The sequence below is a fragment of the Streptomyces parvus genome, assembly GCF_032121415.1.
Classification (GTDB): Bacteria; Actinomycetota; Actinomycetes; order Streptomycetales; family Streptomycetaceae; genus Streptomyces; species Streptomyces globisporus_A.
Map to the genome: position 1 here is coordinate 4,434,253 of NZ_CP135079.1, position 55,816 is coordinate 4,490,068.

Consider the following 55,816-nt stretch of genomic DNA (forward strand, 5'->3'; position numbering starts at 1 on the left):
AGGGCGGCGAAGGGGTTGCCCCGTGAGGTGTTCCTCGGCAGCCGGGTGGACTCGCCGGCATCCCGCTGGTCGTAGCGGGCGACGGCGAACCCGGCGTCGGCGAAGGCCGCGCACAGCTGTCCGGGCCACCAGTGCCGGGAGACCGCGAGCCCCATCACCAGGAGCAGCGGTTCGCCGTCCGCGCCCTCCTGGAGCCGGTCGTGGGCGAGCTCGACGGCGCCGTTGCGGGCGAAGCGGCGTTCGGTCCAGGTCATGGCGGGCTCCTTCGACGGCGAGCGGTCTAATACTGCGAACAGTGTTCGCAGTATTAGACTACAGCCGAAGCCTGGCGACCTACAGGAAGGTGCGGACCGTGGCCGACCGAGAGACCCGGCCGCCGACCGTCTGGTCACGCCCGGGCCGGGGCGCCCGGGGGCCCGCGCCGGAACGCAGCCGCCCCCAGATCACCGCCGCCGCACTCGCCCTCGCCGACGAGGAGGGCCTGGCGGCTGTGTCGATGCGCGCGCTCGCGCAGCGGCTGGGTACGGGGCCGGCCTCGCTCTACCGTTATGTGGCGAGCCGGGACGAGCTGCTGGACCTGATGGCGGACGCGGTCGCGGGAGAGCTGGACCTCTCCGCCCCCAGCGGCGACTGGCTGGACGACCTCGTCGGCCTGGCTCTCCAGTCCAAGGCCGCGCACGTCCGGCATCCGTGGCTGGCTGATCTGAACGACCGGCGCGGTGAGGTGCTGGGGCCGCACGCCATCGACTACCTCGATCACGCGCTCGGGATCCTGGCCCCCGCGCCCGGCACCGCCGGGCAGAAACTGGAGGCCATCGGCCTCCTCGGTGGTCTGGCCACCCTCTTCGCCCGCCGCGAGGCCCTTGCGGAAGGACCGGGCGACCCGCCCGCCCGGGCGGCCCGTCTGGCGGCGGTGGCCGCCGAGGGCCGCCATCCCCATCTCCTCGCCGCCCTCACCGAGGCCGGCGGCCCGCCGCCGGCCGACCGGGACGCCCTGTTCGTACGACTCGTGCGGCGAGTGCTTCCGGCGATGCTCGCCCCATAGCCGACGGGCGACCGCACAGCCGTGCGGTCGCCCTCGTCCGGTGCCCCCGGACGCCCGGGGGGGATCAGCCCTCGGCCGGGGCCACGCCGATCGGGCAGGAGACGCCCGTGCCGCCGATGCCGCAGTAGCCGCCCGGGTTCTTGTCCAGGTACTGCTGGTGGTACGCCTCCGCCGGCCAGAACGGGCGGCCCTCGGCCGGGAGGATCTCCGTGGTGATCTCCCGGTGGCCCGAGGCCGTCAGGACCTTCTGGTACGCCTCACGGGAGGCGTCGGCCGCCGCGGCCTGGGCGGGGGAGTGGGTGTAGACCGCGGAGCGGTACTGGGTGCCCACGTCGTTGCCCTGGCGGAAGCCCTGGGTCGGGTTGTGCGACTCCCAGAACAGCTTCAGCAGCTCCTCGTACGACACGACGGCCGGGTCGAAGACGACGCGTACCGCCTCCGTGTGCCCGGTCAGACCCGAGCAGGCCTCCTCGTAGGTGGGGTTCTCCGTGTAGCCGCCCTGGTAGCCGACCAGCGTCGTCCACACGCCCTCCGCCTGCCAGAACGTCCGCTCCGCGCCCCAGAAACAGCCCAGCGCGAAGTCCGCCACCTCCAGACCCTCGGGGTACGGGCCCACCAGCGGATTGCCGAGGACCGTGTGGCGGGAGGGGACGGTGAATTCGGGGACGGGGCGGCCGCGCAGGGCCTCCTCCGGGGTGGGGAGCACGGGGGTGCGGTGGTTCAGGAACATGCGGGGCTCCTCCGAGGTCGGTGTTCGCTACCTACAACACAGGGGGCGGCCTCCGGGATTCCGGCCGGGGCGGGCTGATCGGCCAGTCCGCCATCGCCGTGCAGCCGAGAAGGGCCGGCCCGCCGCGACGGGCCGGCCCCCGAACCCGCCGCGGGCCGCCCGCCACGCCGTGATCAGTGCGGCAGCGTCGCCGGGCTGCCGCCGTTCGCCTCGTACCCCGCGACGGCCAGCGCCCGGTAGACCGTGTACCGAGCGGCCGGGTCCGGCTCCGCCGTCCACGGCAGCGCGCCCACGTGGCCGTCGATCCGGACCAGCTGGTGCATCGCCTCCGACCAGCGCTCCATGTGCACCAGGAACAGCACCAGGAGGTGGCGGACATGGGCCAGCATCGGGTCGTCCTGCCGGGCCGCGTGCACCGCGAACATCGCACCCTCGACCGCCTTCGTCACCACCTGGCTGCGGTAGAAGCCCTGCACCAGGTTGACCTCCGGCAGGTGCTCGTACACCGCGAACAGCGGCAGCGCCGCCAGCAGCGAACCCTGCGGGGCGCGGGCGGCGGCGGCCGTGGCGAAGGCCTCGGCGTCCTTGCGCGAACCGTGCCACCTCTCGGAGTGGAAGTGCAGCGCCGCGATGTGCGCGCCCATGTGCGCCGGAGCCCGGTCGATGATCTTCGCCCACAGCTGGTCGAACTGCTCGGGGGTGTAGCCCAGGCCCCGGGCCACCGCCAGCTCCACGATGTACGGCACGGGGTCGCCCGGCGCGAGCAGGGCCGCCTCGCCGCAGACCGTACGGGCCTCCTCCAGGATGATCCGGAAGTCGTCGCTGCCCGCAGCCGAGGACCGCCACGCCTGCTGCACCAGGAACTCCGCGTGCACCGCCGCACCGCCCGCGTCCTTCGGGGACTCCGCGCGCCAGGCCCGCAGCCACGAACCGCCCCGGCCCGGCTGCTGCGCCAGCTCCAGCGAGGCCGCGCCCGCGAAGGCCTGCACCCGCTGCCAGCGCACCTCGCCCTCCTTCGGCGTCCCGGCCAGCAGCTGGGAGGCCGCCCGCCACTCCTGGGTGCCCTGGACCACGTCGAGCACGTCCAGGAGGTCCTGGTCGGGGCCCGGCATCCGGACGTCCAGCTCCTCCTGGCGGGCGAAGCCGTACGTGTCCGGGTCGGCGGCGTCCGGCGAACCGGGGGCGACCTGGCGGATACCGCCCCGGCGGCGCATCACCCAGGGGCCGACGACCGCCGCGAGCATGCACATCGCGAGCAGGAACAACAGAATCTCCATGGCTCCATTGTCACCGGAGCGCCGAGTGGCCGGTAAGGGCCTTTGCCAGGAACTACGCTCGGGCCTCATGAGCGACCAGCACAGCTTCGAAACCCTCGCCATCCACGCGGGGAACACCGCCGACCCCCTCACCGGCGCGGTGGTTCCGCCGATCTACCAGGTCTCCACGTACAAGCAGGACGGCGTGGGCGGACTGCGCGGCGGATACGAGTACAGCCGCAGCGCCAACCCCACCCGCACCGCCCTGGAGGAGAACCTCGCGGCCCTCGAAGGCGGCCGCCGCGGACTCGCCTTCGCCTCCGGCCTCGCCGCCGAGGACTGCCTCCTGCGGACGCTGCTGACCCCCGGCGACCACGTGGTCATCCCGAACGACGCCTACGGCGGCACGTTCCGGCTGTTCGCGAAGGTCGCCTCGCGGTGGGGCGTGGAGTTCTCCGTGGCCGACACCTCGGACGTGGCCGCCGTACGGGCCGCGATCACCCCGCGCACCCAGGCGGTCTGGGTGGAGACCCCGTCCAACCCGCTGCTCGGCATCACCGACATCGCCGCCGTCGCCCAGGTCGCACACGAAGCCGGGGCCCGCCTCGTCGTCGACAACACCTTCGCCTCGCCCTACCTCCAGCAGCCCCTCGCGCTCGGCGCGGACGTCGTCGTGCACTCCACCACCAAGTACATGGGGGGCCACTCCGACGTCGTCGGCGGCGCCCTCGTGGTCAGCGACCCGGAGCTCGCCGAGGAACTGGCGTACCACCAGAACGCCATGGGCGCGGTCGCCGGTCCCTTCGACGCCTGGCTCGTGCTGCGCGGCATCAAGACCCTCGCCGTCCGCATGGACCGGCACACCGAGAACGCCACCAAGGTCGCCGACCTGCTGACCCGGCACCCCAAGGTCTCCCAGGTCCTCTACCCGGGCCTGCCCGAGCACCCGGGCCACGAGGTCGCCGCCAAGCAGATGAAGGCCTTCGGCGGCATGGTGTCCTTCCGTGTCGCGGCCGGCGAGGAGGCGGCGGTCGAGGTCTGCAACCGCGCGAAGCTCTTCACGCTCGGCGAGTCCCTCGGCGGCGTGGAGTCGCTGATCGAGCACCCGGGCCGGATGACGCACGCCTCCGTCGCCGGGTCCCTGCTGGAGGTCCCGGCCGACCTGGTCCGGATCTCCGTCGGCATCGAGAACGGCGACGACCTGCTCGCCGACCTCACGCAGGCGCTGGGCTGATCCGGCGGCAGCGACGACAGTGACCCGAGGGGCGCCCGCCGGTGACGGCGGGCGCCCCTCGCGTTCCGGTGTTCAGGCGCCCGCCTTCTCGTCCGCGTCCTCCAGCATCCCCCTGATCTGCTCGCGCAGTACGGGACCGTCCTCGTGTCCGTGGACCGACGCCGCGTGCTCGCTCGCGGCCCGGACGACCTCGTCCTCCTCACCGGTGAGAGTGAGGGTGCAGTTCATCTCGCTCGGATAGTTGCGGCAGTCCGCTGTCTTCCTGGTCATGACGGCCTCCTCGGCTCGTACGACAGCCGCTTCCTCCAGCGTAGGCCGCTCCCACCGGGGGCCCCACGGCTCACCAGCCCTCCAACGGCGGAGTGACCTGGGCCGGCTCGGTCACCCACGGCTGCTCGACGCCGACCCAGACCAGGAACGCCACGAACACCAGGGCCAGCAGCCAGCCCGCCGTCCGGTGCGCCGCCCGGCGCAGCCGCAGACGGCGTCGGCCGTGCCGGACCGCCTGCGCGGCCAGGCCGGGCGGCAGGACGGGATGCGGGCCGTCCAGCATCCGCCGGACCTGCTCCTCGCGCGGATCCGGATCCTGGAGGCCGGCGCTCACGGCGTCACCCGGTCCCCGGGCGCGGAGGCCTGCCCGCGCCCCTTCGCCCCGGTCGACCCCCGCCGCCCCCCGCCCGCCCGCAGCGTCGCCACCGCCCGGGCGCACACCGCGCGGACCCGGTCGGCCGGCAGTCCGAGCAGGGCCGCCGTCTGCTCCTCGCCGACCTCCTCGTACATCCGCAGGACCAGCACCAGCCGCTCGATCGGGGTCAGCCGGTCCAGCAGACCGCCGCGCGGCCGCTGATGGCGCCGGGCCTCCCGGGCGAAGCGGAGAGCCAGCTCCCGGCGGGCCCGGTCGTAGGGGTCGCCGCCGTGCAGCCGGTCCCAGTCGGCGTACGTACGGGCGAGCGCCGCGCGCAGCAGCGCCTCGGCCCGGGCATACGTGCCCGGCGGCCGCGACGGTTCGCCGGTGAGCAGGGTCGCCGTGTGCAGCAGGCGTCCGCCCGCGCCCGCCACGAAGGCCTCGAACTCCAGGGCGCGGAGCCGGTCCCGGTGGGTCGCCCGCTCTGCCATGCACCACATACGAGCCCCCGCGCACCGCCCCGGTCAAGAGTCCGGACGCGGGGGAGGGACGTGGGCGGCCGTCAGTCGGGCTGCGGCGGCTGGTGCGCGGCCTGCCGGTCGGCCAGCGACCCGTTGAAACGGGTGAGCAGGGCGCAGAACGTGTCCCGCTCCTCCTCCGTCCACCCGTCCGTCACCTGCGACATCAGCTCGCGCCGCGAGGCGCGGACCTCCTCCAGGCGGGCCTGACCGCGCGGCGACAGCTGGAGCACCACGGCCCGGCCGTCCTCCGGGTGCGACGTGCGCTTGACCAGACCGGTGTCGACGAGCGGGGCGACCTGCCGCGTCACCGTCGACGAGTCGATCCCCATCCCGGCCGCCAGCGCCTTGACACCCATCGGCCCTTCCCGGTCAAGGCGGTTCAGCAGCAGGTACGCCGCCCGGTCCATCGAGTTGCGGACCTGGCCGACACCGCCGAGGCGGGTCTGCTCGGCACGGCGGGCGAAGACCGCCACCTGGTGCTGGAGCGCGTCCAGCAGGCGGTCGGGGCCCGGGTGTTGGGGGGCGGTGCCCCCGGAAGGAGACGCAGCAGTCGTCATGTCCTGAGGGGGCATGGCCGGGGGCTCTCTTCGTGCGGTGTCGGATGGGTGGGGGACAGAGTACGCGGCCCCGGGGCAACGCGTACCAGTGCCGCACAAACCCGCGGACACCACCGCAGGCCGCCATGGGCAAGTCTGCCGCGCCCGGTCCGAGCTGCAAGACTTGCGGGCATGAACTTCCGCGCGACCGCCCATCACCCGGCCCTGATCCTCGACGACGTCCGGGGCGCGCAGAAAATGCTGGACGGGGTGGCCCGGATGACCGCTCTGGAGGGGAGCCGCCATCTGACCGAGCTGGTCGGCGCCCCCGTCCACCTCAAGTGCGAGAACCTCCAGCGCACCGGCTCCTTCAAGCTGCGCGGCGCCTACGTCCGGATCTCAGGGCTCACCCCGGTGGAGCGGGCGGCCGGGGTGGTCGCCGCGAGTGCCGGGAACCACGCCCAGGGCGTCGCGCTCGCCTCGTCCCTCCTCGGCGTACGCTCCACGGTCTTCATGCCCGTCGGGGCGCCCCTGCCCAAGGTCGCCGCGACCCGGGAGTACGGGGCCGAGGTGCGGCTGCACGGCCAGGTCGTCGACGAGACCCTCGCCGCCGCCCAGCGGTACGCGGAGGAGACCGGCGCGGTCTTCATCCACCCCTTCGACCACCCCGACATCATCGCGGGCCAGGGCACCGTCGGACTGGAGATCCTGGAGCAGTGCCCGGAGGTCCGCACGATCGTCCTCGGCATCGGCGGCGGCGGGTTCGCCGCGGGCGTCGCCGTCGCGGTGAAGGCCCTGCGCCCCGACGTCCGGATCGTCGGCGTCCAGGCCGAGGGCGCCGCCTGCTACCCGCCCTCCCTCGCCGCCGGGTACCCCGTCTCGCTGGACGCCCCGGCCACGATGGCCGACGGCATCAAGGTGGGCCGCCCCGGCGACGTACCGTTCGCCCTCGTCGAGGAGCTGGTCGACGAGGTCCGCACGGTCACCGAGGACGAGCTGTCCAGCGCGCTGCTGCTCTGCCTGGAGCGGGCCAAGCTGGTCGTCGAGCCCGCCGGTGCCAGCCCGGTGGCCGCGCTGCTCAGCGACCCGAAGGCGTTCCGCGGGCCGGTCGTGGCCGTGCTGTCCGGCGGCAACGTCGACCCGCTCCTGATGCAGCGCATCCTGCGGCACGGGATGTCCGCGGCGGGCCGCTACCTCAGCCTGCGGCTGCGGCTCACCGACCGCCCGGGAGCCCTCGCAGCCCTGCTCGCCACGCTGACCGTGGCCGACGCCAACGTCCTCGACATCAGCCATGTGCGCACCGACCCCCGCCTCGGGCTGGCCGAGGCGGAGGTCGACCTGTATCTGGAGACGAAGGGCCCGCAGCACTGCGCGGACGTCGAGGAGACGCTGCGAGCCGAGGGCTACCGGGTCATGGGCTGACCGTCCGCTTCGCTCCGTTTGGCCGGATCTCGGTGTTCAGCGCGCGATGCGGCCCCGCGAATCCTAGGATCGCCGAGTAGACGCGTACGGGCACAGTCGTCCACGAGTGACGGGGGAGCCTCTCCATGCCAGGTGCGATCCACGCCGAGGGTCTGGTGAAGACCTTCGGCGACGTAACGGCCCTGGGCGGTGTCGATCTCGACGTCCCCGAGGGCACCGTCCTCGGACTGCTCGGGCCCAACGGCGCGGGCAAGACCACCGCCGTACGGGTGCTGACCACACTGCTGCGCCCGGACAGCGGCACGGCGACCGTGGCCGGGATCGACGTACTGAAGAAGCCCAACGAGGTACGCCGCTCGATCGGGCTCTCCGGGCAGTTCGCCGCCGTCGACGAGTATCTGACCGGCCGGGAGAACCTCCGGATGGTCGGGCAGCTCTACCAGCTGAGCGCCCGGGACGCGAAGGCCCGCGCGGGCGTCCTGCTCGACCGGTTCAACCTCGGCGACGCCGCCGACCGCACCGCCAGGACCTACTCCGGCGGTATGCGCCGCCGCCTCGACCTCGCGGCGGCGCTCGTCGTGTCGCCGCCCGTGATGTTCATGGACGAGCCGACGACCGGCCTCGACCCGCGCAACCGGCAGCAGCTCTGGGACGTGATCGAGGACCTGGTGGCGGGCGGTACGACCCTGCTGCTGACCACGCAGTACCTGGAGGAGGCCGACCGCCTCGCGAACGACATCTGCGTCATCGACCACGGCAAGGTCATCGCTCGCGGCACCTCCGACGAGCTCAAGGCCCGCACCGGCGGCGAGCGCGTCGAGGTCGTCGTGCACCACCCCGACGAGATCGAGCGCGCCCGTTCCGTGCTGAGCTCTCTCGGGAAGGGCGAGGTCACCGTCGTCCAGCTCTCCCGCAAGCTGACCGTCCCGGTCAGCGGCGGGGCCAAGCTGCTGGCCGAGATCATCCGAGCCCTGGACGCCCAGGGCGTGGAGATCGACGACATCGGCCTGCGCAGGCCCACCCTCGACGACGTCTTCCTCTCCCTCACCGGCCACGCGGCCGAGGTGAACCAGAACGAGGACAAGGAGGACGCCCGGTGAGCGCGATCGCCAAGGACGGCCCCACGTTGGCGCCCCGCCCCTCCGGAGGCGTCACGCAGTCCGTGAAGGACTCCCTGGTCGTCGCCAGACGGAACCTGATCCGGATGACCCGGATCCCCGAGATGGTGATCTTCGGACTGATCCAGCCGATCATGTTCGTGGTGCTGTTCACCTACGTCTTCGGCGGCTCGATCAGCATCGGCGGCTCCACCGACCCGCAGCTGTACAAGGAGTTCCTGATGGCGGGCATCTTCGCCCAGACCGTCACCTTCGCCACCGCGGGCGCCGGCGCAGGCATCGCCGACGACATGCACAAGGGGCTCATCGACCGCTTCCGGTCGCTGCCCATGGCCCGGGGCGCGGTCCTCACCGGACGGACGCTCGCCGACCTCGTCCAGACCACCCTCACCCTCGTCGTCCTCGCGGGGGTCGCCCTGATCGTCGGCTGGCGCACCCACGAGAACATCGGCAAGGTGATCTGCGGTTTCCTGCTGCTGCTCCTGCTCGGCTACGCGTTCTCCTGGATCGGCGCGCTGATCGGCCTGTCCGTGCGCACCCCGGAGGCGGCCACCTCCGGCGGGCTGATCTGGCTGTTCCCGCTGACGTTCATCTCGAACGCCTTCGTGCCGGTCACCGGCATGCCGACGTTCCTTCAGCACGTCGCCGAGTGGAATCCGTTCAGCGCCACGGTGGCGGGGGCCCGCGAACTGTTCGGCAACACGATGCCGGGCGTGCCGAAGTCCGTGACCGGGGCCTGGCCGATGGAGCATCCGATCATCGCCTCGATCATCTGGTCGGTGCTGATCATCGTGGCCTTCCGCTCCCTCGCGGTCCGCAAGTACCGCTCGGCCGCCTCCTGACGCCCGGGCCCCGACGGGCACGGAACGGAAACGGAGCGACGCGGGAGCCCCGGCCTCCTCAGGCCGGGGCTCCCGCGTCGTCGTGTGCCGTGGCCGGCCGGATCAGCCGGTGTAGGGCTTCGCCGCCAGGATCTTCACCGAGGCGGTCCTGCCGTTCGGCAGCTCGTAGTCCGCGTCGTCGCCGGTCCGCTTGCCGTTCACACCGAGGCCGAGCGGGGACTGCGGGGAGTACGTCTCGATCTCCGTGCTGGCGTATTCACGGGAGGCGAGCAGGAAGGTCAGCGTGTCGTTCTCGTCGCCGTCGAAGGCGATCGTGACGACCATGCCGGGCTCGACCACGCCGTCGTCGGCCGGCGCCTCGCCGACCTTCGCGTGCTCCAGGAGCTGGGTGAGCTGGCGCACCCGCAGCTCCATCTTGCCCTGCTCCTCCTTGGCCGCGTGGTACCCGCCGTTCTCCCGGAGGTCACCCTCCTCACGGGCCGCCGCGATCTTGACGGCGATCTCCGTGCGCGCGGGACCAGACAGGTACTCCAGCTCGGCCTTGAGCTGGTTGTACGCCTCCTGCGTGAGCCAGGTGACGTTTTCGCTGGTCTGGGTCACAGGTGCTCCTCGTCGGTACTGGGAAGTGCTGGGAATACAAAGCAACGCCCTACCCAGAAGCATGTGCCTCTGCGGGTGGGCGAAACCACGAGCCTAACAATTCCGCAGGAAAAGGGGGAGAAGGTAAACCGTCACACGCCAGGACCGACCATCGCGCCCGGTATCGTCGCAGGTCAGAGCCGGTTTGCCCGGATCAGCCGCGCGGCCCGTCGTCGGCCGTGCAGCCCATCGGCTCGACCGCGGTCGCCCGGGACCGGGTCACCACGGTCACGACCTCGTCGATCCGGTCCTCGGGCCGGTCGAACCGGACCTCCTTGCGGCCCACCTCGGAGCCGTCCTCGCTGAGCGCCCGCACCACGCAGTAGCCATGGCCCTCGCGGTCCTTGCGGACCTCCAGGTGGACGTCGGCCCGGGTGTCGGAGACGACCTTGAACTTGATCATCTCACCGCTGATGCCCTGGTTGCCCACGTAGTCGTAGCCGATCCACCCGATCACGCCGAGCAGGGCGACGCCCAGGACCGATCCGACGATCTTCAGCTTGCGGTCCGCGCGCTGGTCCTCGGTCCGGCCGTACCGCCCCTCGGGCGCAGCCTCGCGAACCGTCGTCATGATCGTTCCCTCCGGACCGGGCATCGAGGAATTTTCCGGCCCCTCGTTCAGTCACTATAGAAGCCGCACGCCCGTCACCCGATCGCGCCCCGCACCGACCGGATGGACCGGAGCGACCCATGATCGACCAGAGCGACCAATGACTGAGGACCGAGCTTTGACTGAGCAGCTGCGACTGATGGCCGTTCACGCCCACCCCGACGACGAGTCGAGCAAGGGCGCGGCCACCATGGCCAAGTACGTGTCCGAGGGGGTGGACGTGCTGGTCGTGACCTGCACGGGGGGCGAGCGCGGCTCCATCCTCAACCCGAAGCTCCAGGGCGACGCGTACATCGAGAAGAACATCCACGAGGTCCGCAAGAAGGAGATGGACGAGGCCCGGGAGATCCTGGGCGTCCAGCAGGAGTGGCTCGGCTTCGTCGACTCGGGGCTGCCCGAGGGCGACCCGCTGCCGCCGCTGCCCGAGGGCTGCTTCGCCCTGGAGGACCCGGAGCCGGCCGCGGGGCGCCTGGTGGCGAAGATCCGCGCGTTCCGGCCGCAGGTCATCACCACGTACGACGAGAACGGCGGCTACCCGCACCCCGACCACATCATGACGCATACGATCTCGATGATCGCGTTCGACGGTGCGGCGGACGCGGAGCGCTTCCCCGAGGACGAGTTCGGCCCGGTCTGGACGCCGCAGAAGCTCTACTACAACCAGGGCTTCAACCGGCCGCGCACCGTCGCCCTGCACGAGGCGCTCCTCGCCCGGGGCCTGGAGTCCCCGTACGGGGAGTGGCTGCAGCGGTGGGAGGAGTTCGAGCGCGTCGAGCGCACCCTGACCACGCACATCCCCTGCGACGAGTTCTTCGAGATCCGCGACAAGGCGCTGATCGCGCACGCCACGCAGATCGACCCCGAGGGCGGCTGGTTCCGGGTCCCGATGGACATCCAGCGCGAGGTCTGGCCCACCGAGGAGTACGAGCTGGCGAAGTCTCTGGTCGATACCTCCCTCCCCGAGAGCGACCTCTTCGCGGGCATCCGCGACAATGCCTGATATGTACGCGACCCAGGCACTGACGCACCTCGTCCCGCTCGCCGCCGAAGAGCTCGACAAGAACAAGGTCACCCCCGGCGTCCTCGGCTTCCTCGTCTTCGCCGCGCTCGCCGTCGGCGTGTGGGCCCTGATGAAGTCGATGAACCGCCACATGGGCCGGGTGAACTTCCAGGAGGCCCCCGACCCGGACGCGGTGGCGGCCGAGCCCGCCGGGGACAAGGGCAAGGCGGCCTCGCCCGGCAAGTAGCGCGCCGACTTCGCGCGTACGGGAACGGCGTCCGGCCGGGTTGCCGGACGCCTCGTTCCCGTTCTTCCGCCCCCTACGGTCGCGCTCCGTGTCGCGGACGGTCAGGATCGCCGCCCCCCCCCACGGCCATGGGCCCCGTCCGCACGGTCGTGGCTCCCCGTCCCGTACGGTCACGGGCGCGCGCTCCGTCGCCGCTCACGGCCTCGCCGGCTCCACCGCCACGCCCATGATCTGGCCGGCGCCGCGGGTCGGGGTCAGCCCCAGCCGCCACGCCTGCCAGCCGTCCTCCAGGTCGACACCCCGCTCCAGCGCCACCGCGAACGCCGCCGCCGACTGCTCCAGCTTGGCGTCCCGGGCCGGGTGCCGGGCCTCGATCAGCTCGGCCAGCTCCTGCTGTGCGACCACCGTGCCCACCTCGCTGCCCCCGGGCGAGGCGTACGGCAGCAGCGTGCAGCGCAGGAACCGGGCCCAGTCGCCGCCCCGAGCGTCCCCGTACGAGGCGAACAGCTCCGCCGCCTCCCCGCACAGCTCCAGCGCCTGCGGGGCCCGGCCGTTGCCCGCGTCGATCAACGCCAGCTCCACGCACGCCCATGCCTCCCCGTACGGCACCTTGATCCGCCGGAAGTCGGCCCGGGCGTCCATCAGCAGCTGCCGGGCGAACCCCGAATTGCGGAGGTTGCCCGTCTGCGCGGCCCGCTGGTCCCGGGTCACCCGGCCCGAGTGGTGCCGGGCGCACGCCAGCCCGTACACGTCCCGCATCCGGGAGAACATCGTGCGGGCCCGCTCCAGCTCGCGAACCGCCTGATCGGTGTCCCCGTCCTCCTCCAGCGCCTGACCCAGGTAGTACAGGGTCCACGCCTCACCGCGCGCGTCCTCGTTGTCCCGGTGCCGGGCCAGGGCGTCCCGCAGCTGCTCCAGCGCGGCGGCCGGGTCCTCGTCCAGCAGCCGGGCCCGGGCCAGCTGCGTGATCGCCCACGCCTCACCGCGCCCGTCGCGGGTGCGCCCGTACAGCTCCAGGGCGGTGCCCAGGGCCTCCTCGGCCGCCGCCACCTCGCCGGTGCGCAGCCGCACCTGGCCCAGCTGGAACTGCGTCCACGCCTCGCCGTGCAGCGACTCGCCCTCCCGGTGCAGGCGCAGCGCGTCGGCCAGCAGCGCCAGCGCCCTCGGCAGATCGCCCCGGTCGCGCTCCACGGCCGCCAGCGCGTGCAGGGTCCAGGCCCGGTCCTCGGCCTGCGCCTGTGACGACTGGAGGGCCAGCGCCTCGCCGAGCCGGGCCGCCGCCTCGGTCAGATTGCCCTGGTGGTGCAGGGTGATGCCGAGCGAGCAGAGGGCCAGCGCCTCGCCCGCGTCGTTCTGTGCCTCGTGGTAGAGGCCGACGACGGAGGACAGCGTGGTGCGGGCCTTGTCCAGCTCGCCGAGCTGCCGGGCCGCGATGCCCGTACGCCACTGCACCGAGCGCTCCAGCAGCCCCTGGTCCACGGCCTGGGTCAGCTCGCTGATCTCACCCAGCCGGTACAGGTCGCCGCGCAGCAGGCAGTAGTCGCACAGGGCGCCCAGCAGATGCAGCACCGTGGCCTGGTCGACGCCCTCCGCGTGCCGCAGCGCGGAGGTGATGAAGCTCGACTCGTCGTCCAGCCAGCGCAGCGCCGAGTCCAGCGAACCGAAGCCGTGCGGGCCGAACTGCCCGGCGCGGGTCGACATCTTCCCGTCGACCATCCGGATCACCGCGTCGGCCAGCTCCGCGTAGTTCGTCAGCAGCCGCTCCTGGGCGGCCGTCCGCTCGGCCGGCTCCTCCTCGTCCAGCAGCCGGGCCAGCGCGAAGGCCCGCACCAGGTCGTGCAGCCGGTAGCGCGACCCCCGTACGCGGGTGAGCAGCCCGGCCCGCGCCAGCACGGTGAGCAGCCGGTCCGCCTCCTGCTCGTCCGCCGCCAGGAGCGATGCGGCCGCCGCCGCGCCGAGGCTCGCCCGGCCCGCCAGCGCGAGCCGCCGCAGGAGCCGGCGGGCCTGATCGCCCTGGTCGGTGTAGCGCAGCCACAGGGCCCGCTCCACCGGGTCCACCGGCCCGTACGCGGCCAGATCCTCCGCGAGTGTGTGCCGGCTGCGGCCCCCGAGCGCGGACCCTGCCACCCGCAGCGCCAGCGGCAGCCCACCGCACAGTTCCATGATCGCGTCCGTCGACGGGTAGTCGTAGGGCCCGGCCTCCTCTTCCTCGGCGACCTCCCGCAGCAGCTCCTCCGCGCCCGCCGCGTCCAGCGCGCCGACCGGCAGATGGTGCACCCAGGCCGCCAGGTCCTCGGGCAGCTCCAGCGGCTCCCGGGCGGTGACGATCACCAGACTGTCCGAACGCTCCGGCACCAGGGTGCGCACCTGACCGGCGTCCGTCGCGTCGTCGAGCACGATGGTGACGGGCGTCCCCGTGAGGTGCTGGTGGTACAGCTCGGCGAGCCGCCGCACCTGCTGCGCCGCCGACGAGCCCTCCCGGAACAGCAGTTGCTCGCGCGGCGCGCCCAGCCGGTTCAGCAGATGGAGCAGGGCGTCCCGGGTCGGCAGCGGGTTCTCCCCGGCGACCTGGCCGCGCAGATCGACCACGCACGCGCCCCGGAACTGGTCCTTGAGCGTGTGGGCCGCCCGCACCGCGAGCGCGGTCCGCCCCGACCCGGGGGCGCCGTGCAGCACGACGACGGTCGGCCGGGTCTGCGTGGAGGCACGGGCCGCGTGCACCCACCGGGCGATCTGCGCCAGCTCGGTCCGCCGCCCGCTGAACGGCCCGTCAGCCTGCGGGAGATGGCCGAACGACTGCTCCAGCACCACCCGGGTGCGGGCCGCCGCGCTGCGGTCGCCGCCGCGCAACTGCCTGACCGCCGGGGCGGTCTGCTTCTTCGGGGTGCGCTTGGCGGGCGTCAGCATCCGCTGCTGGTCCAGATACGGGCGGATGCCCCGTACCTCCAGGGCGGTCAGCCACTGGAGCCGCAACTGCTCGGCCCCGCCCGGCTGTCCGGCCGCAGCGGCGCGGCGATGGGCGGCGGGCCAGTGCGAGGCGGTCGCCTTCGCCACGGTCGTCGCCGTGCCGGCCACCGCGACGGCCGCGCCCGCACCGAACGCCAGACCGGTGTTCGCGCCGAGCGCCAGATCCGCCCCGAAGGCGGCGGCCGCCGCAACTCCCGTCACCAGCAGAGGCGTTCCGAGCGCCGCTCTGCTGAAGCGCTCCGCCAGCGGCCGGTCACCCACCGCCGCCGAGTCCAGCGCCTGCGTGTACGCGGCGTACTCCTCGCCCGCGCTGGCGGCCATGGTGTCGAGCGCGGCCCGCGCCCGCGACATCAGCGCCCCGGCATCGATCCGCCCGCCGCTGCGCCGCGCCTCTTCCTCCACGGCCCGCACCAACAGCCTCTCGGCTTCCGCCCGATGGCTGTCCCGCATATGTGTCCCCCTCCGAGAGCTGCGTTCCGGACCTCGGGTTCCGGAGCGCCGGATCAAGCGTCGGGGTCAAGTGTCCTGCGCGGCGCGCTCCGGCGCGAGGGGCGCAGGGCAAGGGCGGGTCAAGGAGCGGGCCCAAGGGGGTGCGTGGAGCGGTCGCCGGGGAGCCGCCGCGAGGAGCCCGACCTCGGCCGACGTCCCGGCGAGCGAACCCGTGACCCCAAAGAGCTGGTGCTCGGCCAGTGCCGGGGTGAGGTGCTTCGCCTCTCAGATGGTTCCGAGGTCGACGGCGACGGAGAAGGGCGCAGCGGCTTTCACCGCGCCGGTGAACATCTCGCCGTCCCGGTAGGCCTTGGTGGCGGGATCGAGGACGTACGTATAGACGATCGGGACCCCGGTGGCGGCCTGCTCGACCCGCCAGTAGAAGGGGATGCCGGCCTTGGCGTACTGGTCCACCTTCACGATCCGGTCGGTGGTCTCCGAGCCGGGCGACACCACCTCGACGACCAGGAGTACGTGCTCGGGGCGGGTAGGCGTGAGGCCGATAGTTTCCGACCGGTAGACGATGACATCCGGACGGCGGTTGGTGAGGGGAACGTCCTGCAGGCGGACGTCGAAGTCTGTGTCGGCGTTCCAGTCCGCGCCCGCGGCGGCGTCCAGGGCGTTGGCCAGGATGCGGGCCAGCCGGTTTTGGCGCTTGGAGGCGCTCGGGCTCACGACGACCATCCCGTCCACGATCTCGATGCCGGCGCACTGCTCCTCGGACCAGGAGTCGTACTGCTCCGCGCTGATCTGCGTATGCATCCACGCGGGCGCCACCATCTCGGCGGTCATGGTGTACCTCCTTCGAGAGGCCTCGGCAGGTCCGGCGTTGCTGCGCCAAGCCTACTGTTCCGAGGTGCCGGGCTGCCCGACTCGGAGGAGAAGGAGCCGCCCACCGCGTGATGGCGCATAAGTGCAAGTCGGCCAAGTGAGGCGGGCTCGTCAGTGCTTCACCGGTCGTGACAGACGCTGTGAGAGGCTGGGGTGTATGAACCGGTTGGCTGGTGTGACCTCGCCTTATTTGCTTCAGCACGCTGACAACCCGGTCGACTGGTGGCCCTGGGCGCCGGAGGCCTTCGAGGAGGCGCGGCGGCGTGACGTACCCGTTCTGCTGTCGGTCGGCTACTCCGCGTGCCACTGGTGCCACGTCATGGCGCACGAGTCCTTCGAGGACGACGAGACCGCCGCTTACCTCAACGCGCACTTCGTGCCCGTGAAGGTCGACCGGGAGGAGCGGCCCGATGTCGACGCCGTGTACATGGAGGCCGTTCAGGCGGCCACCGGGCACGGCGGGTGGCCGATGACCGTCTTCCTCACGCCGGACGCCGAACCGTTCTACTTCGGGACCTACTTCCCGCCCGAGCCCCGGCACGGCTCGCCCTCCTTCCAGCAGGTTCTGGAAGGGGTCACGACCGCCTGGACCGACCGGCGCGAGGAGGTCGCCGAGGTGGCCGGGCGGATCGTGGCCGATCTGGCGGGGCGGTCGCTGGTCCACGGTGGGGACGGGGTGCCGGGGGAGTCCGAGGTGGCGCAGGCCCTGCTCGGGCTGACCCGGGAGTACGACGAGCAGCACGGCGGGTTCGGGGGCGCGCCCAAGTTTCCGCCGGCCATGGCCGTGGAGTTCCTGCTGCGCCATCACGCGCGGACCGGGGCCGAGGGAGCGCTCCAGATGGCCGCCGACACCTGTACGGCGATGGCCCGCGGCGGGATCTACGACCAGCTCGGCGGCGGGTTCGCGCGGTACTCCGTGGACCGGGAGTGGATCGTCCCGCACTTCGAGAAGATGCTCTACGACAACGCCCTGCTCTGCCGGGTGTACGCCCATCTCTGGCGGGCCACCGGGTCGGACGAGGCCCGGCGGATCGCCCTGGAGACCGCCGACTTCATGGTGCGGGAGCTGCGGACCGCCGAGGGCGGGTTCGCCTCCGCGCTGGACGCCGACAGCGAGGACGCGGAGGGCAGGCATGTCGAGGGCGCCTATTACGTGTGGACGCCCGAGCAGTTGCGTGACGTGCTCGGGGAGGACGACGCCGCCTTCGCCGCCGCCTGCTTCGGGGTGACCGAGGAAGGCACCTTCGAGGAGGGCGCCTCCGTGCTGCGGCTGCCGGGGGACGCCGGACCCGTGGACGCCGCGCGCGTCGCCGGCGTACGGGCCCGGCTGCTGGCCGCCCGTGACGAGCGGCCGCACCCGGGACGGGACGACAAGGTCGTCGCCGCCTGGAACGGGCTCGCCATCGCCGCCCTCGCCGAGACCGGCGCCTACTTCGACCGGCCCGACCTCGTGGAGCGGGCCACGGAAGCCGCCGATCTGCTGGTCCGGGTGCATCTGGGCGAAGTGGCCCGGCTGACCCGTACGTCCAAGGACGGGCGCGCCGGGGACAACGCCGGGGTGCTGGAGGACTACGGCGATGTCGCCGAGGGGTTCCTCGCGCTGGCGGCGGTGACGGGGGAGGGCGCCTGGCTGGAGTTCGCCGGGTTCCTGCTGGACATCGTGCTGGAGCAGTTCACGGGGGAGGGCGGTCAGTTGTTCGACACCGCCCATGACGCCGAGCAGCTCATCCGGCGGCCCCAGGATCCGACCGACAGCGCCACCCCGTCGGGGTGGACGGCCGCCGCGGGGGCGCTGCTCTCGTATGCCGCGTACACCGGGTCCGAGCCCCACCGCACCGCCGCCGAGGGCGCGCTCGGCGTGGTGAAGGCCCTCGGGCCCCGCGTCCCCCGGTTCGTCGGCTGGGGCCTCGCCGTGGCCGAGGCGCTGCTCGACGGGCCCCGCGAGGTGGCCGTGGCCGGGCCCGTCGGCGGTGAGCTGCACCGTACGGCGCTGCTGGGGCGGGCGCCGGGTGCGGTGGTCGCGGCCGGGGAGGGGCCGGGGGCGGGGGCCGAGTTCCCGCTGCTGGTGGACCGGCCGCCGGTGGGCGGCGAGCCGACCGCGTACGTCTGCCGTCACTTCGTCTGCGACGCGCCGACGACGGACGCGGGGGAGCTGGCGGACAAGCTGGGCGGGTGAGGGCCCACCGGCGGTAGACAGCGGTGAGGGGCCGGTCGCCTGGTGCGGCCGGCCCCTCGTGCGTCATGCCTCAGCGACTACCCGTGCTGGTACGCCACCAGCGAGATGCCCACGTAGTGCGCGATGAACGCCGCCAGCGTCAGCGAGTGGAAGACCTCGTGGAAGCCGAACCAGCGCGGCGACGGGTTCGGCTTCTTGAGGCCGTAGATCACGCCGCCCGCGCTGTAGAGCACCCCGCCGACGATCACCAGGACCAGGACCGCGACACCGCCCGTCCGCATGAAGTCCGGCAGGAAGAAGACCGCCGTCCAGCCCATCGCGATGTAGCACGGGGTGTAGAGCCAGCGTGGCGCGCCGACCCAGAACACCCGGAAGGCGATACCCGCCGCAGCGGCCGCCCAGATCGCCCACAGCAGGGGCCGGGCCGTCGACTCGGGGAGCAGGAGCAGCGTCAGCGGGGTGTAGGTGCCCGCGATGATCAGGAAGATGTTCGCGTGGTCCAGGCGGCGCAGCACCGCCTCGCCGCGCGGCCCCCAGGTGCCGCGGTGGTAGACCGCGCTGACGCCGAACAGCAGGCAGGCGCTGAGGACGTAGACGGTGCAGGCGATCCGGCCCGTCGTGCTGTCGGTCAGGGCGATCAGGGTGATGCCGGCGACCACGACCGCCGGGAACATTCCGGCGTGCAGCCAGCCACGCATCCGCGGTTTCACGGGGGTGGGGTCGAGTACGACAGGGCCCGGGGTCGCGGCGTCGGTGGCGGCGTCAGTCATATCCGCATGCTACCTACGCCACCGTAGGTGGTGGATATGGGGCGCAAATGAGTGGCGATGCTCACGTGTGAGGCCCCCTGGACATATGGGCGGATCGGTCGGATGATCAAATGAGTGCGGTCGGCACCGGATGAGCGCCAGGGGATTTCGAAGGGTACGAAGCATCCGGGTCGCAGCCCCCACGGGGCCTACAGACAACTGACACCCTCACCGTAGGAGCGATCGTGGCGCGCGACATCGCGGCTCCCCTCACTGTCCCCACCCACCACCAGGAGCTGATCTCCTGGGTCGACGAGATCGCAGCCATCACCCAGCCGGACCGGGTGGTCTGGTGCGACGGCTCCGAGGCCGAGTACGAGCGCCTGTGCGGGGAGCTCGTCGCCAAGGGCACGTTCACCAAGCTGGACGAGGTCAAGCGGCCCAACTCGTACTACGCCGCCTCCGACCCCACCGACGTCGCCCGCGTCGAGGACCGTACGTTCATCTGCTCCAAGGAGGAGAAGGACGCGGGGCCGACCAACCACTGGAAGGACCCCGCCGAGATGCGGGAGATCTTCACCGGTGAGAACGGTGTCTTCCGCGGGTCCATGCGCGGCCGCACCATGTACGTCGTCCCCTTCTGCATGGGGCCCGTCGGCTCGCCGCTCTCCGCGATCGGCGTCGAGATCACCGACTCCGCGTACGTCGCCGTCGCCATGCGCACCATGACCCGCATGGGCCGGGCCGTCCTGGACGAGCTGGGCACCGACGGCTTCTTCGTGAAGGCCGTCCACACCCTCGGCGCCCCCCTGGCCGAGGGCGAGCAGGACGTCCCCTGGCCCTGCAACTCCACCAAGTACATCTCGCACTTCCCCGAGGACCGCGAGATCTGGTCGTACGGCTCCGGATACGGCGGCAACGCCCTGCTCGGCAAGAAGTGCTACGCCCTGCGCATCGCCTCCGTCATGGCCCGCGACGAGGGCTGGCTCGCCGAGCACATGCTCATCCTCAAGCTCACCCCGCCGCAGGGCGAGAGCAGGTACGTCGCCGCCGCGTTCCCCTCCGCCTGCGGCAAGACCAACCTCGCCATGCTGGAGCCCACGATCCCCGGCTGGACCGTGGAGACCATCGGCGACGACATCGCCTGGATGCGGTTCGGCGAGGACGGCCGCCTCTACGCCATCAACCCCGAGGCCGGCTTCTTCGGCGTCGCACCCGGCACCGGTGAGCACACCAACGCCAACGCCATGAAGACCATGTGGGGCAACTCCGTCTTCACCAACGTCGCGCTCACCGACGACGGCGACGTGTGGTGGGAGGGCATGACCGAGGAGGCGCCCGCCCACCTCACCGACTGGAAGGGCAACGACTGGACCCCCGAGTCCACCACGCCCGCCGCCCACCCCAACGCCCGCTTCACCGTCCCCGCCGGACAGTGCCCGATCATCGCGCCCGAGTGGGAGGACCCCCAGGGCGTGCCGATCTCCGCGATCCTCTTCGGCGGCCGCCGCGCCTCCGCCGTCCCGCTGGTCACCGAGTCCTTCGACTGGCAGCACGGCGTCTTCCTCGGCGCCAACGTCGCCTCCGAGAAGACCGCCGCCGCCGAGGGCAAGGTCGGCGAGCTGCGCCGCGACCCGTTCGCCATGCTGCCGTTCTGCGGCTACAACATGGGCGACTACATGAACCACTGGGTCAAGGTCGGCGCCGACAAGGACCAGACCAAGCTGCCGAAGATCTACTACGTGAACTGGTTCCGCAAGAACGAGGCGGGCACGTTCGTGTGGCCCGGCTTCGGCGAGAACAGCCGCGTCCTGAAGTGGATCGTGGAGCGCCTGGAGGGCACGGCCGAGGGCGTCGAGAGCCCCATCGGCATCCTGCCGGCCAAGGGTGCGCTGGACACCGAGGGCCTGGACCTCTCCGAGGCCGACCTCGACTTCCTCCTCACCGTCGACAAGAAGGTCTGGCGCGAGGAGGCCGCCCTGGTCCCCGAGCACCTCAACACCTTCGGCGACCACACGCCCAAGGAGCTGTGGGACGAGTACCACGCGCTCGTCGAGCGCCTGGGCTGATCCCGGCTCCCCACGACCCCGCGGCCGGGTCCATCGGACATCCGCCCTGACCTGTGGGGCCGAACGACCCGCCGCGGTACGGGGCATGTCGGCGACGACATGCCCCGGAGGGCCTGTCCCCGACCAAGGACACCCTCCCGGCCCCCGGAACCCCCTCACGGTTCCGGGGGCCGCCCCGTCTCCGCCCTCGCCGCCGAACCGCCCCGGTCCTCCTCCGCGCGTGCCGCGCCGCAGCCCCGGTCCTCCAGGTACCGCGTGTGGGAGCGCTGGCGCAGCTCCTCCGCCTCGCGCAACGTGTCCACCAGGGCCTGCGCCTCCCCGTGCAGCAGCGCGGCCTGCCGCTCCAGCTCCTCCTCCGGGGCCCGCCCGCCCGGGGCGAGCCGCGTCCACCACCGCGTCCGCAGATACGCGTCGACGGAGTCCGGAACGTCCCGGCGCACCGCCCGCGCCACGACGTGCACGCCCTCCGGGTCGTCCGCCAGCGCCTCCGAGACCCAGCCGGGCGCCAGCAGCCCTTCCAGCAGGCCGGTCAGCGCCCGCAGCCGCTCCCCCGCCGCGGCCGGCAGCTCCACCCGCTCCAGATACGCCCGCAGGGGCACCAGGTCGGCCCGCAGCTCGTCCAGCCGGGACGACGGCTCCTCGAACGCGGGGGCGGGCGGCCGGCACGGCGGGGCGAGCAGCGCGCCCGCCCCGTACAGGCCGCCGACCACCACCGGCCAGTACGCGCCCGCGAACCCGGCGAAGGTGAGCAGCAGCCCGCCGAGAGCCGCCGTGCTGCCGGTCAGATTCCGGCCCGACTCCAGATAGCCGAGGACCCGGCCCGCCACCGAACTCCCTTTCGCCCGGGTCCCGTCACTGGTAGCCACGGATCTCCTCGAACGCCCCGTCCAGCGAGCCCGGGCCCTTCTCCTCCGTCCCGTCGAAGAGCCGCCCGCCGGTCAGCGCGGCGATAGCCTCCAGCTCCGAGCGGTCGGAGTCCCCGAACACGATTCCGAACACCGGGGTGGCCCGCCGGGCCTCGGGCAGTGCCCGGTAGAACTCCCCGAACTCCGCCGCCGACCGGCCCGCCGTGTTCTCGCCGTCCGTCATCAGCACGACGGAGGTGAACGCGGACCCGGTGTCAGGGCCCAGATGGTCGTAGGCGGCGGCGAGCGAGGAGTAGATCGCGGTGTCCCCCTCGGCGCTCAGCGCGGCTGTGTCCGCCCGGATCGCCGCCGGGCCCGCCTTCGGGTCCGCCGGGTCGACGGTATGCGTACGGACCTGTTTGACGGTGGAGCCGAACGGCAGCAGCGTGACCTGTTCGCGCTCCCGGAAATCGCCGGTCAGCCCGTTCAGCGCGGACTTCAGCTGCGCCAGCCGCCCTCCCTTCATCGACCCGGAGGTGTCCAGCACGTACACGGTCCGCGAGGGGCGGCGCAGCCGGTGTTCGTACGAGGACAGCAGCCCGTCCGCGACCGATCGCGTACCGGGGAAGGGCAGTTCCCGGCGCTGCTCGGGCGAGAGCGGATCGGCGGGACGCGCCGCGGCGACGACCGGGCGGCGCAGCGTCAGCGCGGTGATCTCCCGCTGCACGGCGGTGGACCGGAAGTGCTCGGTCAGGGTCCGTACGGCGTCCCGGGCCTCCGGCGTGGCACCGCTGAGCGCGCTCAGCGGGTAGTCGGCGGTCACCACCCCGTCGCGCGGGCGGACCACGGTCAGCCCGGCGTCGCTGTCCCGGTTCAGCGACAGCAGCACCGACTCGTAGTTGATCAGCGCGTCCACGGTGGAGCGCCGGGCGTACGCGGAGGCCAGCCAGCCGGAGGAACCCGAGGTCAGCCGCTGCCCGGCGAAGAACTCCTTCAGCTTCGGCCCGGCCCGGCGGACGTCGGCGTCGGTGAGCGCCGCCTGGGCGCCGGAGAGCCCGGAGGCGATGGATATCAGCGCGGAGAAACCGGAGTTGGAGCGGTTCGGATCGGTCATCCCGTACGTCAGGTCTCCGGCCGCGACCGCCCGGTGGACCTGCGCCCAGCTGACCGAAGCGGCGTCCCAGCCGAGCCGCCGCACCGTCGCGGGCCGCACCCCGAGGGCGACCGGGGAGGCCATCAGCGGGGTCTCGGAGGCGATCCGCCGGGCGGCCTCCGGGTCGAGGCGCAGATAGTCGTTGGACGACAGCCACACCGCGTCGAACGCCCCGTCCGCCTGGCCGGACGCCAGGCGCTGGACCGCGTCCAGCGTGCCCGTCCAAGTGGGCCGCACGGTGATCCCGGTCGCCTCACGGGCGTTCTCCAGCAGAGGCTTCATATCGGTGAGTTCGCTGGAGGCCAGGACGCGGAGCGTCCCCGTGCGGGCCCGCCCGTCGTCAAAGCCGCCCGCCCCGGAACCGGGCCCGCCGCCCGGGTCGGACGTACAGGCGGCGAGCGGCAGCAGCAGGGCCGCGGTCAGCAGCGGGAGGAGCGCACGACGGGCGAACGGCGGTCGGCGGTCTCTCATGAGCGGCCCCCGCCCAGGGCCGGGCCGGCCGCGCGAACGCGTTCCAACCGGTACCTGGCGTCCCGGAGTTCGGTGGTCAGCGACGCCACGGGTGGTCGGCGGGTCGTACGGCCGTCGGGGGTCCTGGGGGCCGAGGTTCTGAGGCCCGGCGTTCTGGGTCATGGTGGAGGTCTCCTGACTGCGGGGAGCGGGGCTGGGTGCGGGCCCGGGCGTGGTCAGCCGCGGGCCTGCCGCGCCATCGAGCGCAACACCTCCGCGGTGGGCACGGGCGCCTGGCGTACGCCGGTCAGCCGCTGGTCGAGGTAGGCGGTGTGGCCGGCCGTGGCGGCGGTGAACTCGGCCGCCGCGCCCTGCGGCCGGAAGCCGTGCCGTACCGCCAGCTTCCGCAAGCCGGGGTCGGTGGACAGCAGCTCGCCGAGCTCGCGGCCTTCGTCGGTCAGCGGTACGAGGGTGTGGTCGCTGGAGACCGTGGTGTCCGGGTAGAGGACGACGAGGTCGCCGATCTCCTGCCGCTGACTGCCCATCAGGAGCGAGGCCACCTGCGACTCGTAGACCAGCACGAGAGGATTGCCGACCCCGCTGATGAAGTCGCGGAACGGCGCGTCGCTGCTGGTCTGCTGGGCGCCCTGCACCTGGACGAGCTTGCGCATCAGGGGCGCGGTGCGCTCCACGGCCCGCGCGTCCGTGGCCACCCGGCCCCCGTCGGCGACGTACGAGGCGGCGGCGAGGTAGAGGGCGCCGGAGTTGGACGTGACGGGGTCGGTGCTCGTGATGAACACCGTGCCGCTCAACTCGGCATGTCCCAAGGCCCCCTTGAGCTGCTGCCAGGTGCGGTCGTCCTCGGCCGCCGCCAGATAGGGGCCCATGAGCAGCGTCCCTTGCGTGGCCCACTTGGGCGCGCTGTCAGCGCCGTCCGACGCGTCCGGCCTGCTTGCTCCGTCCGGCCCGTCCGCGCTGTTCGCCCGCAGCCGAGCCAGACCGTTGGCCGCGAGGACCTCGGCGGCGTTGCGGTGGGCCACCACGACGAGCGGGGAGTGGAACGGCCGCAGCGGGCCGCCACGGGCACCGGCGCTGCGACTCAGCTCATCGGCCGGAGCCTTGGAGCCGGGGAAGGCGAAGTCGTAGCCCTTCAGGGGCAGTCGGTCCATCGCCCACGATCCGGAGGTCTCCGTCCGGACGGTGAACCCCTTGGCGGCGAGGGCCTTCACGGTGTCGGGGTCGGCGAAGAACTCGGCCTTCTCCGACCCGATCACCCCGCGCACGGTCTTCGCGGCCGGGCCGCCGTCCCCGGTCCCACTGTCGCGGCCCAGGGCTACGGCCGCTGCCACACCGGCGATCAGGAGGACCGCCAGGACGTTTCCCACGATGCGTCTCACCCGGGCAGCCTGCTCGCGGAAACCCACATTCCGGGCCGAGTCGGGTGGACGGCAGATGAAGGGGCCATCCCAGAACGCAACGGACCGGCCCGGGCGGGGAGCCTTCCGGGGTCCGTGGCACCCGGTCCGCACGCCTTTGAGGCGCGCGGACCGGGGCCGTCAGTGGGCGCCGACCAGCTGCCCGGAGGAGGTGGGGTCGGCGAGGGCGGCGAGGGCCGCGGTGTGGGCGTCCATCCGCTCGGCGGAGAGGATGGCGGCGGTCGTGTCGGCACGGGACGCGGCCACCAGCAGGGCGCGGCCCGCGAGGGCGTGGGCGCGGCGGTGGAGGGCCGCGGGGGCGGCGTCGGTCAGACCGGCGTGCCGGGCGGGCGGGGCGCCGCGCAGCCGGGCCACCTGCTCGGCGATACGGTCGCCCGCCGTGCCCAGGCCCAGCTCGTCGGTGACCGCGAGGAGGGCGGCCAGATGCCCGGCGAGCTGGATGTCCAGCTCTTCCTCGCGGCTGCGGTGCGGAAAGTCCGCGTCGTCGGCCGGGGTGTGGACCGAGGGGCTGCGGATCGGCTCGTACATGGATGGCCTCCCGAGGGTGCGTGGAACCATCCTACATTGGAATGAGTCTAAAGTTGTCCATGATCCGGAAGTGTGACCGGCCCACGGCTGTCCGTAACCGCCCACGGCCCGCCGGCCCGGCTACGGCTGTCCGTAGCCGTCCAGGAAGGTGCCGATCCGGGTCACGGCGTCGGTCAGGTCCTCGACCGTCGGCAGCGTGACGATCCGGAAGTGGTCGGGCTCGGGCCAGTTGAACCCGGTGCCCTGCACGACCATGATCTTCTCGGCCCGCAGCAGGTCCAGCACCATCTGCCGGTCGTCCTTGATCTTGTAGACCTCGGGGTCGAGCCGGGGGAAGAGATACAGCGCCCCCTTCGGCTTCACGCAGGTCACCCCGGGGATCGAGGTCAGCAGGTCGTACGCCGTGTTCCGCTGCTCCAGGATCCGGCCGCCCGGCAGCACCAGGTCCTCGATCGACTGCCGCCCGCCGAGCGCGGTGGCCACCGCGTGCTGCGAGGGCATGTTGGCGCAGAGCCGCATGTTGGCGAGGATCGTCAGCCCCTCGATGTACGAGGTGGCGTGCGCCTTCGGGCCGCAGACGGCCATCCAGCCGGAGCGGTAGCCGGCCACCCGGTAGTTCTTGGAGAGCCCGTTGAAGGTCAGCACCATGAGGTCCGGGGCCAGCGCCGCCGTCGGGGTGTGGGTCGCGCCGTCGTAGAGGATCCGGTCGTAGATCTCGTCGGAGCAGACGATCAGGTTGTGCCGCCGGGCGATCTCGGTGAGACCGCGCAGCATCTCGTCGTCGTACACCGCACCGGTCGGGTTGTTCGGGTTGATGATCACCAGGGCCTTGGTGCGGTCGGTGATCTTCCGCTCGATGTCCGCGAGGTCGGGCATCCAGTCGGCCTGCTCGTCGCACCGGTAGTGCACGGCCGTCCCGCCCGCCAGCGAGACCGAAGCGGTCCACAGCGGATAGTCGGGAGCCGGCACGAGCACCTCGTCGCCGTCGTCCAGCAGCGCCTGCATCGACATCTGGATCAGCTCGGAGACGCCGTTGCCCAGGTAGATGTCCTCGACGTCGAGCTCGATGCCCTTGGTCTGGTAGTGCTGCATCACCGCGCGGCGCGCGGACAGCAGGCCCTTCGCGTCGCCGTAGCCGTGCGCGCCCGCGACGTTGCGCAGGATGTCCTCGAGGATCTCCGGCGGGCACTCGAACCCGAAGGCGGCCGGGTTGCCCGTGTTCAGCTTGAGGATGCGCTGACCGGCCGCTTCCAGCCGCATCGCCTCCTCCAGCACGGGGCCCCGGATCTCGTAACAGACATTGGCGAGCTTCGTGGACTGGATGACCTGCATGTCCGCGAGCTTACGGCGGCGTTTCGCGGGGTGCGCGGGGATTGCTCCGGGCGTGCTCCCTGAGGGGTGCGCCCCCGGCCCGCCCCGTCTTCCATCGCCATGCCCGCCGCCGCCCCGGACCGTGGGATCTCCCGGTCGGGGCGGCGTCGCGGCTGGGAAAGGAGGCGTGGGCGGCCGGGACGGGTGAGATGCGCCACGCGGGGGGCCGCCCGGCCGCGCAGGGGCGGCCGGGCTGCTACTGCGGCAGCCGCGTGCCCTCCGGGAGCCGGATGCCGAAGTCGTCCGCCAGGACCCGCAGCGCCTCGTCGCCGTCCTTCAGCACCCGCTCCTTCACCGTGCCGTCGCTGGCCGTCTCCACCAGGTCCAGCCCCGCCAGCAGGAGGTGCGAGCCGGTCCGGGTGCGCTGCGCGTACACCGCCTGCCGGAACGGTGAGCGCGGGTGCGTCGCGACGTACCAGTTCATCACTTCGTAGTCCGGAGCCTCGAACGGTTCCAGGGTGAACGTGTGCTGCGGCTCCCACGCGCCGCCCTTCTCCGCCTGGAGCTCCCAGGTCGGCAGCGGGCCGATGCCCGCGACGTGGACGAGCCGGTGGTGGCGCGGGGCGTCGAACAACTCGGCTCCCTCCACCAGCTCGATCGGCTCCAGCAGGGCGCCGGTCGCCCCGAAGCCGACGTCCGCCAGGTACGGGTGCGGCTCACCCTCCACGTCCACTCGCAGCAGCATGTGCGAGCGCGGCCGGATGTCGCCCGGCGCCGCGCCCAGCATCACGCGGGCCGTCAGCGGCGTGACGGAGAAGCCGATCTGCCGCAGGACGGCGGCGAAGAGGGTGCCGTGCTCGAAGCAGTACCCGCCGCGCTCGCCGCGCACGAGTTTCGCCTCCAGGTCGTCGAGCGCCAGAGACGGGGCGGAGCCGAGAACGGCGTCCAGGTTTTCGAACGGGATGCCGGACAAGTGGGCCCGGTGCAGGGACCGCAGCACCTCCAGGGTGGCGCGGGGCTCCCCGGTCCAGCCGATGCGGGCGAAGTACGCGTCGAGGTCGAGTGTCATACGCCGACCGTACGCAGCCGGGGTGCGGGGGCGCCTCCGGCTGCGGACCGAAGTCCGCGACCCAAGGGCCTCGGTCGCCGGTCCGAGGCCCTTCCGAGGCGGGCGGGCCCACGGGGGCCCGGCGGCTCAGATCTTGCTCAACTCCGGTGCGAGCCGGGTCCGCCCGGGTAGCGGAGGATCATGAGCCTGTTCCGCAAGCCCCGGCCCCTCGCCGTTCTCGTCGTCCGCGACGCCCCCGATGTCGTCGCCGGTCTTCGGGGCGCGCTGGAGACCGCCCCGGACGCCGAGCGCCCCGGACTGGAGCGCGCCCTCGCGCTGGCCGAGGAGTCCGCCGGGCGCCCGGACGCCGAGCTGCGCGGCCGATGGGTGCGCCGGCGGCTCGACGCCGCCGGGCACGAGGGCCCGGCGGACTCGGTGGAGGCCATCAAGATCCTGCGTCGGGCCGAGCCCGGACTGACGCTCCTCCAGGCGGTGACGTACGCCAAGGAGACCGCGGCGGCGGAAGCCTGATCCGGACGGGCGCGAGGCGGAAGGGCGTGGCCAGGCGTGGCGTGCCCCGGTCCGCCCGGCACGCGGCGCGGACCGTCACATGCCGTTCACCGCGCCCGCCGACGCGATGAGCAGCGCCGTGCCGACGCCCCGCTCCTCGGCCGTACGGAGCAGTGCCGCGTCCCCCGCCTCCGCCACGGCCGCGCTGGTCGGGTTCTCGGGCACGGGCCCGCCCGCGTACGCCGCGGTCGCCGGGGCCATCGCCGTGAGCCAGTCGGCCAGCAGGGTGGCGAACTCCTGTCGGTCGATTCCCGCGTCCGCCACCAGCGCGGCCGCGTGCCGGGCCCCGGCGAACATGGCGGTCATCGCGCTGAGCAGCGCCACGTCGTGGAGCGCGGCGAAGCCGGGGTCGGCGCCGACGTACCGGGTGGCGACGGGCACGGCCAGTACCTCGCGGTGGGCGTCGAAGACCTCGCGGGAGCCGCTGTAGAAGACGTAGCCGCCGGCCTCCGGCAGACCGATCATCGGCGGTACGGCCATGATCCCGCCGTCCAGGAAACGGGCGCCGCGCTCGTTCGCCCAGGCCGCGCGGGTCCGCGACTCGGCCGGGGTGGAGGTGGTGAGGTCGACCAGGTCCTTGCCCGTGAGGTCGGCCTCCGCCAGCGCCTCGCGGACCGACGCGTCGTCGAGCAGGCAGGTCACGACGAGCGGGCTCGCGGCCACCGCCTCGGCCGCCGTCGCGGCCACCCGCGCGCCGGCGGCGGTGAGTTCGGCGGTCCTGCCGGGGCTGCGGTTCCAGACGGTCAGGGGGTGCCCGGCGGCGAGCCAGGTACGGGCGAGGGCGGAGCCCATCGAACCGAGGCCGAGCAGGGTGAGAGGGGCGGGCGAGGCGGAAGCAACAGTGTTGTCGGACATGCCGATTAGGCTGGTCGAAGGCTCCGAAGGCAACAAGTACGCACTGTGGAGTGGGTGGTTACCTCGTGGACAGGGACCAGGCGGGGAGGGGTGGTCGGGCGATGGCACGGGTCGTGCGGAGGCCGGGGGCGTTCGTCTGCGGGATCGACGCGGCGATGGATGTGATCGGCGGCAAGTGGAAGGTGCTCATCCTGTGGGCGCTGAACGAGAAGACCTGCCGCTTCGGCGAGTTGCGGCGCGCCGTGCCCGGGGTGACCGAGAAGGTGCTCAGCTCCCATCTCAAGGAGCTGGAGGACGACGGCATCGTGCACCGCGAGGTGTATGCCGAGGTGCCGCCGCGCGTGGAGTATTCGCTCACCCCGCTGGGCCTCTCGCTGAACGCGGCGCTGGAACCGCTGGGGGAGTGGGGGCGCGACCACATCTACCGGGGCGCTGAGGGGGCCCACACGGAGGGGTCCGGCGCGGAGCCCGCTGCCGACCCCGTGCGGGGCTGAGTCGGAGGCAGCCGTGACCGGGGGCCGGAATCGGCCCCTTGTGATGACCTGGCATCTGCGCAAGCATGCGCATGTCAAAAGCCGGAAGATCTCCGGCCCTTGGCATCACTGGAGGTACCCCCCCCACATGAACAAGCCTCTCGTCGGTGCGTTTCTTGCTGCCCTGCTCCTGGGAGCCGGTGCCGCGCCCGTCGTCGCAGCCGCACCCGCACAGCAGGCCCAGGAAGCCGCGTCCAAGGCCGAACCCGCGGCGAAGGCCGTGACCTTCGCCGGGACCGTCGCGCTCAGCAACTGTTCGGGCTCCGTGGTCCGCACCCCCGACTCCGCCCTCGTGCTCTCCAACGGGCACTGCCTGGAGTCCGGCTTCCCGGGCCCCGGCGAGGTCGTCGTCGACCAGCCGTCCTCCCGGACGTTCACCCTGCTCGACGCCTCGGGCGACGGAGTCGGCACGCTGAAGGCGAGCAGGATCGCGTACGGCACCATGACCGACACCGATCTCTCGCTCTACGAAACCACCTCCACCTACCAGCAGATCGAGGACGGCTACGGCATCGAGGCGCTGGAGCTGGAGACCGCCCACCCGACGGCGGGCACCGCCGTCACGGTCGCCTCCGGCTACTGGAAGCGCACCTACAGCTGCGACATCGACGGCTTCGTCCACCAGCTCAAGGAGGGCCGGTGGACCTGGAAGGACTCGGTCCGCTACACCCCGGAGTGCCGGACCATCGGCGGGACGTCCGGCTCGCCGGTGATCGACGACGCCACCGGCAAGGTGGTGGCCGTCAACAACACCGGCAACGAGAGCGGCCAGGAGTGCACGGACAACAACCCGTGCGAGGTCGACGAGAACGGCAAGGTCACCGTCCGCGAGGGCATCAACTACGCCCAGCAGACGTACAGCATGGTCCCGTGCATCGGGGCCGGCAGCAGGATCGACCTCGACCGTGAGGGCTGCGCGCTGCCCAAGCCGTAGCCGCCTCCGCCCCGTGGGCGCGCCGGCCGGTCCCGGTTTCGGCCCCGGTCAGGGCCGGCCGGCGCGCGCCGCCTCGATCCCGTCCAGCAGCACCCCGAGCCCCACCCGGAACGTCTCGCGGGCCTCCCGTTCCGGATACGGCATCGCCTCGGCGCCCTCCGGGACGGCCCCCGGATACGGTTCCACCGGCCCCTCCGCCTCCAGGCCGCTCACCGCCGGGAAGCGCGCCGCGAAGTCCGGGACCAGCTCCAGCAGGGCCGCCGAGCGCGCCGCCCACCACTCCTCGTCGGAGCTCCCGGTCGCCGCCGCGGCGAGCCTCGCGTCGGCCACCGCCTGTGCCGAGCCCCTGACGAACGGGAACAGGGTTCCCACCAGTCGCCGCAGGAGCGCTGCCTTGAGCCCGGTCGCCCGCAGCAGGGTGACCAGCGTGTCCAGGCCCGCGTACTCGTGCGGACCCAGCACCGGCCGCGCCTGCGAGACCTGGAGCACCCAGGGGTGGCGTACGTAGAACTCCAGGACTTCCCCGGCCCAGGCGGTGAGCGCCCCGCGCCAGTCGCCCGTGTCCGGGTCGCGGACGGGGAGTTCCGCGTGCACGGCGTCGTACATCAGGTCCAGCAGCTCGCTCTTGCCGGGGACGTAGGTGTAGAGCGCCATCGCCGTGCGCCCGAGCCGGTCGCCGACCGCGCGCATCGACAGGGCCCCCATCCCCTCCTCGTCCGCGAGCGCCACGGCCGTCGCCACGATCGCGTCCACGCTCAGCCGGGGCTTGGGCCCCGGGCCGCCGCGCGTCGGCGGCGGGGCGTCCGCGCGCCACAGCAGAGAGAGGGAACGGCGCGGATCGCCCTGCCCGGCGAAGACCACCACGTGCGACTCCTTACGGTGTAAAGTATCGTTCGACGGGTAATTCATTACGCCGTAAGGTATCAGCGGTCGCCGGTGGCGGCGGCCGTCGTCGGCGCTCAGCAGCGGAAAGGGGTCGGGTCGCGATGGGTCAGGCGCTGCCGGTCACATACGTACGGGTCGTGGACGTCGAGCACGTCACCCCCGGGACGGTGAGGATCGGCTTCACCGCCGACGAACTGCCCGGGCTCATGGAGGACCGCCCGGACCAGCAGATGAAGCTCTGTCTGCCGCGCACCGGCGGGACCGTGCCCCGACTGCCGGAGCGGGACGCCGAGGATCCGTACGGCATGCGCTGGAACGAGGCGTACCTCGCGATCCCGGAGGCGGAGCGGCCCTGGATGCGCAGCTTCACCGTCCGCTCGTACGACCGCGAACGCAACGTGATGGCCGTGGACTTCGTGCTGCACGGCGAGGACGGGCCCGCCTCCCGCTGGGGTGCGAGGGCCCGGGTCGGCGACGTCCTCGGCATGGTCGGCCCGTCCTCCCTCTACGCCCGCCCGCTGCCCGCCGCCCGGCGGATGCTCCTCGCCGGGGACGAGACCGCGCTCCCGGCCATCGCCACGGTGCTGGAGGCGCTGCCGGCCGGGACCGGGGCCGTGGTGTACGCCGAGGTCGCGGACGCGGGGGAGGAGCGGGAGTTGCCGCCCGCGGCCGGGGGAGCCGAGGTCCGCTGGGTGCACCGCGACCGGGGCGGCTCGCTGGTGGCCGCCGTACGGGACGCCGGGCCCGTCCTCGACGGGGTGGACGCGGCCTGGGTGGCGGGCGAGGCGTCCGCCGTGCGGGCGCTCCGCCGCCATCTGGTCGAAGGCCGTGAACTGCCGAGGACCGCCGTCGAGTTCAGCGGCTACTGGCGGCGCGCGCTCACCCAGGACGACGCCCCCACGGAGGAGGACCTCGCCTGGGCGGCGGAACGGGCCGCGGACACCTCGCGGGAAGCCTCCTAGACGGCCCCCGCGCCCCGGACCGCGCGGCCCGCCAGGACCGGTGTCCGCTTGCCGTCCTCGATGACGAACCGGCCGTCGATCAGCACGTGCGGGATGCCCACCGGCAGCGTGCGGGGCTCCTCGAACGTGGAGCCCGCCGCCACCGTCTCCGGATCGAACAGCACCAGGTCCGCGCGGTAGCCCTCGCGCACCAGGCCGCGGTCCGCGAGCCGCAGCCGGGCGGCCGGGCGCGAGGTCAGATGGGCGACGCACTCCTCCAGCGAGAGGATCCCCAGCTCCCGGGCGTAGCGGCCCAGATACTGCGGGAACGTGCCGTACGCCCGGGGGTGCGGCTTGTCGCCCTGGAGGATGCCGTCGCTGCCGCCGGTGTGCACCGGGTGGCGCATGATCTGCCGGACGTTCTCCTCGTGGCCCACATGCTGGAGGATCGTCGTCCCGAGCCGGTCCTCGGTGAGCAGCCGCCGCGCGGTCACCCAGGGCTCCTCGCCCCGCAGCCGTGCCGACTCCTCGACCGTGCGGCCCACGTACTGCGCCAGATGCGGCGCGCTCACGCCGGAGATCTCGATGGTGTCCCACTCGATCGGCACGCCGTGGCAGCCGTCCGATCCCAGCACCTCCAGATGGTGCCGGATCCTCTCCGCGCTCACCGGGTCCGCGAGCCGGGTCAGGACCGACTCCGGACCCCCCTCGCTCGCCCAGCTCGGCAGCATGGCCACCAGCGTGGTGCAGCCGGGCGTGTACGGGTAGGTGTCGAGCGAGATGTCGGCCCCGGCGGCCAGCGCGCCGTCGAGGAGGGCCAGGAGGTCGGGCGCCTTGCCCTTGTTCACGCCGAAGTTCATGGTGGCGTGGGCGAGATGGAGGGCGCAGCCGGCGTGGCGCGTCAGCTGGACCATCTCCTCGTACGCCTCCAGCGCGCCCGCTCCGTAACTGCGGTGGTGGGGGCAGTAGTAGCCGCCGTGGCGGGCCACCACGCGGCAGAGCCCGGTCAGTTCGGCGTCGTCCGCGTACATGCCGGGGGTGTAGGTCAGCCCGGACGACATGCCGACCGCGCCCTCGCGCATGCCCTGGTCCACCAGCTCCCGCATCCGGGCCAGTTCGGCGTCGGTGGCGGGCCGGTCGTCCCAGCCGACCGCGTACATCCGGACCGTCCCCTGCGGGATCAGGTAGGCGGCGTTGACCGCGATGCCCTGGCCGCCGAAGTTCCGGTCCAGGCGGTCCAGATAGCCGCCGACCGTGCGCCAGTCGAAGTCGATGTCGCTTCCGTCGCCGTTCCAGCCGGTGATGGAGCGGCGGACCTCGGCGAGCGTACGGTCGTCGACGGGGGCGTACGAAAGACCGTCCTGGCCCAGCACTTCGAGGGTGACGCCCTGCGCCGCCTTCGCGCTGTGGTCCGGGTCGCGCAGCAGCGCCAGGTCGCTGTGGGCGTGCATGTCGATGAAGCCGGGGGCGAGCGCGAGGCCGTCCGCGTCCACGGTCCGGGCGGCGGTGGGGCGGGGGCCGGGGGAGCCCTCGGGATGGATCTCGGCTATGCGGCCGCCGTCGAGGGCCACATCGGCGCGGTAGGAGGGCTCGCCGGTGCCGTCGACGACGAGCGCGTCACGCAGGACCAGGTCCATGGGTGGCCTTTCGGGGCGGGGGAGAGAGGGGCGGCTGCTCAGAAGAACGTGCGGATGTAGTCGGTGACCGTGCCGTCCGCCTCGACCAGCGGGATCAGCTGCCACTTGTCGAAGCTGGTGCAGGGGTGGGAGAGGCCCATGCCGACCCAGTCGCCCACCTCCAGCTCGGCCCCTGACTCCGTCCGCACCCAGGTGTGCTGGTCGGAGAGGCCGGTGACCGTGATCCCGGTGGCGGGCCGCACCGAGCCGTCCCGGCCGGAGCGGACCACCTGCGCCTCGGGCAGGTCGAGGTCGTACGCCGCGTCCCGCTTGCCCGCGTTCAGGAACGCCTGCTCGCCGGTCGGGCGGGAGACGACCTGCGCCCAGAGGCGGAAGGCGGGCTCAAGAGCCCCCTCCTCGGGGACGCGGTTGAAGGGGGTGAGGTGCTTGTAGTGGCCGTCGTCGTGCGAGACGTACGCACCGGAGCGCAGCAACTTCAGCACCGGCAGGCTCAGTCCGGGGATCTCGGCGAAGACGTCGGCGACCGCGTCGAACCAGGCGCTGCCGCCCGCGCTGATCACGATCTCCTCGGCGCCGGCGAACCGCTTCCCGCCGTCGAACGAGGCCGCCAGCGCGACGAGCCGCCGCAGCCATGCCCGTACCCGCTCGGGGTTCGCGTCCGGCACCTCGCCCTCGTATCCGGCGACGCCCACCAGGCGCAGCGACCCGGCCGCCGCCACCGCGTCGGCGACCGCGACGCAGTCGGCCTCCGTACGGGCCCCGGTGCGCGCGCCGTCGCCCGCGCCCAGCTCGACGACCACGTCGACCGGGCGGGTGGCGCCCGCCGCGCTCAGGGCCTCGTCCATCAGCTCGACGCCGCGCACGGAGTCGACGTAGCAGACGAAGCGGAACGACGGGTCGGCTGTCATCTCGCCGGCCAGCCAGCGCAGGGCGACCGCGTCGACCAGCTCGTTGGCGAGGAAGATCCGGCCGATCCCGTACGCCCGGTAGACCCGCGCCTGGTGCGGCACGGCGGCCGTGATGCCCCACGCGCCGCGCTCCAACTGGTCCACGAAGAGCTGCGGGGACATGGACGTCTTGCCGTGCGGGGCGAACGCGAGGCCGTGGCGCTCGGCGTACGTCTCCAGGAGGTCGAGGTTGTGGGCCACCGACTCGGCGGAGAGCGCGAGGACGGGGGTGGTGAAACCGCCGGTGAAGAGGTTGCGGCGCTCGGCGGCCAGCGCCCCGACGGTCAGCCCCTCCGCGTCCGGCGGCAGGGCCTTGAAGCGGTGGTCGACGCGCTCGTCGGCGAGGGAGGCCGTGAGGGAGGCCGCAGGGGACGCGGTGCGGTCGGCGGGGCTTTCGGCTGCCAAGGGGAGCTCCTCGAAGTTCGTTGCAACATATGCAACACCCATTGCGTATATCGCTCAACGCTGTCTAACATCCGAGCCGATGCCCGGTCAATGGTGACCACCGGCCCGCACGCCGATCAGCGAGGAGCCCTCAGTGTCCGGACCCGCAGCAGGGACGGCCGTCGCCGCCACGACCCCCGATGTCGTCTGTCTCGGTGAGTCCATGGTGACGTTCCTGCCCTCGCAGCCCGGCCGCCTCGCCGACGTGCCCTCCTTCGTGCGCGGGATCGGCGGGGCCGAGTCCAACGTGGCCTGCGCGCTCGCCGCCGCCGGGCACCGGGCGGCCTGGGTCGGCCGGGTCGGCGCCGACGGGTTCGGCGACCACCTCGTCGAGGCCATCGCGTCGTACGGGGTCGACACGTCGGCGGTCCGCCGCGATCCGGTCCGGCCGACCGGCATCTACTTCCGTACGGCCACGGACCGGGGGACCGACACCCACGAGGTCGCGTACTACCGGGCGGGGTCGGCGGCGTCCGCGATGTCGCCGGCGAACGTGCCGTACGAGGAACTGTTCGCGGGGCGCATCCTGCATCTGTCCGGGATCACCGCGGCGCTGTCCGGCGACTGCCTGGCGCTGCTGCGGGAGCTGACGGCTCCGCGCGCCGGGCGGCCGCTGGTGTCCTTCGATGTGAACCACCGGCCGCATCTGTGGCGCGGCGGCGACGCTTCCGTGCTGCTGGAGCTGGCCCGGCGCTCCGACCTGGTGTTCGTCGGGGAGGACGAGGCGGAGGAGGCGTGGGGGATCGTCGGCGCGGAGGCGGTCCGGGCGGCGCTGCCGGAGCCGGCCGTCGTGGTCGTGAAGCGGGGGAGTGCGGGCGCGACGGTGTTCGCCTCGCAGCCCGGCCCCGGCCCCGGACCCCGCTCCTCGGACGCCGGAGGAGCCGAAAACGCCGACACCGTCACCCACGTCCCCGCCCTCCGTGTCGACGTCGTCGCCGCGGTCGGCGCGGGAGACGCCTTCGCCGCCGGGTTCCTCTCCGCCACCCTGCGCGGGCTGCCCGTCCGCGACCGCGCCCGGCACGGGCACCTGATGGCCGCCGCCGTCCTCACCGTCCCCGGCGACCTCACCGAGCCGCCCGCCCGCGACCATGCCGACCGCCTCGTCGCCCTCGACGACGACGCCTGGGGGACACTTCGTCTCGGCCCCGGCTGGACCGCAGCCGACCGGGCCCCCGAGGAGGTACGCACACCATGAGCCAGACCGTCGACCGGGCGTTGAGCATCCTGCCGCTGCTCGCCCAGGGACCCGCCGACCTCGGGCAGGTCGCCGAGCGGCTCGGCGTCCACAAGTCCACGGCGCTGCGCCTGCTGCGTACGCTCCACGAGCACGGCCTCGTCTACCGCCAGGAGGACCAGCGCTACCGTCTCGGCGCCCGCCTCTTCGCCCTCGCGCAGGAGGCCGTCGAGAACCTCGACGTACGCGAGATCGCCCACCCCCACCTGGTCGCCCTGAACGACCGGTGCGGGCACACCGTCCACCTCGCCGTGTACGAGGAGCAGGAAGTCCTCTACATCGACAAGGTCGAGAGCCGCTACCCGGTCCGGATGTACTCCCGGATCGGGAAGCCCGTCGCGATCACCGTCGCGGCCGTCGCCAAGCTCCTGCTGGCCGACCTCGCCGAGCCCGAGCGGCGCGTGATCGCCGAGAAGCTCGACTACCCCATGTACACGTCCCGTTCGACGCCCGACGCGGCCGCCTTCCTCAAGGAGCTGGCCGTCGTCCGCGAACAGGGCTGGGCCACCGACCTCGGTGGCCACGAGGAGTCCATCAACTGCATCGGCGCCCCCGTCCGCGGCGCGGACGGGCGGGTCGTCGCGGCCATGTCGGTGTCCGCACCCAACGTGGTCGTCACGGCCGAGGAACTCCTCACCCTGCTCCCGCTGGTCCGGCGCACCGCCGAGACCATCAGCCGGGAGTACTCCGGCACCAACCGACCCAAGAAAGCCTGATCAGCCATGACCGAGAAGACCGCCCTCACCCCCTCCACCCACACCACGCCGCCCGCGAAGTTCTCGCACGGCGTGAGGAAGGGGAACATCCTCCAGGTCGCCGGCCAGGTCGGCTTCCTCCCCGCCGTGGAGGGCCAGGCCCCCACCCCGGCCGGCCCCACCCTGCGCGAGCAGACCCTCCAGACCTTCGCCAACGTCAAGGCGATCCTGGAGGAGGGCGGCGCGAGCTGGGACGACGTGATGATGATGCGCGTCTACCTCACCGACGTGGACCACTTCGCGGAGATGAACGAGATCTACAACGCCTACTTCGCCGAGCAGAACCTGAAGGAGGCGCCCTCGGCGCGGACGACCGTCTACGTGGGCCTGCCCAAGGGCCTGCTCATCGAGATCGACGCGCTCGCGGTGCTGAGCTGACGGCTCCCGCGCCCTCCAGGACCCTCCGGCTCCCTCCCTTCTGAGTTCTTTGCCCCCCACGCCGAACCACTCCCGCAGTACGCCGTACGGCACGGTGCCCCGCCCCCCGGGGGCGCCGTGCCGCGCTCCCCCCTGCCCTCCAGCACCACCGGAGTCCCCATGCTGCTCGCCGCAACCCCCTCGCCGGCCGAGGCCCCACCGCACACCGGTGGGCTGCTCCTCCTGATCGACGGCACCGCCGGTCTGCTGACCGTCGCCGCCCTCGGTATCGTCCTCCTGCTCTTCCTGATCATCAAGGTCAGGCTCCAGCCGTTCGTCGCCCTGCTCGCGGTCTCCATAGCCGTCGGCCTCGGCGCCGGGCTCTCGGTCACCGAACTCTTCGGCACCGTGCAGAAATCCGCCGCGGTTTCGGTCATCGAATCCGGCATGGGCGGCATCCTCGGCCACGTCGCGATCATCATCGGACTGGGCACCATGCTCGGCGCGATCCTCGAAGTCTCCGGCGGGGCCGAGGTGTTGAGCGCCCGGCTGCTGAACCTCTTCGGGGAGAAGCGCGCCCCGCTCGCCATGGGGATGACCGGCCTCGTCTTCGGTGTCCCGGTCTTCTTCGACGTCGGCATCTTCGTCCTCGCGCCGATCGTGTACGCCGCCGCCAAGCGCTCCGGCAAATCGATTCTGCTCTATGCCATGCCGCTGCTGGCGGGCCTGTCGATGACCCACGCGTTCCTGCCGCCGCACCCCGGCCCGGTGGCCGCCGCCGGACTCTTCAACGTGTCGCTGGGCTGGGTCATCCTGATGGGCGTCGTCGTCGGCATCCCGTCCGTCATCGCGGCGTGGGGCTACTCCGCCTGGATCGGCAAGCGGGTCTTCGTCGACGTACCGCAGGACATGGTGGAGGCCGCCGAGGAGGCCAAGGCAGCCGTCGTCGCCGAGCAGCGCGCCGCGGGCGTCACCCCGCACGAGAAGCCGGTCCCGCTCCTCACGGTCCTCGCGATCATCGGCACCCCGCTGATCCTGATCCTCGCCGCGACGTTCTCCTCGATCGCCCTGGACCCGTCCACGCCGCGCTCGGTGATCGAGTTCTTCGGCAACCCGTTCGTCGCCCTGACGATCGCCCTGTTCCTCGCCTACTACCTGCTGGGCATCCGGCGCGGCTGGTCCCGCAAGTCCCTGGAGTCCGTCTCCACGTCCTCGCTCAAGCCCGTCGGCAACATCCTGCTGGTGGTCGGCGCGGGCGGCATCTTCGGCGCGGTCCTCAAGGGCAGCGGCATCGCGGACGCGCTCGCCGACACCTTCAACGACGTCGGCCTGCCCGTCATCCTGCTCGCCTGGCTGATCTCGGTGGTCCTGCGCGTGGCCCAGGGCTCGGCCACCGTCGCGATCGTCACCACGGCCGGCATCGTGGTCCCCCTCGTCGAGGGCCAGGACCTCTCCCAGGCCCACCTCGCGCTGATCATCATGGCGATCTCGGCGGGCTCGATCTTCGCCTCGCACGTCAACGACGGCGGCTTCTGGATGGTGTCGAAGTACTTCGGCATCAGCGAGCGCGACACCCTGAAGTCCTGGACGGTCCTGGAGACGGTGCTCTCGGTCGCGGGCTTCGTGGTCGCGGCGCTGCTGAGTCTGGTCGTCTAGGGGTACGGGGGCGGGGCCGACCGGACTCCGCCCCCGCGGCACCCTGCCCTCAACTCCCCTTACGTGCGACGTAGTAGACGTTCAGGATGTCGCCCTCCACCTCGCGCACCTCCACCTCCCCGAAGCCGGCCTCCTCCAGCATGCGCAGCGCGGTCTGCCTGCCCCATACGGTTCCCAGGCCCGCCCCGCCCTCGCTCAGCGAGGTCGTCATGCAGTAGAAGACCGAGAAGGCGTAGAGCGTGGGGCCCAACGGGAGATCCAGGTTCTCCTCCAGTCGGCTGGAGGCCGCGATGTCCCCCATCAGGAACACCCCGCCGTCCCGCAGCACCCCGGCGACGGCCGCCAGGGCCTCTGCCGGGCGGGCCAGGTCGTGGATCACGTCGAAGGCGGTCACCAGGTCGTACCGGCCGGTCACCGCGGCCGCGTCCGCCAGCTCGAAGTGCGCGTTCCGCAGGCCCAGCCGCGCCGCCTCCTCCCGGGCCGCCGCGACACCCCCCTCCGACACATCCACCCCGGTGAACCGGCCGGCCGGGAACGCCCGCGCCAGCAGGTTCACCGCGTGCCCCTGCCCCGTACCGACATCGAGCACGTCCAGACCGGCGTCCGAGCCCAGCCGCTCCGGCAGGCCGGGCACCAGCGGGATGATCGTGTCGACCAGCGCCGCGTCGTACACCCGGGCCGTCTCCTCGGCCTGGAGCTCCTGGAACTTCGGGTACGAGGAGTACGGCACCCCGCCTCCGTCGCGAAACGCCGCGACCACCTCGTCCTCGACCAGCCCGATCAGCGCGAGGCCGCCTCATACGTTACGCCGCCCCGCGCGGCATGCCCTGCGCTCCGGCCGCCCCGTCCGGGCGGCCAGGACGGGGATGTCGCACCTGAGGTGGCTCGGGCTGACCGGGGCTGCCCGGGACCACCTCGCGGGGGCCTCTGCTCAGAATCCGTGCACGCCCCCTTGTGCCGTACAGCCGATTGCGCTTCCTTGATCGGCATGGCGGAGACAAGCGCAACCACAGAGACAGGGGAGCCGGCCTCCCGACCACGTAAGTCCAGCTGGAAGTACATCGGCCCCGGCATCGTCGTCGCGGCGACCGGCGTCGGGGCCGGCGACCTGGTCGCGACGCTGATCGCGGGCAGCAAGTTCGGCTACACCCTGATGTGGGCGGCGGTGATCGGCTGCGTCGTCAAGATCTCGCTCGCCGAGGCCGCCGGCCGGTGGCACCTGGCGACCGGGCGCACGCTTTTCGACGGCTGGCGCAGCCTGGGACCGTGGACCACGGTCTACTTCGCGGTCTACGTCGTGGTCTGGGGCTTCATCTACGGGGCGACGGCCATGTCCTCCAGCGCCCTGCCCATCGTGGCGCTGTTCCCGGACGGGCCGGGGCTGAAGTTCTGGGCGATCGTGACCGGGCTGATCGGGCTGGTCTTCGTCTGGTTCAACCGGTACGCCGTCTTCGAGAAGGTCATGACGGTCCTGATCGGCATCATGTTCGTGGTGGTCATGTACGTGGCGATCCGGGTGGTCCCGGACGTCGGGGCCTCCTTCGCCGGACTGCTGCCCGTGCTCCCGGACGGCTCGCTCCTCTACACCCTGGGGCTGATCGGCGGCGTCGGCGGCACGATCACCATGGCCGCCTACGGGTACTGGGTCAACGCCAAGGGCTGGAGCGACTCCTCCTGGATGAAGGTGATGCGCCTCGACAACCGGGTCGCCTACATCACCACCGGGCTCTTCGTCGTGGCGATGCTCATCGTCGGCGCCGAGCTGCTGCACGCCTCGCAGACCGCCCTCACCTCCGGCGACCGCGGGCTGGTCGACCTGGGCGGGGTGCTGGAGGACCGCTTCGGCGCGGGCACCGCCAAGCTCTTCCTGGTCGGCTTCTTCGCCACGTCGTTCTCGTCGCTGATCGGCGTCTGGCACGGGGTGAGCCTGATGTTCGCCGACTTCGTGGAGCGGTTCCGCGCGTCGGCGGCCGCGGGCGAGGACAACGCCGGTCCCGCCGTCGCCGACCGCCAGCAGCGCTCGCTGCCCTTCCGCGCCTACCTCCTCTGGCTGACCTTCCCGCCGATGACGCTGCTCTGGCTGGACGAGCCCTTCGGCCTGGTCATCGCGTACGGGGTGCTCGGCGCGTTCTTCATGCCGTTCCTGGCCCTGACCCTGATCTGGCTGCTCAACTCCTCCCGTACGCCGGGTGAATGGCGCAACGGCTGGATCAGCAACGGGATGCTCGCCCTCTCCGGGCTGCTGTTCGTCGTGCTGTGCGTGCAGCAGGTGCGCGACCTGCCCTGGTGACGGGCGGGGGCCGACGTACCGGCGTAACGCCGCAGCGCCGCCGGGGGAGCGGCGGCGCTGCGGGTTCCGAGGATCGCTGAGCGCTACGGGTTACGGCAGGCTGCGGACGTGCGGGCCGACCGCCTTCGACCAGGCGAACCCGGCCGTCGCGTCCCAGTTCGTCGACCAGGTCATCGCTCCGCGCAGCGACGGGTAGGTCTTCGACGGCTTGAACGAGCCGCAGTTGGTGCCCTTGGTCAGGCAGTCCAGCGCCGCGTTGACGGTCGACGGGCTGACGTAGCCGCTGCCCGCGCCCCGGGTGGAGGCGGGGACGCCGATGCCGACCTGCGACGGGGCGAGGCCGCCCTCCAGCTGGATGCAGGCGAGCGCGGTGAGGAAGTCCACCGAACCCTGCGAGTAGACCTTGCCGTCACAGCCGAGCATCGAACCGCTGTTGTAGTACTGCATGTTGACGACGGTCAGGATGTCCTTGATGTTGAGCGCCGTCTTGAAGTACTCGCCCGAGGTCGACTGCATGTCGATCGTCTGCGGAGCCATCGTGATGACCAGTCCGCTGCCCGCCTTGGCCGACAGCTGGCGCAGCGCCTTCGTCATGTAGGTGGCGTTGAGGCCGTTCTCCAGGTCGATGTCGACCCCGTTGAAGCCGTAGTCCTGCATCAGCGCGTACACCGAGTCGGCGAACGCGGTGGCGGAGGCGTCGTTGTCGACCCGGACCGTGCCCAGCTCGCCGCCGATCGAGATGATGACGTTCTTGCCCTGGGCCTGCTTGGTCTTGATGTCGGCCCGGAACTGGGCGTCGGTGTAGCCGTTCAGCCCGGCCGTGTCCAGGTTGAAGGTGACCTGGCCCTGGGTCGGCGTGGCGTCCGCGAAGGAGACCGCGATGATGTCGTAGTCGGCCGGGACGTCGGTGAGCCTCTGGACGGCCGCGCCGTTGTTGAAGTTCTGCCAGTAGCCGGTGACCGCGTGCTTGGGCACGGCGGGGCCGGGGCCGGGGCCCGTGCCCTCCTTCGCCGTACGGGCGCTGATGGCCGCCGACTTGACCGACTCGCCGGCCGCGTTGGTGGCGCTCACCGAGAACTGGTAGGCGGTGTCCGCGGCCAGGCCCGCGACGGTCGCCGAGGTCCCGGTGGAGGTGGTCGCCTGCACGCCGTTCCGGTACACCTTGTAGCCCGTGGCGCCGGAGACCGCGTTCCAGGACAGGGCGACGGAGGACGTGGTCGTGGCGCCCGCCGTGAGGCCGGCCGGGGCCGCCGGGATGACCGGTCCGGGCTCCTCGCCGCCCCCGCCGTCGGGCCCCGTCACCTCGACGTCGTCGGCGAAGTAGGCGGCCTGCCCGTACCAGCCGTGGGTGTAGACGGTCACCGACGTGGTGTTCGCGCCGGTGGTGAAGCTGGTGGACAGCCTGGTCCAGGAGGAGGAGCCCGGCGTCCAGGTGGAGACGTCCGTGGTCCCCGTGCCGCTCACGCCGAGGTAGGCGTAACCGCCCTGCACCCAGGAGCCGAGCGCGTACGTCGAGTTGGGCTTCACCTTGACCGACTGGGAGCACTTGGCGTTGTCCTGGCCGGCCGGGGTGGCCTTCAGCGCGGACGTCCCGCTGCGCACGGGGGAGGAGACGGCGGCGCCACTGCCCCCGGAACAGGTCCAGTTGGCGAGGCCCGACTCGAAGCCCGCGTTCTTGGCGTTGTTGACGTCGGCGGCCTGGGCGGTGCCGACGAGCCCGGTGACGGTCAGGGCGGCGGCCGTGGCGACGGCCAGGGCGCCACCGAGTACGGGCCGGGAGCGGCGGCGTCTTCTGCGACTGCGGCCTGGTGAGCGTTCCACTGGTGCCTCCGGGGGGAGTTGGGGGGTGCCGGGGATGGGCGGTGCGGTGCAGTGCGCATAAACTGGTCCAGACCAATCAAGTTGTCAAGACCTCTGGCAGTGAAAGGCCGTCCGCGGAGGCGGGCGCGAGGGGGCGCGGCCACCCCCGTACGGGGGTGCCGGGCGGTGGATTCCCGGTCCGGGAGCGGCACCGCGACCGCACTCCGCCCCCCGCACGAGTGATCTTGCGGGAGATCTCCGGGCGGTCACGGAAGCGCCCTTACGAAAAGGGGGGCCTCGTCCCGCAATCCAGGATGACGTGCGCGAATGGATGCACGATCGAGAAGCGGATGCGGGTTTCGGTAACGCTCCGCAGTGGCGGTCGAGTTGAGCGAAATCGATTTCATCCCGTTTAGCACCCGGCCCCCGTTGGAACGGTGTTCGCATGGTGCCGTACTGGTCTCCGATAACTGTTCTCTGCCTGGTGAGACGTGGCTAAAGTGCTGGGTCAGGAGCACGGAGCAGGAGCGATTGCGGTCGGCGTCCCCACGTCGACCGGAGCCGAAACGGGGAGAGCGTGCCGACCGCGATAGCAGTGACGAGCGCAGACCTGGTGCTGCCGCCCACCGACCAGCAGACACCGACCGCCGCTCTGCTCCAGGCCCCCGAGGCCCAGGTGCTGGAGCTGGCGATCGGCGACATGCACCTGCTGCTGGAACAGCACGGGTATGTGATCGCCCTCTACCCCTCGGGCATCCGGCCCGAGCACGAACGCCGCCTCCACTCCATCCGCTCGGTGCTGGAGAGCGACCGGATCGCCCTGGTCAAGGTGGACCTGCCGCCCCTCGGCGTCGCCGTACTGGTCCGCCAGCTGAGGCAGTTGTCCATCTGCGACTTCAGCCCCGGGGTGGTCGCCTCCGCCGCCCGGCTGCTGTCGCACTACATCTACGCGGGCGCCCTCCTCAACTCCGTCGCCCGCCTCGACCGGGTCCCGGTCAGCCTCAAGAGCCACGCCAAGTCCTGGGTCCCCGGGTCCCAGTTCGCCGTGCTCGCCGGCCCCGAGCCGCAGCTGGTGAAAGTGGGTCCGACCGCCGAGCCGCTGGCGGGCCCGGATTTCGGTACGCATCTTCTGGTGGCCAAAGGGAATCTGCAGTCGGAGTGGGTACAGGAGACCCTTGCGCCCGCCTGGAAGGTCCAGGCCATTCACGACACCACGGTCCCGGCCGACTCGCCGCGCTGGTGGGGTACGGGAAAGCTGGTGGAGTTCGCCGCCCACCTCCCGGACCTCTCCGTGCTCTACCAGCTGGTTTCCTCCGTGCGCCGGGAAAAGTGTCACTGGTGCGCCATGGAACTCATCGGGGACCGCTGCGCATTCTGTTCCGCGCCTCTCCCGGTTTCGGAGAACCGCGCGCTGCCCACCGGTGTCCAACACGATGGGGCCGACGAATCGCCGGGCCCCTGACGCGACCGTTCCCCGCCCACCGTCCCCGCCTCACCGTCCCCGCCCCGCCGCCTCCTCCCGGCCGGGGTGGACGCAGCCGTAGATGTAAGCGCGTAACCGCTCCACCGCACACGCCCGTTCCGCAGCACCGCTCACTCTGTCCGCTGTCCGCCCCACGCATCCGATTCGAACGAGGTTGTCCGGACCATGAACTCCCGCCAGCGCCGCGGCGTGATACTCCTGCTCCTGTCGGTCCTGTGCGCCTTCGCGGCCTTCGCCGGCGTGCTCTCGGTGATCAGCGACGTCAACTCGAAGGTCGGACCCGAGGTGACGGCGTACCAGCTGAAGACCAACGTGGCGCCGTACACCGCCCTGAACAGCGGCCAGTTCGAGAAGATCAAGATGCCCAAACGGTGGCTCTCGGAGAACGCCGTGACCGACCTGCGGGAGGTCGAGTCGAAGATCGCGGTGACCGAGCTGCGCCAAGGCTCACTGCTCCAGTCGGACATGATGGTCCGCAAGCCCGAACTCCGCGCCGGTGAGCAGGAGATCGCCATCATGATCGACGCCTCGACGGGCGTGGCGGGCAAGATCACACCGGGCGCCACGGTGAACATCTACGCCACCTTCGCCGGTGAGCAGCAGGGCGACCCGGCCCAGTCCAAGGTCATCGTCTCCAACGCCAAGGTGCTGGACGTCGGCGAGCTCACCGCCCTCGACCCGAGCGCGGACGACCGGGGCACCCGGGCCACCGAGGCCGTGCCGATCACCTTCGCCCTGAACACGCTGGACACCCAGCGTGTCGCCTACGCCGAGTCGTTCGCGGAGCACGTGCGCCTGGCGCTCGTCGCCCCCGGCAGCGACGGCACCATCCGCCCGGGGGACCGCACCTACACGCTCGACAAGGACAAGTGAGGATGGGATGACCACCAGAATCCTCCCGGCCGTCGGCGACATCGACGCGGCCCGCTCCGTCACCACTCTGCTCAGTCAGCTGCCCGACGCCGAACCGGCGACCCCGGTCGGCGACTCCACCCAGCTCATCGACACCCTGGCCCGCCTGGCGGGCGAGGCGCTCGACGAACTGCCCGAGGTGGTGCTGGTCCACGAGCGGATCGGCCCGGTGCCGGCCCTGGAGCTGATCCGGGAGGTGTCGCTGCGGTTCCCCTCCGTCGGCGTCGTCCTGATCACCGCGGACGCCAGCCCGAACCTCTTCGCCAATGCGATGGACTCCGGCGCCCGCGGCCTGGTCACCCTCCCGCTGAGCTACGAGGAACTCGCCAACCGCGTCCAGGCGGCCGCCCAGTGGTCCGCCGGGGTGCGCCGCCACCTCACCGCCGGCAAGGACGTCTTCGCCGGCCCCGGCGGCACGGTGGTCACGGTCACCGGCGCCAAGGGCGGTGTCGGCGCGACCGTCACCGCCATCCAACTCGCCCTGGCAGCCCAGGCTTCCGGCAACACGGTGGCGCTGGTGGACATGGACCTCCAGACCGGGGACATCGCCTCGTTCCTCGACGTCCAGTTCCGCCGCTCGCTGGTCGACCTCGCCCTGATCACCGACATATCGCCCCGGGTGCTGTCCGACGCGGTGTTCTCCCACTCCACCGGCCTCGCCCTGCTCCTCGCGCCCGGCGAGGGCGAACGCGGCGAGGAGGTCAGCGACCGGTCGGCCCGCCAGATCGTCAGCGCCCTGCGCACCCGCTACGAGATCGTCGTCATCGACTGCGGGGGCCAGATGAACGGCGCCAACGCGGCCGCCGTCGAGATGGCGGACGTCGCCCTGCTGGTCACCACCCCCGACGTGGTCGCGGTGCGGGGCGCGAAACGCGTCGTACGGATGTGGGAACGTCTCCAGATCCGCAAGGCGGAGGAGACGATCACCCTCGTCAACCGCTTCACCCGCAACACCGAGATCCAGCCGCCGCTGATCCAGAAGATCACCGGCACCCGGGTCGCCTCGGCGGCGGTCCCCGCGAACTTCAAGGAGCTCCAGGCGTCCATCGACTCCGGACGCCTGCACGAACTGGACGCCAAGAGCACGGTCAAACAGGCGCTCTGGGGCCTGGCCGGAGAACTGGGCATCGTGAAGGAGAGCGCGACAGGCAAGAAGAGCGGCGGTGCCCTGGTCAAACGGAACAGCGGCGCCTTCAAGAACGACCGGGGCTCGATCGGACGCCCGCGCCGCCGGCGCGACGGCTCCGGCCGCGGCCCCGGAGACTCCGAGGGGACGCGTTGAGCGATGACCACCACGAGAACAGCTCGCAGCGGCATACGGGGGCGGATCGCCGCTCTACGTGACCGCCGGGGCCGGGACCGCGGCCAGACGGCCGTCGAGTTCCTGGGCATGACCCCCTTCATCATCCTGATCATGCTGGTGCTCTGGGAGTGCGCCCTCATCGGCTACACGTTCAGCCTCGCGGGCAACGCGGCGGACGTGGGCGCGCGCAAGGGCAGCGGGGCGGAGTTCGCGCCCGGGGCGGCGTGCCGGGAGGGCGCGAGGAAGGACCTGCCCGACGCCTGGGCGGAGAGCGCCGTCGTCACCTGCCGCGGAGGCGGCCGCCTGTACGAGGCCACGGTGAAGCTGAAGGTCCCGGTGCTGGTGCCGGGCCTGTTCGACCTCGACACCGAGATCAAGGGCACGGCCGGATCGCCGATGGAGAAGCAGTCATGGTGACGACACATCCGCACGGCAAGCGCACCCGTCCCGCACGCGCGGAGGCCGACCGGGGCCAGGTCGCCATGGAGTACCTCGGCTTCCTCCCCCTGCTGCTCCTCGTCGCGGTGGCGGCCATCCAGCTCGGCCTCGCCGCGTACGCCGCCGGCCAGGCGGGCACGGCCGCCCGGGCCGGAGCCCGTACGGAAGCCAGCGTGGACGCCCGGGGCAGCGGCGAGAGAAACGCCCGCGACGCGGTGAGCGACTGGGTGGAGGACGGCGGATTCGACTACCGCAGGACCGGCGGCCGGGACATCACGGTCACGGTCGAGGTGAAGGTGCCCTCCATCGTGCCGGGACTGGACGACTGGACGGCCAAGCGGAGCTCGACGATGCCCAACGAGCACGTCGCCTTCGGCTTCTGACCCCCGCCCGCCCGAGATTCCGACCCCGACGACCCGACGAGGAGAGTTACGCACATGAGCCTGCGGGCACGCATGACCGCTCCGGAGGAGCAGGGCGGGGCACGGGAGGACGGCCACATGGTGGCCACCTACCGGGCCAAGCTGCTGGAGGAGATCGACCTCGCGGAGATGTCCTCGCTGGCCGCCGCCGACCGGCGGGCCCGGCTGGAACGCGTCCTCGGCCACATCATCAGCCGCGAGGGCCCGGTCCTCTCCACCGTCGAGCGCTCGCAGCTCATCCGCCGCGTCGTCGACGAGGCGCTCGGCCTCGGCATCCTGGAACCGCTCCTGGAGGACGCCTCCATCACCGAGATCATGGTCAACGGCCCCGACCAGATCTTCGTCGAACGCAACGGCAAGGTCGAACAGCTCCCGATGCGCTTCGGCTCCCACGAGCAGCTGATGCAGACCATCGAGCGGATCGTGTCGACCGTCAACCGCCGTGTCGACGAGTCCAACCCGATGGTCGACGCCCGCCTCCCCAGCGGCGAACGCGTCAACGTGATCATCCCGCCGCTGTCGCTGACCGGCGCGACGCTCACCATCCGCCGCTTCCCGCGCTCCTTCACGCTCCAGGAGATGATCGGCTTCGGCTCACTGGACGAACAGATGCTGGTGCTGCTCGCCGGGCTCGTCCAGGCCAAGCTCAACATCATCGTCTCGGGGGCGACCGGCACCGGCAAGACGACCCTCCTCAACGCGCTCTCCGGGCTGATCCCGAACGCCGAGCGCATCGTCACCATCGAGGACTCCGCCGAACTGCAGCTCCAGCAGAGCCATGTGATCCGGCTGGAGTCCCGCCCGGCCAACGTCGAGGGCAAGGGCCAGATCACCATCCGCGACCTGGTCCGCAACTCGCTGCGTATGCGTCCCGACCGGATCGTCGTCGGTGAGGTCCGAGGCGGCGAGTCGCTCGACATGCTCCAGGCGATGTCCACGGGGCACGACGGCTCGCTGGCCACCGTCCACGCCAACAGCGCCGAGGACGCGCTGATGAGGCTCCAGACCCTCGCCTCGATGTCGGAGGTCGAGATCCCCTTCGAGGCGCTGCACGACCAGATCAACAGCGCCGTCGACGTGATCGTCCAGCTCACCCGGCACGCCGACGGCGCCAGGAAGATCACCGAGATCGCGGTCCTGGACAGCCACGGCCGCGATCCGTACCGCATCGTCACGGTCGCCCGCTTCGACGCTCAGCCGATGTCGGCGGACGGCCGCATCCACGGCGTGTTCCAGTACCTCCCGCTGCCCCGGAGGCTCGCCGAGCGCCTCTACCTGGCCAGCCAGCCCATCCCGCAGGCGTTCGGCGTCGCCCAGTCCGCCGAACAGCTCGCCACCCGAGAGGCGAACTAGGTACCGAGCCATGGACAACGTCAACCTCCCCCTGATCACCGTCGGCGTCACGCTGCTGTGCTGCGTCCTCGGCGTGATGGGCCTGTACGCCTACTCCGGCGGCAAGGCCGACCGCGACGCCCTCGTCGAACGGCTCTCGCACGTCGGGCAGATCCCCGAGGCGGGGCGCGTCCGCCGCTTCAAGGGGCTCGACCGCAGGCTGCGCGCCACCGTGCTCGGACGGAAGCTGGAGCTGAAGCTCGCCGCGACCGGCCTGGACATCACGCCCGGCGAGTTCCTCGTCTACGCGGTCATCGCGATGGCGGGGCTCTGGATGATCGCCTCCTCCCTGCTCGCCGCGTTCTTCGGCCCGGTCGCCGCACTGATCGGTCTCTGGGGCACCAACGCGTTCCTCAACTGGCAGCGGGTCAAGCGCACCGAGCGCTTCATCAACCAGCTCCCCGAGCTCTCCCGCATCCTCGCCAACGCCACCCAGGCGGGCCTGGCCCTGCGCACCTCGCTGTCCATGGCCGCCGAGGAGCTGGAGAACCCGGCCGGCGAGGAACTGGCGCGGGTGGCACGGCGGCTGGCCGTCGGCGAGCCGCTGGAGGACGCGCTGAGCGAGCTGACCGACCGCCTCCCCTCCCGCGAACTCGTGGTCCTGGTGACGACGCTGGTCCTCTCCAACCGGGCGGGCGGTACGGTCGTCAGCTCGCTGCGCAACCTCACCGAGACCTTGGAGGAGCGCAAGGAGACCCGCCGTGAGGTCAAGACCCAGCTCTCCCAGGTCACCGTCACCGCCTACGCCGTCCCCATCTTCGGCATCGGCGCGATGCTCCTGATGAACGCGGTCATGCCCGGTGCGCTGGACCGGATGACGGGGGCCTTCATCGGCCAGGCGGCGGTGGTCGTGGCCATCGTCCTGTACGCGATCGGGTTCGTCGTGATCCGCCGCCTGTCCCGCATCGACGTCTGACGAGCTGAGGGGAAGAACCGCCATGGACCTGCTGCTAGCTCTCGTCGTCGGCCTCGCCGTGTACGGGGCCATCCACGGCATCCGGATGTACCGGGCCGACGCCGAACTCCCCGGCGACCTCGCCGTCGCCCTCGAATCCGGGGCCACCCGCACCGGCGCGGTCGGCTCCGGCATCGACCGCCTCGGCATCCGGTGGGCCCCCGCGGTCCTGCGGATGATGGGCCCCAAGGCCGTCAACAAGAAGCGCCGCCAGATCGACCTGGCGGGCAACCCCGGCGGCCTCACCATCGACCGCTACGCCGCCCGCCGTGCGGTGTACGGGGCGCTGGGGCTGCTGGGCGCGTTCTCCATGCTCCTGCGCGGCCAGCTCTTCCTGGCCCTCCTGATGGTCGCCTTCGGCCTGTTCTGGGTGGAGGCCGGCATCTGGTCGGCGATCCGCGTACGCCGCGAGCACATCGAACGCACCCTGCCGGACTTCCTCGACGTCCTGGCCGTCGTCGTCTCCGCCGGACTCGGCTTCCGACAGGCGCTGGACCGGGTCGCGGAGAAGTACGAGGGCCCCTGGTCCGACGAACTGCGCATCACCCTGCGCCAGATGGACATGGGCGTCAGCCGCCGCCAGGCCTTCGAGGAACTGCGCAGACGCAACGACTCCGAACAGGTCGCCATGTTCGTCACGACGCTCCAGCAGGGCGAGGAGCTGGGCGCCCCGATCGTCGAGACGCTGATCCAGATCGCCAACGACATGCGCCGCACCGACGCCCAGAACGCCCGCCGCAAGGCGGCCAAGGCGGTCCCGAAGGCGACGTTCGCGGTGACCACGTTCCTGCTGCCCGGCACGCTCCTGCTGCTCACGGTCGGATTCGTGTACGGAGCCGACGTCGACTTCGGGGCACTCACGGGCGGGTGACATGAACGACGGGCGGGATGGGGACGGAGACCCAGAGGCCGTACGGGACACGCGACGGAGGTGACAGGCGCATGGCATACGAGCTCGGCAGCGCACAGCCGGGGCTGACCGCGGAACTGACCCGCGCCCACACCGGCACCCCGGCCCGCCCGGCGTTCGCCATCCAGGTCAACGCGCTCCAGGCGATGTGCCGCCAGGTCTTCGGCTTCCGGCTGGCGATGATCGCGATAGCGACTCCGTACGCCATCAGCCACACCGCCCCCGGCCTGCCCACCTGGTTCATCGGCGCGGCGATCCTGGTCACCTTCATGGGCTCGTACCTGCTGTTCCGCGACTGGGAGCGCTTCGGCCCGGTCCTCCTGCGCCACCCCTGGCTGCTGGCCGTCGACGTGTTCTTCGGCGCGCTGCTGCTGATCACGGCGACCCCCGAGTCGACCCTCGCGTACGTCACCGTCTGCACCCCGCTGCTGGCGGGCCTGATCCACGGCTGGCGCGGCGCGGCGGTCTTCGCGGCGCTCCAGGTGGTCATCGTCTTCGGCGTGTACGCCAGCGTCCCGAAGCTGGAGAGCAGCGGGGCGACGGCCCTCCTCCTCCCCGGCTTCTGCGTGATCGCGGGCGCGGTCGGGGTCACCCTGCGCAACCTGCTCCTGCGCTTCGGGACGGCCACCCAGGCGCTGACCGAGACCCGGGCGCGGCTGGCGGTGAACGAGGCGGTGGAGGGCGAACGCACCCGGCTCGCACGGGAGATGCACGACTCGGTCGCCAAGACCCTGCACGGCCTGGCGCTGGCCGCCGACGGTCTGGCGGGCTCGGCGGACCGCATGGACCCGCCCACCGTGAAACTCCAGGCGGAGCTGGTCGCGCGGGCCGCCCGCCGGGCCGCCGCCGAGTCCCGGGAACTGCTCACGGACCTGCGCCGGGAGCAGGGTCTGGAGGGCGGCGTCGACCTGGTCGCCGAACTGGCGGCCCAGGCGGAGGACTTCACCGCCCGCCACCCCATCACGGCCACGTTCCGCCGCCTGTCCGAGGAGACCCCGGTCCCGCCGGTCCCGCAGGCGGTGGCCCGGCAGCTCCTCACGGTCGCCTCGGAGGCCATGGAGAACGCGCACCGCCACGCCTCCCCGACGTACCTGATCGTCCTCGCGGGCGTGAAGGGCGGCATGCTCCGCGTCACCGTGTACGACGACGGCCGCGGCCTGCCCGCCGGAACGACGCTGGAAGCGCTGCGCCGGGCGGGCCACTTCGGCCTGGTCGGCATGGTGGAGCGGGCCGCGTCGATCGGGGCCCGGATCAGGATCGGCCGGGGGAAGGCGGAGAAGGGGACGGAGGTACGGGTGGAGCTCCCGCTGGCGGCGCTGGCGAGCCGGTCCGCGGAGAACCCGCCGCAGGCTCCCCGGCCCGCCGCGGCACCCGCATCCGTACCTGCTTCCGCACCAGCGCCCGCAAGGGCACCAGTACCAGCGCCAGCACCCAGGACGGACACGCCACTCACCCGTAACCCTCGACCTTGAGAGGAGGTCGCAGCATGCCGGACGAAGTCTCCCCTGCGCCGAACCGCTACGGGGCGGCGGCTCACCGCCCCGCCCCCCAGCACCCGTCGCCCATCCCGCTCACCCCGGCCCCCGACCCCCGGAACACCGCGATCCCGTCCCCGTCCCCCTTCTTCCCGGGGCCCGCGGCTCCGGCCGCCGAACGCCTCCGGGTGGTGGTCGCGGACGACAACCCGGTGGTCCGGGCGGGCCTGGGCGTACTGCTCTCCGGCCGGGCGGACATCCAGGTGGTCGCGGAGGCGGCGGACGGGCGGGAAGCGTACGAGAAGACGCTCGAACACCGCCCCGACGTGGTCCTGCTGGACGTCCGTATGCCCGGTGTGGACGGCATCTCGGCCCTGCCGCACCTGGTCGGCATCGCGCCCGTCCTGATGCTGACGTACAGCCGCGAGAGCGAGATCGTCCACGAGGCGCTGCGACTGGGCGCGGGCGGCTACTTGGTGCACGGCGAGTTCACGGCGAACCAGCTGGTCCAGGCGGTACGCGACACGAAGGACGGCCGCGCCAACTTCACCGTGACCGCCGCGGACGCCCTCCTGGCCCACATGCGCCACGGCACGCCGCCCCAGCGGGGCCCGCTCCCCGAGGGCCTGGGCTCGGCGCTGGCGACGGCACCGGCGCCACCGCGCCCGCACACTGCCGAACCTTCGGAAAGCCTTTCGCAACTGCAACCAGTTGTGGGACAGTCTTCTGTATCCGGGGGGTTGGTATCCGCCCCCAACAGGCAGCAGTACGGGCTGAGTTCGAGGGAGGTGGAGGTCATGGACCTGATTGCGTCCGGAATGAGTAATCAGCAGATCGCCGCCACCTGCTTCATCAGTGAGAAGACGGTCAAGAACCACATCAACCGCATCTTCACGAAGCTCCACAGCACGACCCGCAGCGAGGCGATCGCCCACTGGCTCGGCACCGCGCCCCGGAACCCCGGGCGGCAGCCATGACCGAGCGGTGGGGCAACGGGGGGACCCAGAAAGCCCTTTGGGCCCGGGAATGGGCCCACGGGCCCTCTGTGGGAGTGCGGGTTCCCCCCTATGTTTCTCATGTCGCCAGCGGCACCGGCCAGGAGGAAGCCGGTAACGAGGGCGGCACCGCAGAAACGTGCGAGTCGGCCGGCAACCGGTCGGCCGAACCCGGAGGGGAACACCATGTCGGACATCACCCTGAAGACCGCCGTCCGCGTCAACGGCTGGGCCAACACCGCCGTCAGCGCCATCCAGAAGCGCTACGCGGCGAAGGACCGGGGGCAGACGGCGTTCGAGTACCTGGGGATCATTCTGGTGGTCGTGGCGATCATCGGGGCGATCGCGGCCTCCGGGATCGGCGGGAACATCTCCAGCCGCATCGACGGACTGGTGACCTCCATCGTCTCGGGCTGATGCGCAAGCGCCACCACGGCGACGCAGGGCAGGCCTTCCCCATCTACATGATGATGGTGGCGGGCCTGCTCTTCCTTGCGTTGGCCTTCTTCGCCGTCGGCAAGGCCTCGGCCCTGCGCAACGGCTCCCAGGGTGCGGCGGACGCCGCCGCGCTCGCCGCCGCCCAGAAGGCGCGCGACGACTTCGGGACGGGCTTCTACGCCTCGCTCCCCACCAACATGCTGGACGTGTTCCTCAACGCGCCCTTTGCTACGCCCTGTTACGAAGCGGATCGTCTGGCGGCGGCCAACGACGCCACAAAGGAATCGTGCTATCCGACTCCTGGATATCTGCGCGACCGGATCACGGTCGAGGTCCAGGGCCTGAAGGCGGTCGACTCTTCGGTCCTGCCCGGCTCGGAGAACAAGAAAGCCAAGGCCGAGGCCACCGCGCTCATCGAGTTCCGCTGCCCCAACCCCAAGGCTGTCGACTTCAACAGCGACGGGGTCCAGGACCTCTTCATCTTCACGTGCCGGAACGGCAAGATCCTCAAGATCGCGCCCGGCAGCCCCCCACCGTGGGAGAGCGTGAGCAGGACTCTCTTTGACGTGCGGTTGGTCGACCAGTGACAGCGAAGCGAACGACGAGTAGAGGAATCGGACCATGAGCATGCGGCGGACCACGACGACCAGAAGGGCTATGGCGGCTGTCGGCATGACGGCTGCTCTGGCCCTTGCTCTCGCCGGCTGCGGCGACGACGGAGGCGAGAAGCCCGGCGACGAGGGCTCCAGCGCGCCGTCCGCCCCGGCCAGCCCCTCCGCGGAGGACAAGGGCGAGGCGCAGCAGGAGGACACGGCTGCGGGCGAGAACGTGGACCCGGATGTGAAACTCGCGGAGACGCGCGGGCAGGGCGGCCTGGTTCTGGTCGTCAACGAGGTCAAGCGGGACTCCGGCGGATTCCTCACCGTGCAGGGCGCGATCACCAACGAGGGGGACCAGGCGCGAACCACCTCGGGCTGGGCCGGCTCGGAGGTGAACATCGTGAACAAGAACCCCAACTCGGTCGCCGGTGCGACGCTGGTGGACAAGGCGGGGAAGAAGCGTTACTACGTGCTGCGGGACACCGATTCCCGCTGCCTGTGCACCACGGCGATCACGTCCCTCGCCCCCGGCAAGACGGCGCCGATCTTCATGCAGTTCCCCGCCCCGCCGCAGGGCACGACCGAGGTCGACTTCAACCTGCCGACCTTCGCCACCACCTCCCTGAAGATTTCTGGGTGAAGGCGGCCATGAAGACCACCCAGCGCCCCCGGGCGGCGCGCAGCGTAGGGCAAGCCGTCGCGGTCGCCGTGCTGATCGCCGGCACGACGCTGCTCGGCGCGTCACCCTCGTACGCCGACGACGGCCCGAGCGTCCCGCC

The 55,816-nt window shown here is 72.0% G+C and carries 55 protein-coding genes and 1 pseudogene (2 of these 56 running past the window's edge); 32 read left to right on the forward strand and 24 right to left on the reverse strand.

Going from position 1 to position 55,816, the window contains the following annotated elements; genetic code table 11:
* Nucleotides 1-254: the 5' end (the start) of an alpha/beta fold hydrolase gene (locus RNL97_RS21155; RefSeq protein ID WP_243314931.1), read on the reverse strand. Its footprint begins 661 nt before the window's first position; 254 of the gene's 915 nt are visible here — the first part of the coding sequence; the start codon lies at nt 252-254; its stop codon lies beyond the left edge, outside the window.
* A 98-nt stretch (nt 255-352) separates the two neighbouring features.
* On the opposite strand from RNL97_RS21155, the gene RNL97_RS21160 reads away from it, so the two are divergent.
* Nucleotides 353-1,045, forward strand: coding sequence for a TetR/AcrR family transcriptional regulator (locus RNL97_RS21160; protein ID WP_030576184.1), 693 nt, complete (start codon nt 353-355; stop codon nt 1,043-1,045).
* Between the two features lie 64 nt (nt 1,046-1,109).
* Here the strand turns inward: RNL97_RS21160 and msrA are convergent, their stop codons facing one another.
* Together msrA and RNL97_RS21170 are read right to left on the reverse strand one after the other, a co-directional pair.
* Nucleotides 1,110-1,775 (reverse strand): peptide-methionine (S)-S-oxide reductase MsrA, encoded by a 666-nt coding sequence (gene msrA / locus RNL97_RS21165; RefSeq protein WP_030576187.1) that lies wholly within the window; start codon nt 1,773-1,775, stop codon nt 1,110-1,112.
* A 173-nt stretch (nt 1,776-1,948) separates the two neighbouring features.
* A complete protein-coding gene (locus RNL97_RS21170; protein WP_243314934.1) occupies nt 1,949-3,052 on the reverse strand; it encodes a hypothetical protein in 1,104 nt (367 codons plus the stop codon).
* Between the two features lie 67 nt (nt 3,053-3,119).
* Between RNL97_RS21170 and RNL97_RS21175 the strand changes: the two genes are divergently transcribed.
* Nucleotides 3,120-4,265 carry a cystathionine gamma-synthase gene (locus RNL97_RS21175; protein ID WP_030576192.1) on the forward strand — a complete coding sequence of 382 codons (1,146 nt, stop codon included), beginning with the start codon at nt 3,120-3,122 and terminating at the stop codon, nt 4,263-4,265.
* Between the two features lie 72 nt (nt 4,266-4,337).
* Here the strand turns inward: RNL97_RS21175 and RNL97_RS21180 are convergent, their stop codons facing one another.
* The 4 genes from RNL97_RS21180 to RNL97_RS21195 all read right to left on the reverse strand — a co-directional run bounded on the left by RNL97_RS21180 (nt 4,338) and on the right by RNL97_RS21195 (nt 5,983).
* Complete coding sequence (locus tag RNL97_RS21180; RefSeq protein WP_030576194.1) at nt 4,338-4,535, reverse strand: DUF1059 domain-containing protein; 198 nt, start codon at nt 4,533-4,535, stop codon at nt 4,338-4,340.
* A 70-nt stretch (nt 4,536-4,605) separates the two neighbouring features.
* Entirely contained in the window at nt 4,606-4,869 is a 264-nt protein-coding gene (locus tag RNL97_RS21185; RefSeq protein ID WP_243314935.1) for a hypothetical protein, read from the reverse strand.
* Complete coding sequence (locus RNL97_RS21190; RefSeq protein WP_030576200.1) at nt 4,866-5,381, reverse strand: sigma factor-like helix-turn-helix DNA-binding protein; 516 nt, start codon at nt 5,379-5,381, stop codon at nt 4,866-4,868. Before RNL97_RS21190 ends, RNL97_RS21185 begins: the two co-directional genes overlap by 4 nt.
* Nucleotides 5,382-5,452: 71 nt before the next feature.
* Nucleotides 5,453-5,983 (reverse strand): MarR family winged helix-turn-helix transcriptional regulator, encoded by a 531-nt coding sequence (locus tag RNL97_RS21195; protein ID WP_030576202.1) that lies wholly within the window; start codon nt 5,981-5,983, stop codon nt 5,453-5,455.
* A 156-nt stretch (nt 5,984-6,139) separates the two neighbouring features.
* On the opposite strand from RNL97_RS21195, the gene ilvA reads away from it, so the two are divergent.
* The 3 genes from ilvA to RNL97_RS21210 all read left to right on the forward strand — a co-directional run bounded on the left by ilvA (nt 6,140) and on the right by RNL97_RS21210 (nt 9,329).
* Entirely contained in the window at nt 6,140-7,369 is a 1,230-nt protein-coding gene (ilvA, locus tag RNL97_RS21200) for a threonine ammonia-lyase (RefSeq protein ID WP_030576205.1), read from the forward strand.
* 125 nt (nt 7,370-7,494) lie between these two features.
* Nucleotides 7,495-8,469: an ATP-binding cassette domain-containing protein gene (locus RNL97_RS21205; protein ID WP_313751069.1), complete on the forward strand. Its 975-nt coding sequence runs from the start codon at nt 7,495-7,497 to the stop codon at nt 8,467-8,469.
* A complete protein-coding gene (locus RNL97_RS21210) occupies nt 8,466-9,329 on the forward strand; it encodes an ABC transporter permease (RefSeq protein ID WP_030576210.1) in 864 nt (287 codons plus the stop codon). Before RNL97_RS21205 ends, RNL97_RS21210 begins: the two co-directional genes overlap by 4 nt.
* 102 nt (nt 9,330-9,431) lie before the next feature.
* On the opposite strand, the gene greA is transcribed toward RNL97_RS21210, so the two are convergent.
* On the reverse strand, nt 9,432-9,929 hold the full coding sequence (gene greA / locus RNL97_RS21215) for a transcription elongation factor GreA (RefSeq protein ID WP_030576214.1): 498 nt from the start codon (nt 9,927-9,929) through the stop codon (nt 9,432-9,434).
* Nucleotides 9,930-10,122: 193 nt separating this feature from the next.
* Nucleotides 10,123-10,539 (reverse strand): DUF4307 domain-containing protein, encoded by a 417-nt coding sequence (locus tag RNL97_RS21220; RefSeq protein WP_030576217.1) that lies wholly within the window; start codon nt 10,537-10,539, stop codon nt 10,123-10,125.
* 157 nt (nt 10,540-10,696) lie between these two features.
* Between RNL97_RS21220 and mca the strand changes: the two genes are divergently transcribed.
* Nucleotides 10,697-11,578 (forward strand): mycothiol conjugate amidase Mca, encoded by an 882-nt coding sequence (gene mca, locus RNL97_RS21225; RefSeq protein WP_030576220.1) that lies wholly within the window; start codon nt 10,697-10,699, stop codon nt 11,576-11,578.
* Between the two features lies 1 nt (nt 11,579).
* The gene (locus RNL97_RS21230; protein ID WP_030576223.1) at nt 11,580-11,825 is read left to right on the forward strand and encodes a hypothetical protein; all 246 of its coding nucleotides are present in this window, start codon (nt 11,580-11,582) and stop codon (nt 11,823-11,825) included.
* A 195-nt stretch (nt 11,826-12,020) separates the two neighbouring features.
* Here the strand turns inward: RNL97_RS21230 and RNL97_RS21235 are convergent, their stop codons facing one another.
* Both RNL97_RS21235 and RNL97_RS21240 read right to left on the reverse strand, forming a co-directional pair.
* A complete protein-coding gene (locus RNL97_RS21235; RefSeq protein ID WP_030576226.1) occupies nt 12,021-15,242 on the reverse strand; it encodes a tetratricopeptide repeat protein in 3,222 nt (1,073 codons plus the stop codon).
* Between the two features lie 264 nt (nt 15,243-15,506).
* Nucleotides 15,507-16,073, reverse strand: coding sequence for a Uma2 family endonuclease (locus RNL97_RS21240; protein ID WP_243314938.1), 567 nt, complete (start codon nt 16,071-16,073; stop codon nt 15,507-15,509).
* Between the two features lie 196 nt (nt 16,074-16,269).
* Between RNL97_RS21240 and RNL97_RS21245 the strand changes: the two genes are divergently transcribed.
* On the forward strand, nt 16,270-18,288 hold the full coding sequence (locus tag RNL97_RS21245) for a thioredoxin domain-containing protein (protein ID WP_313751070.1): 2,019 nt from the start codon (nt 16,270-16,272) through the stop codon (nt 18,286-18,288).
* A 77-nt stretch (nt 18,289-18,365) separates the two neighbouring features.
* Here RNL97_RS21245 and trhA read toward each other — a convergent pair whose 3' ends face one another.
* The gene (gene trhA, locus RNL97_RS21250) at nt 18,366-19,058 is read right to left on the reverse strand and encodes a PAQR family membrane homeostasis protein TrhA (RefSeq protein WP_243314940.1); all 693 of its coding nucleotides are present in this window, start codon (nt 19,056-19,058) and stop codon (nt 18,366-18,368) included.
* Between the two features lie 224 nt (nt 19,059-19,282).
* Between trhA and RNL97_RS21255 the strand changes: the two genes are divergently transcribed.
* Complete coding sequence (locus tag RNL97_RS21255) at nt 19,283-21,106, forward strand: phosphoenolpyruvate carboxykinase (GTP) (protein ID WP_030576238.1); 1,824 nt, start codon at nt 19,283-19,285, stop codon at nt 21,104-21,106.
* Nucleotides 21,107-21,261: 155 nt separating this feature from the next.
* On the opposite strand, the gene RNL97_RS21260 is transcribed toward RNL97_RS21255, so the two are convergent.
* From RNL97_RS21260 to RNL97_RS21285, 6 genes are all read right to left on the reverse strand, one after another.
* The gene (locus tag RNL97_RS21260; RefSeq protein WP_243316395.1) at nt 21,262-21,933 is read right to left on the reverse strand and encodes a hypothetical protein; all 672 of its coding nucleotides are present in this window, start codon (nt 21,931-21,933) and stop codon (nt 21,262-21,264) included.
* A 25-nt stretch (nt 21,934-21,958) separates the two neighbouring features.
* A complete protein-coding gene (locus RNL97_RS21265) occupies nt 21,959-23,575 on the reverse strand; it encodes a vWA domain-containing protein (RefSeq protein ID WP_243314941.1) in 1,617 nt (538 codons plus the stop codon).
* 215 nt (nt 23,576-23,790) lie between these two features.
* Nucleotides 23,791-24,939, reverse strand: a complete 1,149-nt coding sequence (locus tag RNL97_RS21270; protein ID WP_032764732.1) for a hypothetical protein — start codon at nt 24,937-24,939, stop codon at nt 23,791-23,793.
* A gap of 171 nt (nt 24,940-25,110) precedes the next feature.
* Nucleotides 25,111-25,518: an SCO4983 family protein gene (locus RNL97_RS21275; protein ID WP_030576249.1), complete on the reverse strand. Its 408-nt coding sequence runs from the start codon at nt 25,516-25,518 to the stop codon at nt 25,111-25,113.
* A gap of 120 nt (nt 25,519-25,638) precedes the next feature.
* Complete coding sequence (locus RNL97_RS21280; RefSeq protein ID WP_313751071.1) at nt 25,639-26,850, reverse strand: pyridoxal phosphate-dependent aminotransferase; 1,212 nt, start codon at nt 26,848-26,850, stop codon at nt 25,639-25,641.
* A 235-nt stretch (nt 26,851-27,085) separates the two neighbouring features.
* Nucleotides 27,086-27,898 carry an arylamine N-acetyltransferase family protein gene (locus RNL97_RS21285; protein ID WP_313751073.1) on the reverse strand — a complete coding sequence of 271 codons (813 nt, stop codon included), beginning with the start codon at nt 27,896-27,898 and terminating at the stop codon, nt 27,086-27,088.
* Nucleotides 27,899-28,078: 180 nt separating this feature from the next.
* Here RNL97_RS21285 and RNL97_RS21290 point away from each other — a divergent pair, with 180 nt between their 5' ends.
* Entirely contained in the window at nt 28,079-28,408 is a 330-nt protein-coding gene (locus RNL97_RS21290; protein WP_243314942.1) for a hypothetical protein, read from the forward strand.
* A 75-nt stretch (nt 28,409-28,483) separates the two neighbouring features.
* Here RNL97_RS21290 and RNL97_RS21295 read toward each other — a convergent pair whose 3' ends face one another.
* Nucleotides 28,484-29,302 carry an NAD(P)-dependent oxidoreductase gene (locus RNL97_RS21295; RefSeq protein ID WP_313751075.1) on the reverse strand — a complete coding sequence of 273 codons (819 nt, stop codon included), beginning with the start codon at nt 29,300-29,302 and terminating at the stop codon, nt 28,484-28,486.
* A gap of 101 nt (nt 29,303-29,403) precedes the next feature.
* Here RNL97_RS21295 and RNL97_RS21300 point away from each other — a divergent pair, with 101 nt between their 5' ends.
* Entirely contained in the window at nt 29,404-29,796 is a 393-nt protein-coding gene (locus RNL97_RS21300) for a winged helix-turn-helix transcriptional regulator (protein WP_032764734.1), read from the forward strand.
* 127 nt (nt 29,797-29,923) lie between these two features.
* Entirely contained in the window at nt 29,924-30,769 is an 846-nt protein-coding gene (locus tag RNL97_RS21305; RefSeq protein WP_313751076.1) for a S1 family peptidase, read from the forward strand.
* A gap of 48 nt (nt 30,770-30,817) precedes the next feature.
* On the opposite strand, the gene RNL97_RS21310 is transcribed toward RNL97_RS21305, so the two are convergent.
* Nucleotides 30,818-31,633: a TetR/AcrR family transcriptional regulator gene (locus tag RNL97_RS21310; protein ID WP_243314946.1), complete on the reverse strand. Its 816-nt coding sequence runs from the start codon at nt 31,631-31,633 to the stop codon at nt 30,818-30,820.
* A gap of 122 nt (nt 31,634-31,755) precedes the next feature.
* Between RNL97_RS21310 and RNL97_RS21315 the strand changes: the two genes are divergently transcribed.
* Nucleotides 31,756-32,616 carry a siderophore-interacting protein gene (locus RNL97_RS21315; protein ID WP_030576266.1) on the forward strand — a complete coding sequence of 287 codons (861 nt, stop codon included), beginning with the start codon at nt 31,756-31,758 and terminating at the stop codon, nt 32,614-32,616.
* On the opposite strand, the gene RNL97_RS21320 is transcribed toward RNL97_RS21315, so the two are convergent.
* Both RNL97_RS21320 and RNL97_RS21325 read right to left on the reverse strand, forming a co-directional pair.
* Entirely contained in the window at nt 32,613-34,232 is a 1,620-nt protein-coding gene (locus RNL97_RS21320; protein WP_030576269.1) for an N-acyl-D-amino-acid deacylase family protein, read from the reverse strand. The two genes, RNL97_RS21315 and RNL97_RS21320, sit on opposite strands and share 4 nt — an antisense overlap.
* Nucleotides 34,233-34,270: 38 nt before the next feature.
* On the reverse strand, nt 34,271-35,584 hold the full coding sequence (locus RNL97_RS21325; RefSeq protein ID WP_030576272.1) for an alanine racemase: 1,314 nt from the start codon (nt 35,582-35,584) through the stop codon (nt 34,271-34,273).
* 133 nt (nt 35,585-35,717) lie between these two features.
* On the opposite strand from RNL97_RS21325, the gene RNL97_RS21330 reads away from it, so the two are divergent.
* The 4 genes from RNL97_RS21330 to RNL97_RS21345 all read left to right on the forward strand — a co-directional run bounded on the left by RNL97_RS21330 (nt 35,718) and on the right by RNL97_RS21345 (nt 39,625).
* Nucleotides 35,718-36,818, forward strand: a complete 1,101-nt coding sequence (locus RNL97_RS21330) for a sugar kinase (RefSeq protein WP_313751077.1) — start codon at nt 35,718-35,720, stop codon at nt 36,816-36,818.
* Nucleotides 36,815-37,573, forward strand: coding sequence for an IclR family transcriptional regulator (locus tag RNL97_RS21335; RefSeq protein WP_030576277.1), 759 nt, complete (start codon nt 36,815-36,817; stop codon nt 37,571-37,573). The genes RNL97_RS21330 and RNL97_RS21335 overlap by 4 nt, the downstream gene beginning before the upstream one ends.
* A gap of 6 nt (nt 37,574-37,579) precedes the next feature.
* Nucleotides 37,580-37,990, forward strand: a complete 411-nt coding sequence (locus RNL97_RS21340) for a RidA family protein (RefSeq protein ID WP_030561417.1) — start codon at nt 37,580-37,582, stop codon at nt 37,988-37,990.
* 159 nt (nt 37,991-38,149) lie between these two features.
* On the forward strand, nt 38,150-39,625 hold the full coding sequence (locus tag RNL97_RS21345) for a GntP family permease (RefSeq protein ID WP_030576279.1): 1,476 nt from the start codon (nt 38,150-38,152) through the stop codon (nt 39,623-39,625).
* A gap of 49 nt (nt 39,626-39,674) precedes the next feature.
* On the opposite strand, the pseudogene RNL97_RS21350 reads toward RNL97_RS21345, so the two are convergent.
* A pseudogene (locus RNL97_RS21350) lies at nt 39,675-40,415 on the reverse strand (class I SAM-dependent methyltransferase); the annotation flags it as partial.
* A 198-nt stretch (nt 40,416-40,613) separates the two neighbouring features.
* Between RNL97_RS21350 and RNL97_RS21355 the strand changes: the two are divergent.
* On the forward strand, nt 40,614-41,915 hold the full coding sequence (locus RNL97_RS21355; protein ID WP_243314951.1) for an Nramp family divalent metal transporter: 1,302 nt from the start codon (nt 40,614-40,616) through the stop codon (nt 41,913-41,915).
* Between the two features lie 90 nt (nt 41,916-42,005).
* Here the strand turns inward: RNL97_RS21355 and RNL97_RS21360 are convergent, their stop codons facing one another.
* A complete protein-coding gene (locus tag RNL97_RS21360) occupies nt 42,006-43,736 on the reverse strand; it encodes a chitinase (RefSeq protein ID WP_078651928.1) in 1,731 nt (576 codons plus the stop codon).
* Nucleotides 43,737-44,310: 574 nt separating this feature from the next.
* Between RNL97_RS21360 and RNL97_RS21365 the strand changes: the two genes are divergently transcribed.
* The 14 genes from RNL97_RS21365 to RNL97_RS21430 form a co-directional block, all read left to right on the forward strand.
* Nucleotides 44,311-45,177: a hypothetical protein gene (locus RNL97_RS21365; protein WP_243314954.1), complete on the forward strand. Its 867-nt coding sequence runs from the start codon at nt 44,311-44,313 to the stop codon at nt 45,175-45,177.
* Nucleotides 45,178-45,363: 186 nt separating this feature from the next.
* Nucleotides 45,364-46,071 (forward strand): Flp pilus assembly protein CpaB, encoded by a 708-nt coding sequence (gene cpaB / locus RNL97_RS21370; protein ID WP_010071967.1) that lies wholly within the window; start codon nt 45,364-45,366, stop codon nt 46,069-46,071.
* Between the two features lie 7 nt (nt 46,072-46,078).
* Nucleotides 46,079-47,392 carry an AAA family ATPase gene (locus RNL97_RS21375; RefSeq protein WP_030576287.1) on the forward strand — a complete coding sequence of 438 codons (1,314 nt, stop codon included), beginning with the start codon at nt 46,079-46,081 and terminating at the stop codon, nt 47,390-47,392.
* A 3-nt stretch (nt 47,393-47,395) separates the two neighbouring features.
* On the forward strand, nt 47,396-47,830 hold the full coding sequence (locus tag RNL97_RS21380) for a TadE family protein (RefSeq protein ID WP_030576289.1): 435 nt from the start codon (nt 47,396-47,398) through the stop codon (nt 47,828-47,830).
* Complete coding sequence (locus RNL97_RS21385; protein ID WP_030576291.1) at nt 47,824-48,234, forward strand: TadE/TadG family type IV pilus assembly protein; 411 nt, start codon at nt 47,824-47,826, stop codon at nt 48,232-48,234. The genes RNL97_RS21380 and RNL97_RS21385 overlap by 7 nt, the downstream gene beginning before the upstream one ends.
* A 54-nt stretch (nt 48,235-48,288) precedes the next feature.
* Nucleotides 48,289-49,626, forward strand: coding sequence for a CpaF family protein (locus RNL97_RS21390; protein WP_030576293.1), 1,338 nt, complete (start codon nt 48,289-48,291; stop codon nt 49,624-49,626).
* A gap of 10 nt (nt 49,627-49,636) precedes the next feature.
* Nucleotides 49,637-50,581, forward strand: a complete 945-nt coding sequence (locus tag RNL97_RS21395) for a type II secretion system F family protein (RefSeq protein WP_243314956.1) — start codon at nt 49,637-49,639, stop codon at nt 50,579-50,581.
* A 22-nt stretch (nt 50,582-50,603) separates the two neighbouring features.
* A complete protein-coding gene (locus RNL97_RS21400) occupies nt 50,604-51,491 on the forward strand; it encodes a DUF5936 domain-containing protein (protein ID WP_030576297.1) in 888 nt (295 codons plus the stop codon).
* A 71-nt stretch (nt 51,492-51,562) separates the two neighbouring features.
* Nucleotides 51,563-53,002 (forward strand): sensor histidine kinase, encoded by a 1,440-nt coding sequence (locus RNL97_RS21405; RefSeq protein WP_032764741.1) that lies wholly within the window; start codon nt 51,563-51,565, stop codon nt 53,000-53,002.
* 14 nt (nt 53,003-53,016) lie between these two features.
* Complete coding sequence (locus RNL97_RS21410; protein WP_313751081.1) at nt 53,017-53,982, forward strand: response regulator transcription factor; 966 nt, start codon at nt 53,017-53,019, stop codon at nt 53,980-53,982.
* 204 nt (nt 53,983-54,186) lie between these two features.
* On the forward strand, nt 54,187-54,417 hold the full coding sequence (locus tag RNL97_RS21415; protein WP_032783436.1) for a hypothetical protein: 231 nt from the start codon (nt 54,187-54,189) through the stop codon (nt 54,415-54,417).
* Nucleotides 54,417-55,025 (forward strand): pilus assembly protein TadG-related protein, encoded by a 609-nt coding sequence (locus RNL97_RS21420; protein WP_243314959.1) that lies wholly within the window; start codon nt 54,417-54,419, stop codon nt 55,023-55,025. Before RNL97_RS21415 ends, RNL97_RS21420 begins: the two co-directional genes overlap by 1 nt.
* A 34-nt stretch (nt 55,026-55,059) precedes the next feature.
* On the forward strand, nt 55,060-55,677 hold the full coding sequence (locus tag RNL97_RS21425; RefSeq protein WP_243314960.1) for a hypothetical protein: 618 nt from the start codon (nt 55,060-55,062) through the stop codon (nt 55,675-55,677).
* 8 nt (nt 55,678-55,685) lie between these two features.
* On the forward strand, nt 55,686-55,816 hold the 5' end (the start) of the coding sequence (locus RNL97_RS21430; RefSeq protein ID WP_243314963.1) for an OmpA family protein. 517 nt of this gene lie beyond the right edge of the window; the window shows 131 of its 648 coding nt (coding positions 1-131); the start codon lies at nt 55,686-55,688; its stop codon lies beyond the right edge, outside the window.

Coding starts and splice junctions, on each gene's coding strand:
- msrA (WP_030576187.1), bottom strand. CDS start 1,775: ATGTTCCTGAACCACCGCACCCCCGTGCTCCCCACCCCGGAGGAGGCC.
- RNL97_RS21170 (WP_243314934.1), bottom strand. CDS start 3,052: ATGGAGATTCTGTTGTTCCTGCTCGCGATGTGCATGCTCGCGGCGGTC.
- RNL97_RS21175 (WP_030576192.1), top strand. CDS start 3,120: ATGAGCGACCAGCACAGCTTCGAAACCCTCGCCATCCACGCGGGGAAC.
- RNL97_RS21180 (WP_030576194.1), bottom strand. CDS start 4,535: ATGACCAGGAAGACAGCGGACTGCCGCAACTATCCGAGCGAGATGAAC.
- RNL97_RS21190 (WP_030576200.1), bottom strand. CDS start 5,381: ATGGCAGAGCGGGCGACCCACCGGGACCGGCTCCGCGCCCTGGAGTTC.
- RNL97_RS21195 (WP_030576202.1), bottom strand. CDS start 5,983: ATGCCCCCTCAGGACATGACGACTGCTGCGTCTCCTTCCGGGGGCACC.
- ilvA (WP_030576205.1), top strand. CDS start 6,140: ATGAACTTCCGCGCGACCGCCCATCACCCGGCCCTGATCCTCGACGAC.
- RNL97_RS21205 (WP_313751069.1), top strand. CDS start 7,495: ATGCCAGGTGCGATCCACGCCGAGGGTCTGGTGAAGACCTTCGGCGAC.
- RNL97_RS21220 (WP_030576217.1), bottom strand. CDS start 10,539: ATGACGACGGTTCGCGAGGCTGCGCCCGAGGGGCGGTACGGCCGGACC.
- RNL97_RS21230 (WP_030576223.1), top strand. CDS start 11,580: ATGTACGCGACCCAGGCACTGACGCACCTCGTCCCGCTCGCCGCCGAA.
- RNL97_RS21235 (WP_030576226.1), bottom strand. CDS start 15,242: ATGCGGGACAGCCATCGGGCGGAAGCCGAGAGGCTGTTGGTGCGGGCC.
- RNL97_RS21240 (WP_243314938.1), bottom strand. CDS start 16,073: ATGACCGCCGAGATGGTGGCGCCCGCGTGGATGCATACGCAGATCAGC.
- RNL97_RS21245 (WP_313751070.1), top strand. CDS start 16,270: ATGAACCGGTTGGCTGGTGTGACCTCGCCTTATTTGCTTCAGCACGCT.
- trhA (WP_243314940.1), bottom strand. CDS start 19,058: ATGACTGACGCCGCCACCGACGCCGCGACCCCGGGCCCTGTCGTACTC.
- RNL97_RS21265 (WP_243314941.1), bottom strand. CDS start 23,575: ATGAGAGACCGCCGACCGCCGTTCGCCCGTCGTGCGCTCCTCCCGCTG.
- RNL97_RS21275 (WP_030576249.1), bottom strand. CDS start 25,518: ATGTACGAGCCGATCCGCAGCCCCTCGGTCCACACCCCGGCCGACGAC.
- RNL97_RS21280 (WP_313751071.1), bottom strand. CDS start 26,850: ATGCAGGTCATCCAGTCCACGAAGCTCGCCAATGTCTGTTACGAGATC.
- RNL97_RS21285 (WP_313751073.1), bottom strand. CDS start 27,898: ATGACACTCGACCTCGACGCGTACTTCGCCCGCATCGGCTGGACCGGG.
- RNL97_RS21290 (WP_243314942.1), top strand. CDS start 28,079: ATGAGCCTGTTCCGCAAGCCCCGGCCCCTCGCCGTTCTCGTCGTCCGC.
- RNL97_RS21295 (WP_313751075.1), bottom strand. CDS start 29,302: ATGTCCGACAACACTGTTGCTTCCGCCTCGCCCGCCCCTCTCACCCTG.
- RNL97_RS21300 (WP_032764734.1), top strand. CDS start 29,404: ATGGCACGGGTCGTGCGGAGGCCGGGGGCGTTCGTCTGCGGGATCGAC.
- RNL97_RS21305 (WP_313751076.1), top strand. CDS start 29,924: ATGAACAAGCCTCTCGTCGGTGCGTTTCTTGCTGCCCTGCTCCTGGGA.
- RNL97_RS21315 (WP_030576266.1), top strand. CDS start 31,756: ATGGGTCAGGCGCTGCCGGTCACATACGTACGGGTCGTGGACGTCGAG.
- RNL97_RS21320 (WP_030576269.1), bottom strand. CDS start 34,232: ATGGACCTGGTCCTGCGTGACGCGCTCGTCGTCGACGGCACCGGCGAG.
- RNL97_RS21335 (WP_030576277.1), top strand. CDS start 36,815: ATGAGCCAGACCGTCGACCGGGCGTTGAGCATCCTGCCGCTGCTCGCC.
- RNL97_RS21340 (WP_030561417.1), top strand. CDS start 37,580: ATGACCGAGAAGACCGCCCTCACCCCCTCCACCCACACCACGCCGCCC.
- RNL97_RS21345 (WP_030576279.1), top strand. CDS start 38,150: ATGCTGCTCGCCGCAACCCCCTCGCCGGCCGAGGCCCCACCGCACACC.
- RNL97_RS21355 (WP_243314951.1), top strand. CDS start 40,614: ATGGCGGAGACAAGCGCAACCACAGAGACAGGGGAGCCGGCCTCCCGA.
- cpaB (WP_010071967.1), top strand. CDS start 45,364: ATGAACTCCCGCCAGCGCCGCGGCGTGATACTCCTGCTCCTGTCGGTC.
- RNL97_RS21375 (WP_030576287.1), top strand. CDS start 46,079: ATGACCACCAGAATCCTCCCGGCCGTCGGCGACATCGACGCGGCCCGC.
- RNL97_RS21380 (WP_030576289.1), top strand. CDS start 47,396: ATGACCACCACGAGAACAGCTCGCAGCGGCATACGGGGGCGGATCGCC.
- RNL97_RS21385 (WP_030576291.1), top strand. CDS start 47,824: ATGGTGACGACACATCCGCACGGCAAGCGCACCCGTCCCGCACGCGCG.
- RNL97_RS21390 (WP_030576293.1), top strand. CDS start 48,289: ATGAGCCTGCGGGCACGCATGACCGCTCCGGAGGAGCAGGGCGGGGCA.
- RNL97_RS21395 (WP_243314956.1), top strand. CDS start 49,637: ATGGACAACGTCAACCTCCCCCTGATCACCGTCGGCGTCACGCTGCTG.
- RNL97_RS21400 (WP_030576297.1), top strand. CDS start 50,604: ATGGACCTGCTGCTAGCTCTCGTCGTCGGCCTCGCCGTGTACGGGGCC.
- RNL97_RS21405 (WP_032764741.1), top strand. CDS start 51,563: ATGGCATACGAGCTCGGCAGCGCACAGCCGGGGCTGACCGCGGAACTG.
- RNL97_RS21410 (WP_313751081.1), top strand. CDS start 53,017: ATGCCGGACGAAGTCTCCCCTGCGCCGAACCGCTACGGGGCGGCGGCT.
- RNL97_RS21415 (WP_032783436.1), top strand. CDS start 54,187: ATGTCGGACATCACCCTGAAGACCGCCGTCCGCGTCAACGGCTGGGCC.
- RNL97_RS21420 (WP_243314959.1), top strand. CDS start 54,417: ATGCGCAAGCGCCACCACGGCGACGCAGGGCAGGCCTTCCCCATCTAC.
- RNL97_RS21425 (WP_243314960.1), top strand. CDS start 55,060: ATGAGCATGCGGCGGACCACGACGACCAGAAGGGCTATGGCGGCTGTC.